General features: G+C 65.1%; 51 protein-coding genes (1 of these 51 running past the window's edge). 20 read left to right on the top strand and 31 right to left on the bottom strand.

Annotated elements, in window-relative coordinates; all coding sequences use genetic code 11:
* The 3 genes from HOP51_RS10400 to HOP51_RS10390 all read right to left on the bottom strand — a co-directional run.
* Positions 1 to 934, bottom strand: the 5' portion of a protein-coding gene (locus tag HOP51_RS10400) for a Bug family tripartite tricarboxylate transporter substrate binding protein (protein ID WP_234273842.1). The gene continues 95 nt to the left of window position 1, outside the view; the window shows 934 of its 1,029 coding nt (coding positions 1–934); the start codon lies at positions 932 to 934; its stop codon lies off the left edge, out of view.
* Positions 935 to 1,035: 101 nt separating this feature from the next.
* Positions 1,036 to 2,178, bottom strand: coding sequence for a CaiB/BaiF CoA transferase family protein (locus HOP51_RS10395; RefSeq protein WP_234273841.1), 1,143 nt, complete (start codon positions 2,176 to 2,178; stop codon positions 1,036 to 1,038).
* Positions 2,175 to 2,990: a citryl-CoA lyase gene (locus tag HOP51_RS10390; RefSeq protein WP_234273840.1), complete on the bottom strand. Its 816-nt coding sequence runs from the start codon at positions 2,988 to 2,990 to the stop codon at positions 2,175 to 2,177. The genes HOP51_RS10395 and HOP51_RS10390 overlap by 4 nt, the downstream gene beginning before the upstream one ends.
* Before the next feature lie 183 nt (positions 2,991 to 3,173).
* Between HOP51_RS10390 and HOP51_RS10385 the strand changes: the two genes are divergently transcribed.
* Positions 3,174 to 3,305 carry a hypothetical protein gene (locus HOP51_RS10385; RefSeq protein ID WP_407061798.1) on the top strand — a complete coding sequence of 44 codons (132 nt, stop codon included), beginning with the start codon at positions 3,174 to 3,176 and terminating at the stop codon, positions 3,303 to 3,305.
* On the opposite strand, the gene fnr is transcribed toward HOP51_RS10385, so the two are convergent.
* The 12 genes from fnr to HOP51_RS10325 form a co-directional block, all read right to left on the bottom strand.
* A complete protein-coding gene (gene fnr, locus HOP51_RS10380; RefSeq protein WP_234273839.1) occupies positions 3,298 to 4,044 on the bottom strand; it encodes a fumarate/nitrate reduction transcriptional regulator Fnr in 747 nt (248 codons plus the stop codon). The genes HOP51_RS10385 and fnr overlap by 8 nt on opposite strands.
* Before the next feature lie 237 nt (positions 4,045 to 4,281).
* Positions 4,282 to 5,397, bottom strand: a complete 1,116-nt coding sequence (locus tag HOP51_RS10375; protein WP_234273838.1) for a porin — start codon at positions 5,395 to 5,397, stop codon at positions 4,282 to 4,284.
* A 569-nt stretch (positions 5,398 to 5,966) separates the two neighbouring features.
* Positions 5,967 to 7,016 (bottom strand): porin, encoded by a 1,050-nt coding sequence (locus tag HOP51_RS10370; RefSeq protein ID WP_234273837.1) that lies wholly within the window; start codon positions 7,014 to 7,016, stop codon positions 5,967 to 5,969.
* Positions 7,017 to 7,203: 187 nt separating this feature from the next.
* Positions 7,204 to 8,196 carry a ProQ/FINO family protein gene (locus HOP51_RS10365; RefSeq protein WP_234273836.1) on the bottom strand — a complete coding sequence of 331 codons (993 nt, stop codon included), beginning with the start codon at positions 8,194 to 8,196 and terminating at the stop codon, positions 7,204 to 7,206.
* 117 nt (positions 8,197 to 8,313) lie between these two features.
* A complete protein-coding gene (locus HOP51_RS10360) occupies positions 8,314 to 8,838 on the bottom strand; it encodes a dihydrofolate reductase (protein WP_234273835.1) in 525 nt (174 codons plus the stop codon).
* On the bottom strand, positions 8,835 to 9,689 hold the full coding sequence (locus HOP51_RS10355; protein ID WP_276574353.1) for a thymidylate synthase: 855 nt from the start codon (positions 9,687 to 9,689) through the stop codon (positions 8,835 to 8,837). The genes HOP51_RS10360 and HOP51_RS10355 overlap by 4 nt, the downstream gene beginning before the upstream one ends.
* 81 nt (positions 9,690 to 9,770) lie before the next feature.
* Positions 9,771 to 10,565 carry a prolipoprotein diacylglyceryl transferase gene (gene lgt, locus HOP51_RS10350; protein WP_234273834.1) on the bottom strand — a complete coding sequence of 265 codons (795 nt, stop codon included), beginning with the start codon at positions 10,563 to 10,565 and terminating at the stop codon, positions 9,771 to 9,773.
* A gap of 7 nt (positions 10,566 to 10,572) precedes the next feature.
* Positions 10,573 to 11,367 carry a sulfite exporter TauE/SafE family protein gene (locus HOP51_RS10345; RefSeq protein ID WP_234273833.1) on the bottom strand — a complete coding sequence of 265 codons (795 nt, stop codon included), beginning with the start codon at positions 11,365 to 11,367 and terminating at the stop codon, positions 10,573 to 10,575.
* Entirely contained in the window at positions 11,364 to 12,740 is a 1,377-nt protein-coding gene (locus HOP51_RS20995) for a response regulator (RefSeq protein ID WP_234273832.1), read from the bottom strand. Before HOP51_RS20995 ends, HOP51_RS10345 begins: the two co-directional genes overlap by 4 nt.
* A 62-nt stretch (positions 12,741 to 12,802) precedes the next feature.
* On the bottom strand, positions 12,803 to 13,603 hold the full coding sequence (locus HOP51_RS10335; protein WP_234273831.1) for an NRDE family protein: 801 nt from the start codon (positions 13,601 to 13,603) through the stop codon (positions 12,803 to 12,805).
* Between the two features lie 8 nt (positions 13,604 to 13,611).
* The gene (ptsP, locus tag HOP51_RS10330; RefSeq protein ID WP_234273998.1) at positions 13,612 to 15,873 is read right to left on the bottom strand and encodes a phosphoenolpyruvate--protein phosphotransferase; all 2,262 of its coding nucleotides are present in this window, start codon (positions 15,871 to 15,873) and stop codon (positions 13,612 to 13,614) included.
* Positions 15,874 to 16,023: 150 nt separating this feature from the next.
* Positions 16,024 to 16,515 carry an RNA pyrophosphohydrolase gene (locus tag HOP51_RS10325; protein ID WP_197566048.1) on the bottom strand — a complete coding sequence of 164 codons (492 nt, stop codon included), beginning with the start codon at positions 16,513 to 16,515 and terminating at the stop codon, positions 16,024 to 16,026.
* Between the two features lie 223 nt (positions 16,516 to 16,738).
* On the opposite strand from HOP51_RS10325, the gene HOP51_RS10320 reads away from it, so the two are divergent.
* A complete protein-coding gene (locus HOP51_RS10320) occupies positions 16,739 to 17,395 on the top strand; it encodes a histidinol-phosphatase (protein WP_234273830.1) in 657 nt (218 codons plus the stop codon).
* A 194-nt stretch (positions 17,396 to 17,589) separates the two neighbouring features.
* Here HOP51_RS10320 and HOP51_RS10315 read toward each other — a convergent pair whose 3' ends face one another.
* The gene (locus HOP51_RS10315; RefSeq protein ID WP_234273829.1) at positions 17,590 to 18,564 is read right to left on the bottom strand and encodes a malate dehydrogenase; all 975 of its coding nucleotides are present in this window, start codon (positions 18,562 to 18,564) and stop codon (positions 17,590 to 17,592) included.
* Between the two features lie 236 nt (positions 18,565 to 18,800).
* On the opposite strand from HOP51_RS10315, the gene HOP51_RS10310 reads away from it, so the two are divergent.
* Complete coding sequence (locus HOP51_RS10310) at positions 18,801 to 19,910, top strand: efflux RND transporter periplasmic adaptor subunit (protein ID WP_234273828.1); 1,110 nt, start codon at positions 18,801 to 18,803, stop codon at positions 19,908 to 19,910.
* A 2-nt stretch (positions 19,911 to 19,912) separates the two neighbouring features.
* The gene (locus tag HOP51_RS10305) at positions 19,913 to 22,996 is read left to right on the top strand and encodes an efflux RND transporter permease subunit (protein WP_234273827.1); all 3,084 of its coding nucleotides are present in this window, start codon (positions 19,913 to 19,915) and stop codon (positions 22,994 to 22,996) included.
* 84 nt (positions 22,997 to 23,080) lie between these two features.
* Here the strand turns inward: HOP51_RS10305 and rsd are convergent, their stop codons facing one another.
* Positions 23,081 to 23,569, bottom strand: coding sequence for a sigma D regulator (rsd, locus tag HOP51_RS10300; protein WP_234273826.1), 489 nt, complete (start codon positions 23,567 to 23,569; stop codon positions 23,081 to 23,083).
* A 218-nt stretch (positions 23,570 to 23,787) separates the two neighbouring features.
* On the opposite strand from rsd, the gene HOP51_RS10295 reads away from it, so the two are divergent.
* From HOP51_RS10295 to HOP51_RS10235, 13 genes are all read left to right on the top strand, one after another.
* Positions 23,788 to 26,073 (top strand): bifunctional salicylyl-CoA 5-hydroxylase/oxidoreductase, encoded by a 2,286-nt coding sequence (locus HOP51_RS10295; RefSeq protein WP_234273825.1) that lies wholly within the window; start codon positions 23,788 to 23,790, stop codon positions 26,071 to 26,073.
* A 2-nt stretch (positions 26,074 to 26,075) separates the two neighbouring features.
* Positions 26,076 to 26,819 (top strand): SDR family NAD(P)-dependent oxidoreductase, encoded by a 744-nt coding sequence (locus tag HOP51_RS10290; protein WP_234273824.1) that lies wholly within the window; start codon positions 26,076 to 26,078, stop codon positions 26,817 to 26,819.
* The gene (locus tag HOP51_RS10285) at positions 26,816 to 27,286 is read left to right on the top strand and encodes a MarR family winged helix-turn-helix transcriptional regulator (protein ID WP_234273823.1); all 471 of its coding nucleotides are present in this window, start codon (positions 26,816 to 26,818) and stop codon (positions 27,284 to 27,286) included. The genes HOP51_RS10290 and HOP51_RS10285 overlap by 4 nt, the downstream gene beginning before the upstream one ends.
* Positions 27,283 to 28,092: an enoyl-CoA hydratase family protein gene (locus tag HOP51_RS10280; protein ID WP_234273822.1), complete on the top strand. Its 810-nt coding sequence runs from the start codon at positions 27,283 to 27,285 to the stop codon at positions 28,090 to 28,092. Before HOP51_RS10285 ends, HOP51_RS10280 begins: the two co-directional genes overlap by 4 nt.
* Positions 28,092 to 29,243 (top strand): acyl-CoA dehydrogenase family protein, encoded by a 1,152-nt coding sequence (locus HOP51_RS10275; RefSeq protein WP_234273821.1) that lies wholly within the window; start codon positions 28,092 to 28,094, stop codon positions 29,241 to 29,243. The genes HOP51_RS10280 and HOP51_RS10275 overlap by 1 nt, the downstream gene beginning before the upstream one ends.
* 223 nt (positions 29,244 to 29,466) lie before the next feature.
* Positions 29,467 to 31,119, top strand: a complete 1,653-nt coding sequence (locus HOP51_RS10270) for a benzoate-CoA ligase family protein (protein ID WP_234273820.1) — start codon at positions 29,467 to 29,469, stop codon at positions 31,117 to 31,119.
* A 110-nt stretch (positions 31,120 to 31,229) separates the two neighbouring features.
* Positions 31,230 to 32,372, top strand: coding sequence for an ABC transporter substrate-binding protein (locus tag HOP51_RS10265; protein WP_234273819.1), 1,143 nt, complete (start codon positions 31,230 to 31,232; stop codon positions 32,370 to 32,372).
* A gap of 67 nt (positions 32,373 to 32,439) precedes the next feature.
* Entirely contained in the window at positions 32,440 to 33,354 is a 915-nt protein-coding gene (locus HOP51_RS10260; protein ID WP_234273818.1) for a branched-chain amino acid ABC transporter permease, read from the top strand.
* Complete coding sequence (locus tag HOP51_RS10255; protein WP_234273817.1) at positions 33,347 to 34,393, top strand: branched-chain amino acid ABC transporter permease; 1,047 nt, start codon at positions 33,347 to 33,349, stop codon at positions 34,391 to 34,393. The genes HOP51_RS10260 and HOP51_RS10255 overlap by 8 nt, the downstream gene beginning before the upstream one ends.
* Positions 34,386 to 35,129 (top strand): ABC transporter ATP-binding protein, encoded by a 744-nt coding sequence (locus HOP51_RS10250; RefSeq protein ID WP_234273816.1) that lies wholly within the window; start codon positions 34,386 to 34,388, stop codon positions 35,127 to 35,129. Before HOP51_RS10255 ends, HOP51_RS10250 begins: the two co-directional genes overlap by 8 nt.
* Position 35,130: 1 nt before the next feature.
* Positions 35,131 to 35,811: an ABC transporter ATP-binding protein gene (locus tag HOP51_RS10245; protein ID WP_234273815.1), complete on the top strand. Its 681-nt coding sequence runs from the start codon at positions 35,131 to 35,133 to the stop codon at positions 35,809 to 35,811.
* A gap of 10 nt (positions 35,812 to 35,821) precedes the next feature.
* A complete protein-coding gene (locus HOP51_RS10240) occupies positions 35,822 to 36,235 on the top strand; it encodes an acyl-CoA thioesterase (protein ID WP_234273814.1) in 414 nt (137 codons plus the stop codon).
* 4 nt (positions 36,236 to 36,239) lie between these two features.
* Positions 36,240 to 36,653, top strand: coding sequence for a RidA family protein (locus tag HOP51_RS10235; protein ID WP_234273813.1), 414 nt, complete (start codon positions 36,240 to 36,242; stop codon positions 36,651 to 36,653).
* Here the strand turns inward: HOP51_RS10235 and HOP51_RS10230 are convergent, their stop codons facing one another.
* From HOP51_RS10230 to msrB, 5 genes are all read right to left on the bottom strand, one after another.
* Complete coding sequence (locus tag HOP51_RS10230) at positions 36,654 to 37,505, bottom strand: alpha/beta hydrolase (RefSeq protein ID WP_234273812.1); 852 nt, start codon at positions 37,503 to 37,505, stop codon at positions 36,654 to 36,656. It lies immediately after the preceding gene.
* Positions 37,506 to 37,541: 36 nt separating this feature from the next.
* Positions 37,542 to 38,093 (bottom strand): disulfide bond formation protein B, encoded by a 552-nt coding sequence (locus HOP51_RS10225; RefSeq protein ID WP_234273811.1) that lies wholly within the window; start codon positions 38,091 to 38,093, stop codon positions 37,542 to 37,544.
* The gene (gene gshA, locus HOP51_RS10220; protein WP_234273810.1) at positions 38,090 to 39,709 is read right to left on the bottom strand and encodes a glutamate--cysteine ligase; all 1,620 of its coding nucleotides are present in this window, start codon (positions 39,707 to 39,709) and stop codon (positions 38,090 to 38,092) included. The genes HOP51_RS10225 and gshA overlap by 4 nt, the downstream gene beginning before the upstream one ends.
* Before the next feature lie 131 nt (positions 39,710 to 39,840).
* Complete coding sequence (locus HOP51_RS10215; protein ID WP_234273809.1) at positions 39,841 to 42,174, bottom strand: Tex family protein; 2,334 nt, start codon at positions 42,172 to 42,174, stop codon at positions 39,841 to 39,843.
* A 249-nt stretch (positions 42,175 to 42,423) separates the two neighbouring features.
* On the bottom strand, positions 42,424 to 42,927 hold the full coding sequence (gene msrB, locus HOP51_RS10210) for a peptide-methionine (R)-S-oxide reductase MsrB (protein WP_234273808.1): 504 nt from the start codon (positions 42,925 to 42,927) through the stop codon (positions 42,424 to 42,426).
* Between the two features lie 148 nt (positions 42,928 to 43,075).
* On the opposite strand from msrB, the gene HOP51_RS21055 reads away from it, so the two are divergent.
* Positions 43,076 to 43,522: a DUF2946 family protein gene (locus tag HOP51_RS21055; protein WP_407061796.1), complete on the top strand. Its 447-nt coding sequence runs from the start codon at positions 43,076 to 43,078 to the stop codon at positions 43,520 to 43,522.
* Positions 43,523 to 43,596: 74 nt separating this feature from the next.
* Positions 43,597 to 44,982, top strand: a complete 1,386-nt coding sequence (locus HOP51_RS10205; protein WP_234273807.1) for a PepSY-associated TM helix domain-containing protein — start codon at positions 43,597 to 43,599, stop codon at positions 44,980 to 44,982.
* A 62-nt stretch (positions 44,983 to 45,044) separates the two neighbouring features.
* Here HOP51_RS10205 and HOP51_RS10200 read toward each other — a convergent pair whose 3' ends face one another.
* The 4 genes from HOP51_RS10200 to yrfG all read right to left on the bottom strand — a co-directional run bounded on the left by HOP51_RS10200 (position 45,045) and on the right by yrfG (position 49,021).
* Positions 45,045 to 46,601 carry a phosphoenolpyruvate carboxykinase gene (locus HOP51_RS10200; protein WP_234273806.1) on the bottom strand — a complete coding sequence of 519 codons (1,557 nt, stop codon included), beginning with the start codon at positions 46,599 to 46,601 and terminating at the stop codon, positions 45,045 to 45,047.
* A 307-nt stretch (positions 46,602 to 46,908) separates the two neighbouring features.
* Entirely contained in the window at positions 46,909 to 47,784 is an 876-nt protein-coding gene (gene hslO, locus HOP51_RS10195) for an Hsp33 family molecular chaperone HslO (protein WP_234273805.1), read from the bottom strand.
* 104 nt (positions 47,785 to 47,888) lie between these two features.
* Complete coding sequence (hslR, locus tag HOP51_RS10190; RefSeq protein ID WP_234273804.1) at positions 47,889 to 48,272, bottom strand: ribosome-associated heat shock protein Hsp15; 384 nt, start codon at positions 48,270 to 48,272, stop codon at positions 47,889 to 47,891.
* A gap of 35 nt (positions 48,273 to 48,307) precedes the next feature.
* Positions 48,308 to 49,021: a GMP/IMP nucleotidase gene (yrfG, locus tag HOP51_RS10185; RefSeq protein WP_234273803.1), complete on the bottom strand. Its 714-nt coding sequence runs from the start codon at positions 49,019 to 49,021 to the stop codon at positions 48,308 to 48,310.
* 102 nt (positions 49,022 to 49,123) lie between these two features.
* Here yrfG and nudE point away from each other — a divergent pair, with 102 nt between their 5' ends.
* Positions 49,124 to 49,711: an ADP compounds hydrolase NudE gene (gene nudE, locus HOP51_RS10180; protein ID WP_234273802.1), complete on the top strand. Its 588-nt coding sequence runs from the start codon at positions 49,124 to 49,126 to the stop codon at positions 49,709 to 49,711.
* 60 nt (positions 49,712 to 49,771) lie between these two features.
* Here the strand turns inward: nudE and ilvD are convergent, their stop codons facing one another.
* The 5 genes from ilvD to HOP51_RS10150 all read right to left on the bottom strand — a co-directional run.
* Positions 49,772 to 51,616: a dihydroxy-acid dehydratase gene (gene ilvD / locus HOP51_RS10175; protein ID WP_234273801.1), complete on the bottom strand. Its 1,845-nt coding sequence runs from the start codon at positions 51,614 to 51,616 to the stop codon at positions 49,772 to 49,774.
* Between the two features lie 226 nt (positions 51,617 to 51,842).
* Entirely contained in the window at positions 51,843 to 52,406 is a 564-nt protein-coding gene (locus tag HOP51_RS10170) for an invasion associated locus B family protein (RefSeq protein ID WP_234273800.1), read from the bottom strand.
* Between the two features lie 22 nt (positions 52,407 to 52,428).
* The gene (locus tag HOP51_RS10165; RefSeq protein ID WP_267957695.1) at positions 52,429 to 55,743 is read right to left on the bottom strand and encodes an autotransporter outer membrane beta-barrel domain-containing protein; all 3,315 of its coding nucleotides are present in this window, start codon (positions 55,741 to 55,743) and stop codon (positions 52,429 to 52,431) included.
* 119 nt (positions 55,744 to 55,862) lie between these two features.
* On the bottom strand, positions 55,863 to 56,171 hold the full coding sequence (locus HOP51_RS10155; protein ID WP_234274008.1) for a hypothetical protein: 309 nt from the start codon (positions 56,169 to 56,171) through the stop codon (positions 55,863 to 55,865).
* A 429-nt stretch (positions 56,172 to 56,600) separates the two neighbouring features.
* Positions 56,601 to 57,671, bottom strand: a 1,071-nt coding sequence (locus tag HOP51_RS10150; RefSeq protein ID WP_234273799.1) for an autotransporter outer membrane beta-barrel domain-containing protein, incomplete at its 5' end; no start/stop codon positions are given.

Raw genomic sequence — 57,671 nt, 5'->3', positions numbered from 1 at the left:
CATACTCGATACCGGTCCTTTCAAAGTACTCACGTACTCTTTCGGATGCCAAGCTATTTTCGACTGCAACTCTCAGGCGCTCAGTTACGTCATCTGCCATATCTGCTGGGCCAGCAAGCAAAAACCAAGCAACCAAGTCAAAATCTGGGAAAGTTTCTGCGATCGGAGGGACGTTAGGTGCCACACTTGAGCCCGCTACACCACTGACACCGATAGCTCTCAGCGTGCCCGCCTCGATATTGGGCAATGCGGCAACCGGATGGTAAAACATAAAGTCAACTTCACCAGACATCACTGCTGTCAGGCCTTCGGCTCCAGATCGAAATGGCACATGTATCATCGAGCCATCACTTTGGATATTCAATAACTCTCCCGCAAGATGGCCTGAAGTTCCGTTTCCTGCGGAAGCAAATATCACTCCACCATCCTCAGCTTTAGCTATCAGATCATCCAAAGAATGGAAATCTGAATCTCCACTGACGACTAGCAACGTGGGTGTGTACCCAACAAATGCTATAGGAGTCACATCTTTTTCGGGATCGTAAGGGTTGTCAGGATAGATTGCCTTATTGATTGCCAAGGTTCCTACAGTACCCATCGAGAGAGTATAGCCATCGGAATTAGACTGAACGACCTGCTGGGTCCCGATGCTACCACCAGCTCCCGCGCGATTTTCTATCACCACGGGCTGGCCAAGATCCTCGGCCATTACCTCACCCAACATTCGCGCAGTCTGATCGGTGGTAGTACCCGCTGCAAAAGGCACGACTATGGTTACAGCTCCGTCTGGAAAATTCTGCGCATGGGCACTTGAAATGGCTGCAACGCCTACAGCGAGTGAAGCACATGCAACAAGTTTCTTTATAGTAGTTTTCATACCGATACCTATAATTGTAAACATCAAGTGTTTAGGGATTGCTGTGAGTCTACTCACGTCACAATCCCTCTGGGCGTGCTTAATACTTTTAGTTAATCTCCTCTCATACTGATGTAGTGCTATATATCATTCCATCTTTGCTACTTCAGACAGGGCCTTCAACGCTGGCGGCGCTTAACTTCCGCGAGTATTTCGTCGCGATGCTCGTCCAGTACCGGGGGCGCCGTCACCTCCAGTGGCTTCATACCGTCATAGGAGACCGGCGAGCGCAGGGTGCGAAAGGTGCCCACCGTGGGGTGCTCGGTGCTGACCTCCAACTGCAGATGCCTGACCTGGGGGTCCTGCAGCACTTCGTCGGTGTCGTACATCGGGGCATGAGGCACGTCCTCGGCCTCCAGACGACGGCACCACTCCGCGCGGTCGTGCCGCCGGAACACCTGCTGGAGCACCTCGATCATCTGCTCCTGATTGTCGATTCGGCCCTCGCGAGTCGAGAACCGTTCGTCCTGCAGTAGCTCGGGATACTCCATGGCATCGGCCAGCCCCTGCCAGAACTTCTCGGGCGATGACATGTGTAGCGCCACCCACTTGCCGTCGGCGCACTCCACCACGTAGGACTGGGAAACCTGTGGCCGGCTGTAAGGTCCCATGATCTCGTTCTCGGAGAGATAGTGCGTGAAGGCATCGAGGTTGAAGTGACACATCGCCTCGAGCATCGAGACATCGACCCGCCGACCTATGCCGGTGCGGCCGCGTTCGACCAATGCTCCCAGGATACCGTAGGCGGCATAAAAGCCCGATAGCGCATCGGCCATCGCAGGCCCCACCACCCGCGGGTTCTCCGGGTTGACCAGCAGCTTGAGAAAGCCGCTGGCGGCCTGGGCCACGGTGTCGTAGCTGGGGCGCCCAGCATAGGGGCCGTCGTTGCCGAAGCCGCTGATGGCACAGTAGATCAGCCGCGGGTTGAGCTCGCGCAGACGCTCTTCACCCGCCCCCAGCCGTTCGGCGGTACCCGGGCGGAAGTTCTGGATGTAGACGTCGGCATCACGGATCAGCGCATCGAAGGTGGCGAGATCCTCCGGCTCCTTGGTGTTGAGCGCGATGCTGCGCTTGTTGCGGTTGTAGGTCTGATAGTGGGGGCTGTAGAGCCCACCCTTGAAGGCGCGGAAGGGGTCGCCCTTGCCGGGCATTTCGACCTTGATCACGTTGGCGCCCAGGTCGCCCAGCAGCATCCCGGCGGCGGGGCCGGTGATGAAGGTGCCCTGCTCGATGACGGTGATGCCTTCGAGTACCTTGCTCATGACTGCCCCCCTTCCTGGGTGAAGCCCGGCGGTACCTCACCAGTGTATTCAACCCGCTGAGCCGCCTGGTAGGAGAGCGCGAAGCCGCAGGGCTGTTCGGACTCTTCCAGGAGGTGGGCGATCAGCCCGGCTGTGCGTGCCAGCAGCGGTACGCCGCGCAGCGCCTTGAGCGGAAAGCCCGCACCCAGCAGCACGGCGGGAATGGCGGCGGAGACGTTGAGCTTGAGCTGCTTGCCGACGATCTCGGGGATGGCCCCTTCCACGGCCTCGGCGATCTCCACGTAACGCAGGTCGGCGCCCGCCTCCCGCGCCACGGAGAACAGCGCCTCGACCCGTGGATCACGCGCCTTGTGCAATGGATGGCCGTAACCGGGAATCGCTTCACGGCGGGCGCGACGGGCGCTGACGACATCATGCACGGCAGCTTCAAGGGATTTGCCCCCGTCGATCTCAGCGACGATCTCGGCGAACAGCTCCCCCGCCGCCTGGGAAGCACCGAGGATCACCGAGCCGCAGCCCAGCAGCCCAGCAGCCACTGCGCCCTGCAGCGCCTCGGGGGCGGCGGCATAGGTCATGCGGCTGGCCTGCACGCTGGGCACCAGGCCATGCTCGGCGATGGCTACCAGGGTGGCGTCCAGCACCCGACGCCGGGTGTCGTTGGTCGGCTGGCCGTCGAGCAGCATCAGGAAGTAATCGGTGAAGGAGATCCGACCGATCAGCTCGCCGCTGAGGTCTTTGCCACGCACCACGATGGTGTCGGCGTTCGAGGTACTGATGGCGGTCCTTGGAATTGTCTCGCGCCCAATTTTCATGCTTTCGCTCCGCGTGAGTGAAGCGAGCGAACCACGCCAGCACGGCAGCACGGCATGTCACGCTCGAGGATGGCCATTTGCCCGTGGGTGTGAACATAAACGGTGCGAATAATTCATGAAAATGATTAATTTCCATGATAACGAGTGATGACATCGATTACTAAAATAACAGAGATACACCCGATGGAATTACGACACATACGTTATTTCCTGGCGCTCGCCGAGACGCTCAACTTCCCCCGCGCAACTGAGAAGGTGCACGTCATGCAGGAGCCGCTGAGGCAGCGTCAGGCGGGGCCGAACCAAGTCATGTAGCGCCGGCGCTCGAGTTCTCCCACGCCAGCATCGACAGTGCCTCGTGGTCGTGAATCGCCAGTTCCCGCCCGCTGACGCTGAGTATCCCTTGCTCCTGGAAGCGAGCCAGCGTGCGGCTAACGGTTTCCAGCACCAGGCCGAGGTAGCTGGCAATGTCCGAACGCGACATCGACAGATGGAAACGATACAGCGAGTAGCCACGGCTGCGAAAACGCTCGGAGAGCCCGATCAGGAAGCTGGCCAGACGCTGCTCCGCGGTGCGCCCCGAAAGCAGGCACAGCATACGCTGGTCATTGCGCAGCTCACGGCTCATGCAGCGGTAGAGCTGCCCGCGCAGCCCGGGCACACGCTCGGCGAGATCTTCCAGCCGGGTAAATGGCAGCTTGCAGACGAAAGTCGCTTCCAGCGCCACCACGCTGCTGTGGTAACGCTGCTCGCCGATGCCATCCAGGCCAACGATCTCGCCCGCCAGGTAGAAGTTGAGCACTTGGCCACGCTGCCCGTCCTGGGCCAGGCTCTGCTTCAGCGAGCCGGAGCGCACCACGTACAGGCTGGTGAAAGGATCGCCCTGGCGCACCAGGGTCTCGCCTCGTTTGAGAGGTCGCGGCAATTGGAGAATGGCATCGAAGGATTGCAGCGCATCCTGCTCGAGCCCGAGGGGAAGGCAGCGGGCATGCAGAATGCAGCGCTTGCAGCGGGCCGCGCCGGCCGCAGGCCGCGGCACGGTCTGAGGCATCATGAACGCACTCCTCTCCTCGTTGATGAGTCGACAGGCTTCGATTCTGACTCGCCCCGCCGTCGCTGTCCCGCCCGGACGATACTCAAGGCAACGAAACGAAATCTTTCTTGACATGCATCAAGAGGCTGGATTGGCGCCATGGTGGCAAGAAATAAGAAAACCGGCCCCGAAGGGCCGGTTCTGTCGTCGCTGAAAGCAACGTATCTTCTATTAAGCGCTTGCCGTAAGGCAGGGCGATTAGAAGTGGTAGCGAGCGCCAACCAGGTAGTACATGTCATCGCCGTCGGCAGTGTCGATGCCGCCACTGCCAATGGTGACGTCCGGCTGGTCACCTTGGAACAGTTCGGCGAAGACGTCGAAGTTGTTCGACAGCTTGTAGTAGCTACCCAGAGCCCAAGCGGTACGATCGTCCCAGCCGTTGTCCGGGTCTTCGTTATCAACGCTGATACGGTAGACATCGGCATTGAAGGCCCACTGACCCAGGGCGTAAGTCATACCCAGCCCCCAAGTATCGAAGCCGGCGTAATCTGCGGCATTGCCACCTGCGGCGAGTTGATCGTCATTGTTGCCACGAGTTTCGTAGCCCAGACGAGCGGAGAAGTTGTCGTTGAAGGCGTAGGAAGCGGTTGCACCCCAGATCATCTCACCGGAGCCGCCAGCACGACCATCACGGTCATCTACGTAACCCAGTGCCAGGCGAAGGCCCTCAAGTTCGTACTTCACACCACCCTGGGTGGCAATTTCGCTGTTGTCTTCTTGACCAGGCTCAGACGGATTAGTACCACGGCTGCTGTAGTGCTTGGCCTGCAGGAAGGCCTGGAAGCCACTCAGGTCCGGCGTGATGTAGCCGATGGAGTCACCGCGTGACTGGATCGGGTGCCCCTGGAATTCAAGGCCCTGGTCGATGTAGACATCGAACGGCGCGGTAACGGCATCCTTGTAGAAGGCGTCGAAGTTACCGGCCTGGAAGGTACCGAAGGTGTTGCTGCGCAGACCGATATAGCTCTGACGGGTTTCAGAGAACCCGCTGAAGTCAGTATCGCTGGTACGGCCACCACCAGTGCGCTCATCGCCGCGGAAGCGCCACTCGACATGACCGAAGGCGGTCAGGTCGGAGCTTACCTCGTGGCTCATGCGCAGACCCAGGCGAGAGAAGACATCGACGAACTCGGCGCTGTTACGCTCGTAATTGTTATTGCTGTCATACTCCGGACCACCGCCGGCGATACCCATGGCGATACGGCCATAGATGTCCAGGCGGGTGCCGTCCTGATCGTAAACGGTGGCGGCCTGAGCGGCAGCGGAGGCGCCCAGGGCACCGGCAATGGCAGTCGCTAACAGTGTCTTTTTCATCGCGATAGTTCCTTTCACTAGCTTACTGTTTCGATCGTTACTGCACGGATCGGTGATCGGTGCAGGTAGCTTGCCGGGCATGGGTCCCGCCGTGCTTGGCTCGATTCCTTCTCAGGAGTGGCCGGTGGCCGGTCATGACCGCAGCGAAGCCTTGTTATAGTCCAATGCTCGCAGGTAGAACTCTATACCGGGAAAAATAGGAACGCAATAAGAAAAAACACTGTTTTCCTTCGACGCCCACTCCCCCGACGGAACTTTTCCCTGCCATAGCGGTCCTGGCGCTCCCACCAGGGCCGCGTGCCGCAGGCAATGGCAGTAAGGTTTGCCTGGCAGCGATGAGCCCGCACATCATGCCCCGCCGATGGACGAGAGGCAAGCCAGGGCATCAACGTTGGAGGCAAAACAAGCTTGGGAGGCGTCGTTGGGATGGTGTCATCGGTGTTTTAGATCGAGGCTGGAGACAGGCTAGTCTGGGGTGGGCATGTGAATGGATCGGGATGAGCGCCCAGCTCGGGCGGGCCAGGCGCCACCCGAACCGGGTGACGCCGGGTGGCTCTCGTTCGTCGTGCTTAGAAGTGGTAACGGGCGCCGACAGCCCAGTAGATGTCATCCTTGTTCCACGGGTCGTTACCTACCCTTTCGTCGATGTCGGAGTCGTACAACTCGGCGAAGACATCGAAGTTGCTGGACAGCTTGTAGTAGCTACCGAGGGCCCAGGCAGTACGGCTATCTGCATCGCCATCCGGGCTGATGCGGTAGACATCCGCATTGAAGGCCAACTGACCCAGCGCGTAGGTCATGCCCAGACCCCACTTGTCGAAGCCGTTGCTATTGCCGATATCGTCGTTGTTGCTGCGGGTTTCATAACCCAGACGAGCGGAGAAGTCGTCGTTGAAGGCATAGGAAGCGGTAGCCCCCCACAACACTTCGTCGTTGCCGCCGCCTTCGATGACATCGTCGACAAAGCCCAGTGCCAAACGAAGGCCAGCGGCTTCGTACTTCACACCACCCTGAGTGGCGGTTGTGCTGCCTTCATCGCCAACTGAGTTACCCCGGCTGCTGTAGTGCTTGGCTTGCAGGAAGGCCTGGAAGCCGCTCAGGTCCGGCGTGATGTAGCCGATGGAGTCGCCGCGAGACTGCTTCGAGTGGCCGGTGAACTCGAAGCCTTCCAGTATGTAGACGTCGAAAGGCTTGGTAACGGCATCCTTGAAAAAGGAATCGAAGTTGCCAGCCTGAACGGTACCCAAGGAGGCGCTGCGCAGACCGATATAGCTCTGGCGGGTTTCAGAGAACCCGCTGTAGTCAGTATCGCTGGTACGGCCACCACCAGTGCGCTCGTCGCCGCGGAAGCGCCACTCGACATGGCCGAAGGCGGTCAGGTCGGAGTTGACCCGATGGCTCATGCGCAGACCCAGGCGCGAGGAAACGTCGATGAACTCGGCGCCGTTTTGGACTTCTTGCCCACCCGAGTATTTGGTGCCACCGCCTTCGAACCCCATGGCGATGCGGCCGTAGATGTCCAGCCTGGTGTCATCCTGGTCATAGACGGTGGCGGCCTGAGCCATGGCGGAGGCGCCCATGGCGCCAACGATAGCGGTAGCCAGCAGTCTCTTCTTCATTTTGACGTTCCCTTGATGATCTAGTCTGTTCGTTCGTGATACCGCTCGCTCTCTGGCGCTTCGTCGGCATCAGCACACGCCTTGTCTTCTGGCGCTCGAAGGCATCATGCCTAGCGGGTATTACGAACAGGTGTCAAAATGAAGAATCGATATAAAAAGATGAGTGAGCCGATGGCCTGTACCCATGTCAACGGCGGTTGTGCTTGGCCTGCAGAGCGACCAGCTTCTCTTCCAGTGTCCTTGGCGCTTCACTGGCCGTGGAGGTGGGCTCGACCGAGCCACGAGTTTCCTTGGAAACGGATGAAGCCTTGCCAGGTGCCGTGCCGGCCGATTGACGCCTGGGCCGGGCCTGCCGTCGCAGTTCTCCTTCACGACGCGGTGTGCGCTCGCGGCGTTCGCCCTGCAGCCGCTCCAGCTTGCGCTTGGCGTGCTCGGCGGCCTGGGTATCGACGCTGCCGGCGGGCTGACCGTCGAGGTCGATGCGCTCGGCTCCCTCGCGCACGGCCTTGAGGTAGCGCGGCAGGTTGACGTAGCCCGCCAGGGCGCGGCGCACCAGCTTCTCGGGCCAGGGTTCGCGGGCTGCGAGATCGTGGTGGATGCCGACCTTGAGCGGCCGGGTATGGCCTTTGAAGAAGGTCTTGGGGTAGCGCTGGTACCACTGTTTCAGTAGCGCATCGGCGGAAGGCGCCTGCTCGATGTCAAGCCGCCCCTGGCGCCCGTCGGGCTCTGCCGGGCTCACTTGCGCTTGTTGTTCCGGCTCGTCTTGCGGCGTACCCACCGGGGGCTCTACCTGCCCATGCTCCTCGCTGCCTGGGGCCGGGGGTTCGCCCGCTTTATCCTGTCGTGGCGCATCCTCGCGCGGGCGCTGGCCCATCAGTGCGGCAAGCCCTTGGGCACGCCGCGCCGCACCGGGAAAGGCGGGAACCGGCTCGCCCTTGCGCAGCCGTTCGCGCAGGCGGGTATTGTCTTCCTCGAGCTCGCGGTTCTGCTCGTCGAGCTCGCGGTTTTCCTCCATCAACTCGAGACGGGAGGCTTCCAATTCCTGCCGCGCCGCCTCGGCATCGGCAAGCCGGGTCTCCAACTCCTTCAGCTTCGTGCGACACAGGCGCAGCTCGTCGAGCGCATCGGTGGCACGTGCCTCGAGGGCGCTGAATAAATGTAGTGAACGCTCTTCGATCAAACCGGCATCCTCCCGGAAAAACGCTGCACACCTGTCCGCGCGAGCGAATCGCCGCGTTGCCCCCACATGCTTCCGCCTAGTGTGTGCCACAAGCGAGGCGCTGACAAACCCTCCGGCTCATTCGGCCCGGCGCCGGTACTCGACGAAGCTGTAGTCCGGCTGCCCGGGCTTGGGCGAGCCCGATACCCGCTGCACCTCTCGCCACTCACGCTGATCCAGTTCGGGAAAGCGGGCGTCGCCTTCCACCTCGACCTCCACCTCGGTCAGGTAGATGCGGCTGGCATGGGGCAGCGCCTGGGCGTAGATCTCGCCCCCTCCCATTACCATGATCTCCTCGGCCGCGTCGATGGTGGCCTGCTGGTCGGCCAGGAACAGCGCCGATTCGAGATCATGGCAAACCCGCACGCCATCGTGCTGGAAGCTTTCGTCCCGGGTCACCACGATATTGAGCCGCCCCGGCAGCGGCCGGCCGATGGAGGCGAAGGTCTTGCGTCCCATGATCAGCGGTTTGGCCTGGGTCATGCGCTTGAAGAACTTGAGGTCCTCGGGCAGGTGCCAGGGTAGCTTGTTGTCGATGCCGATCACGCCGTTGCGCGCCACGGCGGCGATCATCGCTACCGGCACCAGGGTTTCGTCTGTCATACCGCTACCTCGGCCTTGATATGGGGATGGGGGTCGTAGCCTTCGATGGCGATATGCTCAAAGCGGAAGTCGAACAGCGACTCGACACCGGGGTCGAGCACCAGCCGGGGCGCCGGGCGCGGCGTGCGCGACAGCTGCAGCTCGGCCTGCTCGAGGTGGTTGAGATAGAGATGCGCGTCGCCCAGGGTGTGGACGAAGTCGCCGGGCTCGAGCCCCGAAACCTGGGCGACCATCTGCATCAGCAGTGCGTAGCTGGCAATGTTGAACGGCACGCCGAGGAAGATGTCGGCGCTACGCTGGTATAGCTGGCAGGAGAGCCGCCCCTCGGCGACGTAGAACTGGAACAGACAGTGGCACGGCGGCAGTGCCATCTCGTCGACCAGCGCAGGGTTCCAGGCGGAGACGATCAGCCGCCGCGAACGCGGGTTGGTGCGGATCTGCTCCAGCAGCTTGGCGATCTGGTCGACATGACCGCCGCGGGGGTCGGGCCAGCTGCGCCACTGGTAGCCGTAGACGGGGCCGAGATCGCCCTGCTCGTTGGCCCACTCGTCCCAGATGCTGACCCCATGCTCCTTGAGATAGGCAATGTTGGTGTCGCCGCGCAGGAACCACAGCAGCTCGTGGATGATCGAGCGCAGATGCAGCTTCTTGGTGGTCACCAGCGGGAAGCCGCGGGAGAGATCGAAGCGCATCTGATGGCCGAAGATCGAGCGCGTGCCGACACCGGTGCGGTCGGCGCGCTCCACGCCCCGTTCGAGCACCTGGCGCATCAGATCCAGATAAGGCTGCTCGAGCGCGGGCGGTTCGTGGGGAGACCTGGCGAGCGCGGTCTGGGCGTTGTCGTCAGACATCGTTGGCGGACTCTGGATGAAATGATCGGTCGGATTGAGAGTTTACCTTTCTCTTACGCTTCCGTCCCATGCCGGCTCGTATCACTTCGTGACAGTCGCCGCATTCACCGGTTGGCGCCGCGACCAGACGATCAGCACGCAACCGAAGAGGATCATCGGCAGCGTCAGCAGCATGCCCATGGTGAACCAGTCGAAGGCCAGGTACCCAATGTGGGCATCCGGCAGGCGGAAGAACTCCACCGTGAAGCGGAAGACACCGTAGAGCAGCAGGAACAGGCCGGAAACCAGGCCGCGCCGGCGCGGCCTGGCCGAGACCCACCACAGCACGACGAACAGGACCAGGCCCTCGAGAAAGGCCTCGTAGAGCGAGGTGGGATGGCGAGACTCCGGCCCCATGCCGGGAAACGGCATGCCCCAAGGCAGTTCGGTGACCCGCCCAGGCAACTCACGATTGATGAAATTGCCGATGCGCCCCGCGCCCAGGCCGATCGGCACCATGGGCGCGAAGAAGTCGGTCAGGGTGAAGAAGGCCATGCCCTTCTTGCGCGCGAACCACAGCGCCGCCAGCAGCACACCGATCAACCCGCCGTGGAAGCTCATGCCGCCATCCCATACGCGCAGCACCCACAACGGATCGGCGGCCCACTGGCCCATACCGTAGAACAGCGCATAGCCCAGGCGGCCTCCTACCACCACGCCGATGGCGACATAGAACAGCAGGTCGCCGACGTCGTCCCGGGTAAGGCCGAAGCGCTCCGCCCGCAATCGGCCCAGCCACCAGGCGCCGACGAAGCCGACGACGTACATCAGGCCGTACCAGTGAACTTGGAAGGGGCCAAGCGAAATAGCGACCGGGTCGATATCGGGATAGTTCATGTTCACCTCAGAACAGGAAACGGAGTCCAACAATGAGCAACAGCGCGGCGAAGGAGAGCCGCAACACGCGAGCGGACAGCACGTGGGCCAGGCGTACGCCCAGCCTGGCGAACGGCACGCTGGCCAGCACGATGCCGAGAAAGGCGGGCCACATCACGAAGCCAGTGGCGCCTGTCGGCAGCGCCGGGTGCCCCCAGCCCACCACGATGAAGGTCAATGCGCCGCACAGGGCGATGGGCAGGCCGCAGGCAGCGGAAGTACCCACCGCCTGGGTCATGCCAGCACCGCAGCGAGAGAGCCAGGGCACACAGAGGGTTCCCCCACCGATGCCGAACAGTGCCGACACCGAGCCGATGACGCCCCCGGCCACGCCCATGCCCAGCCGACCTGGCGCCGCACGGCCTACCCTGGGACCGAGCCCCAGGGCCATCCTGAATGCCACCAGGACCACGAAAATACCGAACAGGGTGCCCAGCAGGCCGCCCGACAGCGCCCCGGCCACGAACACGCCGATCACCGCACCTAGCACCAACCCGGGGAGCAGCAGCAGGAACCATTCGCGCCGAACGCTACCACGCTGGTAGTGCGCCCAGGCTGACGAGGCCCCGGTCACGACGATAGTGGCCAGCGAGGTACCTACCGCTAGGTGCATGGCGATAGTGGTATCCACACCCTGGACACCAAAGGCAAACACCAGGGCCGGCACGATGATCAAGCCGCCACCGATACCAAACAGCCCAGCCATGGTACCGGCGACCGCCCCCAGCCCCAGGTAGCCGAGCAATGCGAACAGAATGGTCATTGGGCCGACGATTCTTCGAAGGCGTCGGGGCGCCAGCGCTGCAGCAGCTCGACCAGCTCCCGTGGTGCATAGGGCTTGGCCAGATAGTCGTCCATGCCGACGTCGTGAAAGCGTCGACGGTCCTTTTCCGTGGCATTGGCCGTCAGGGCCACCAGGATGCTGCGGCTGACCTCGGGCCGCTGCGCTTCCTGCTCGCGCCAGTGCCGGGCAACTTCCACGCCGTCCATGCCAGGCATGAAGATATCCATCAGCACCATGTCGTAGGCATGACGCTGCTGCAGCTCCAGCGCCTCCGCGCCGCTGGCGACGCTGTCGACACGCAACCCCTGGGTTTCCAGCACCTGGCTGGCCAGCATGCGATTGACCGGACCATCGTCAACCACCAGCACGCGTAGCGGCCCGGCCTGGTGGGGAGGCAGGCGCATCTTGCGCAGTGCCTCTCCTTTCTGTTCTCCCGCCAGGCTGCTCATCAGCAGCATGAGATCGGCGATTCGCTCTCTCAGGTGAGCATGGCGCTGGGGGGCGATGCGGTCGTCGCCCCCCCACACTTCTTCGGTCAGCTCGGAGAGCAGTGGCTCCAGCTCGCGCTGCAATAGGGTCAGGTAGCGCGACTTGAGCCGTGAATCCTCCCGGGCACGCTCACGAGCGGCCAGAAGACCGCCAAGCTCCTGCGCGCTGGCAAGCTCGAAGATCAGCAGTTGATAGGGAGCGGCATCCAGCCATTCCACCTGAAGATGTCGCCAACGGCCCTCGCCATCCAGCACCTGCACCTCGGCCGGGCGGCTTCCCGCCGCTTCGGTGGCGATCAGTCGGGCCGCGGGGTCCTGCCCTTCCAACTGTTCCTGGCTTTCACCCAGGAGCTGCTCCATGGCCAGGTTGGCGCCCACGATTCGCCCGCGATAGAGCAGCAGGACCGGGCGCAGGCTGGCCATCAGCAGGCCATCGAGGCTGGGCACCAGTTCCAGCCGGCCCTGCAGCTCGACCATGCCATCGTGCAGATGCTCCAGCCGCTCCATGACCGACCCATCATGTTCCGACGTCTGAGCGGAAACCCCGAGCCAGCGCGGCAGCCGTTGCTCACTCTCCTGCAGCAGGCGCTCGACACGCCCCAGCCCCGACTGGATCTGGTTCTCGCACTCGCGCATACGGTGGCGCAGCTGCAGCAGGAAAGCCGACACCGCCAGTACGGTGCCGACCAGCAGGGCCAACAGCAGCCAGGCGAACTCGGCCCAGAAGGTCGGATCGGGCATGGCCACCCACAGCACGCCCCCCACCAGTAAACAGAGCAGTACCAGAGCGGCCTGAACCAGCAACAGCGGCCACAGCAGCGGCCAGATCAGGTGCGACCAGAAGCGGTCCTTGCGTGTTCCCACGGGTATTCGCATTCCTGTGCCAGGCTTTGGTGCAGTGAGTTTACGTCGCCGGGTCTCGCCTGTCATGGGTAGTGCGAGGTGTCCACGTGCGCGCAAGATAGCGCAATGCGCTCCCGGCTGCGGCCCTGCGCTACCCCCTCGGGGCCATAGCGATGCTCCTCCAGCTCGATGATGCCCGCCTCGGTATCCCAGGCAAGCCAGGTCGTGGCGCGGGTACCGTACTGTTCGCCGACGACGAAGGGCGGCGACAGGCGTCGTTCCAGCTCGAGCCCGACGCCGGTATCCGGCAGGTGCGTGTCATCGGCCGGGTTCGTCTCCGACATTGCCGCCACGGCATCCTCCGGCCAACGACGGCGCAGTGCCGTCGCCAGGCCCTGGCGGGCCGCGATCAGCTTGGGCCAGGGAGTATCGAGGCTGGCATTCGAAAGGCCATGAATACCGGGCGTGACCTGCGTGAGCAGCAACCGCTCCCGACCGCGGTGAAGATGCCAGAACCTTCGACCATCGCCCACCAGGAGATTGAAGCCGGCGTAGCGCCAGCCCTTGCCTTCGGCCAGCCCGGCCAGCCATGCCGGCAAGTCGGGGCACTCCAGCGCCTCGCGCACCAGGTGCCCCCGGCTCGGGGAGCCAGCCGCGACCCTGATGGCCGGATCGCGCACGTTGGTAACCGCAGCCACGCGGCCACGGCGATGCACCGCCAGCCAGCTGCCACCGGCCTCGAGATCGCGCCCCCCTACGATGTCGGGGACATCCTGCCAGACTCCCAGCTCAGCCGTGGGGCGCTGGTGGAATTCGTCCCGGTTCGCCACCAGCCGCAGCGGCACGACCGAGCCCGGGCGATAGTCGAAAGCGATGAGACACATGGGCGGCATCAGTCCCGCGGCGGCAGCAAGTGCGCCAGTTGCCACTCGCTCAGCCGTGCGAACAGGTGGCTGCGCACCGCAGAGGGCGTGTTCAGCGCCAGGGTTTCGCGCACCAGGGCCTTGGCGGCATCGAGCGACACCCGCCGGATCGCTGCCCGCACTCGCGGCAGGCTGGGAGCGTTCATGGAGAGCGAGTCGAAGCCCATTCCCATCAGCAGCAGCGCCCCGGCCGGGTCGCCGGCCAGCTCGCCACACACCGAGATCGGCTTCTTCAGCCGCGCCGACTCTTCGGCCAGGCGCGCCATGGCACACAGTACGGCAGGGTGACAGGCGTCGTAGAGGCTCGCTACGCGGGGGTTGTTGCGGTCCACCGCTAGCAGGTATTGGGTCAGGTCGTTGCTGCCTACGGAGAAGAAATCGGCGCGCTCGGCCAGGGCATCCAACTGATAGAGGGTGGCCGGCACTTCCAGCATCACGCCGACCTTGGGCCGCGGCGACACGATACCCTCCTCACCCAGCTCGCGAATGGCACGATCGAGCATGCGCAGCGCATCGTCGACCTCGTCGACGTTGGTCACCATCGGCAGCAGGATCTGCATGTTGTCGAGACCCTGGGCGGCGCGCAGCATGGCACGCAGCTGCACCATCAGCACTTCCGGGTGATCGAGGGTGACACGAATGCCGCGCCAGCCGAGGAAGGGGTTGGCCTCATCGATGGGAAAATAGGGCAGGTCCTTGTCGCCGCCGATATCGAGGGTGCGCATGACCACCGGCAGCGGCGCGAAGCTTTCCAACTGATCGCGATAGAGGCGCGCCTGCTCCTGCTCGCCGGGAAAGCGCTCGGCGACCATGAACGGCACTTCGGTACGGTACAGCCCCACGCCACTGATGCGCTTCTTGAGCGACACCGTGGTATCGATGGCAAGCCCGGTATTGACCATCAGCGGCATGACATGGCCGTCAGGCGTCTCGCTGGGCAGGTCCTGCTCGTGTTCGAGCACTTCGATCAGCGCGGCCTCTTCGGTAATCAGGCTGCAGTAACGGGTCTTGAGCTCCTCCGAGGGCCGCACGAACAGACGTCCACGATGGCCGTCGAGCACCACCTCGGCGCCGGAGAGGCGCGGCAGCGGCAGGTCGACCATGCCCAGCACGGTGGGCACCCCCATGGCCCGCGCGACGATCGCCACGTGGGAAGTGCTCGAGCCGCGCGCCGAGACCAGGCCGGCAAGCCGCTCCCGCGGTACCTCGCCCAGCATGGCAACGCTGATCTCGTCGCCAACCAGAATGGTGCTCTCGGGGAAGGTGTCGGGCACCTGCGGCGTTTCCTCCTGCAGGTGGGCAAGCACGCGCCGGCCCAGGTCACGCACGTCGGCGGCTCGCTCGCGCAGGTAGTCGTCGTCGACCCGCTCCAGGTACTGCACATGGCGGCGCACCACGTCGGCCAGAGCCCCGGGCGCCCACTGCCCCTCGCGAATGCGCTTTTCCACCTCCTGGGAGAGCGCCGCCTCGCTGAGCATCTGCTGATAGACCTCGAACAGCGCCAGTTCCTGGGCCGAGATACGATTGACCAGACGCTCGCCCGCTGCACGAATCTCCTCGCGTACGCGCTCGATGGCTTCCTTGAGGCGCACGATTTCGTATTCGACATCGGTGGGAATCAGGTCGGGCACACTGTCCAGGTCGGCCAGCGGCGCCACCACCACCACTTCGCCGATGGCCATGCCGGGCGAGGCGGCCACGCCGGTGAACAGCGCCTGGCCGCCCGGCAAGGCGGGGCGACTGAGGCTACCGGTGGCCAGCGCATGAGCCAGCACTCCGGCAAGCTGTGCCCCCATGGTGATGAGGAAGGCTTCGTCTTCCTCGTCGTAGCGGCGCTTCTCGGCCTGCTGCACCACCAGCACGCCGAGCATGCGGCGCTGGTGAATGATCGGGACGCCGAGAAAGCTGGAATAGCGCTCCTCGCCGGTAGCCTCGAAGTAGCGGAAGCGGGGATGCGCGGGGGCATCCTCGAGATTGAGCGGCTCCTCGCGCTCGGCCACCAGGCCGACCAGCCCCTCCCCCACCCGTAGGCTCACGTGCCCCACCGCCTGGCTGTGCAGGCCGATGGTTTCCATCAACACGAGCTCCTGGATCTCGCTATCATAGAGATAGAAGGAGCACACGTCGGTATGCATGGCCTTGCGGATACGGCGCACCATGGTCGCCAGCGCCGCATCGAGGTTACGGGCACCGTTGACCTCTTGTATGACTCGGCGCAGCACCTCCAGCATCGGCGTCTTGCTTTCCATCGTTGTCATCCCTCGCCTGGCAGAGGAGTCAAGACCAAGCATCGCCACTCAAGAGCCACTCGAAGAAGAGTGGGCTGCCTACCGGGCCCCTGCGTTGCCCCTCGTGTCGTGCCCAACCGTCATTGTGTCAGATCAGCGGCCCTCGAGCGCCAGCCGCTGCGCGCGCGGGGAAAGCTCGCTCAGCGCACGGCGGTACACCTCGCGCTTGAACGGCACCACCTGGCCCAGCGGATACCAGTAGCTGACCCAGCGCCAGTTATCGAATTCGGGCTTTTCCGAACCGTCCATGCAAATGCGGTTCTCCTGACAGCGAATGCGCAGCAGGAACCACTTCTGCTTCTGGCCGATACAGACCGGCCTGGAATTCATGCGCACCATGCGTCGTGGCAAGCGATAACGCAGCCATCCCCGGGTACAGGCCAGTAGCTCGACGTCATCGGCGGTCAGGCCGATTTCCTCTTCCAGCTCACGGTAGAGCGCCTGTTGCGGTGTTTCGGTTGACTTGATGCCTCCCTGGGGAAACTGCCACGCATTCTGTCCTACCCGACGCGCCCAAAGCAGTTGCCCCCTGGCGTTGGCGATGATGATGCCAACGTTGGGGCGAAAGCCGTCAGCGTCGATCACGGACGTCACCTTGTGAAAATCGTCATTGAGAGCATTCTTCCACAAGGGCGCAAAGCGCATCAATACAACGATCAGGGAGTAGGCTCATACCCGTCGGAGCCCGGTGCGAGAAAAAGCGCGGCGGGGCTTAGCAGCGCGGGGTGTTGTCTGACATAATCGCCAGCTTTCGTGCCACGCAGCACGACTCACCAATCGCAACTCACCACATCGTAAGGGGTAAGCCGTGAGTCTGGCCATCTTCGATCTGGACAATACCCTGCTCTCCATCGACAGCGATCACGCCTGGGGCGAGTTCCTGCTCGAGCAGGGCGCCGTGGATGCCGAGGCCTATCGTGAAGCCAACGACCGTTTCATGGCCGACTACGAGGCAGGCACGTTGGATATCCACGCCTTTTTGGTCGTGGCTCTCAAGCCGCTCGCCGACAACAGTCCCGAGCAGCTTGCCGCCTGGCATCAGCAGTTCATGGCTAGCAAGATCGAGCCCAATATCCTGCCCAAGGGCGAGGAGCTCCTGGCGCGCCATCGCAGCCGTGGCGACACCCTGTTGATCGTCACCGCCACCAACCGCTTCATTACCGGCCCGATTGCCGAGCGGCTGGGCGTGGACCATCTGATCGCCGTGGAGCCGGAAGTCCGCGATGGCCGCTACACCGGTCAGGTGAGCGGTACGCCGAGCTACCGCGAAGGCAAGGTGAAGCGCCTGGAGAAGTGGCTGGCGGACAAGGACCTGACCCTGGACGACGCCTGGTTCTACAGCGACTCGCACAACGACCTGCCGCTGCTGGAACTGGTGGAGCACCCGGTGGCGGTGGACCCCGACGCCACCCTGCGTGAAGAAGCCGAAAAGCGCGGCTGGCGCATCATGAGCCTGCGCGACTGACACAGCGCCATCCTGCAAAATGCAAAAACCCGAAAGCCTGAGCTTTCGGGTTTTTACTTACCGGCTTAACACCGAGCAAATAGCCGAGCGAGATGAAGCGCAAGACGCGCGGCGCACAGGAACCCGAGCATATGGGGTATATGTGAGGATTCCGAGCACCGCGCAACACAGCGATTCGCTCGCGCAGGCATTTGCTAGCCCAGCAGATGCTCGACCGCGGCGCGCTCTTCTCTCAGCTCATCTTCGGTGGCCTTCATCTTGCCGCGGCTGAACTCGTCGATCTCGAGACCCTGCACGATCTCGTAGTCGCCGTTCTGGCAGCGCACTGGGTAGGAGTAGATGATGCCCTCGGCGATGCCGTAGCTGCCGTCGGATGGGATCGCCATGCTCACCACCTGGTCGGTGCCCAGCGCCCAGTCGCGCATGTGATCGATGGCGGAAGAAGCGGCGGAAGCGGCGGAAGAGGCACCGCGCGCCTTGATGATCGCCGCGCCGCGCTGCTGCACGGTGGGGATGAAGTCGTTCTCGTACCAGTCACGCTCGACCAGATCGAAGGCCGGCTTGCCGGCTACCTTGGTGTGGGCCAGGTCGGGATACTGGGTGGCGCTGTGGTTGCCCCAGATGATCATGCTGTCGACGTCGGTAACGCGCTTGCCGGTCTTCTGCGCTAGCTGGGTCAGCGCACGGTTGTGGTCGAGGCGGGTCATCGCGGTGAACTGACGCGGGTTCAGATCGGGCGCGTTGCAGGAAGCGATCAGCGCGTTAGTGTTGGCCGGGTTGCCCACCACCAGCACGCGCACGTTGCGGCTGGCGTTATCGTTCAGCGCCTTGCCCTGCACGGAGAAGATCGCAGCGTTGGCTTCCAGCAGGTCCTTGCGCTCCATGCCCGGGCCACGCGGACGGGCACCGACCAGCAGGGCAAAATCAGCGTCCTTGAAGGCGACGTTGGGATCGTCGGTGGCAACGATGTCCTGCACCAGCGGGAAGGCGCAATCGTTCACTTCCATGACCACGCCGTTCAGGGCGTCCATGGCCTGCGGAATTTCGAGCAGTTGGAGAATCACGGGCTGATCCGGACCCAGCATGTCGCCTGCCGCGATACGGAAGATAAGGGAGTAGCTGATCTGGCCAGCACCGCCGGTAATGGCAATACGTACGGGATCTTTCATCGTTGCTCCTTCGGTTGAGCCGCCGTGAGGATTAAGCCTGGCGGATGCATCTCCGCCCTGGCCGGAATCCGGACCGCCAAGATGTTATGCCTGCACCGCACAAAACTCAATCCGACCTCTGGTTTAGGGAAAAATCCAGTACTTTAGTTCTACGAGGCGACTGATACCCTTCGGCACATGCGCTATCATGCTGTGCCTAAATATGCTAATGCAGGCATTTACCCAGGGAAGGCCCCATGACGAGACGTCCCCCCATTTCCCCCCTGCTTGCCGCCCTGGTGCTGCTGGCACTACTGCTATGGTTGGCCCTCGGCGACTTCCAGCGCTTCCAGCAGCAGGCGCCGCCTGAGGAGACACCGGCCGAAGAGAGCCTGCCCCGGGTCGAATACCACGCCAGCACGGCCACTCCCTACCTGCCGCAGCGGATGGTGCAGGGCCAGTTGGAAGCCATCCGTGAAGTGGAGCTGCGCACCCGTTATGCCGGTCGGGTCGCCGGCCTGCCCGTGGCCCAGGGCGCCTCGGTGGAGGCCGGCACTCCCCTGCTGGCGCTCTCACGCGATGCCCTGGAGGCACAGCTCGAGCGCGCCGAGAGCCAGCTCGAGCTGGCCCGAGCCGAGCTAGCCGGGGCCAATGACCTGCGTCGCCGCAACCTGATCTCCCAGCCCGAACTGTTGCGCCTGCAAAGCAGCCTCAGCGTGGCAGCGGCGGAAGTCGCCGAGCTGCGTCAGTCCCTCGAGGAGACTCATCCCGCCGCCCCTTTCGACGGCGTACTCGACCGCCTCTACGTGGAGCTGGGTGAAGTGCTTCAGATTGGAGACCCCTACGCCCGCCTGGTGGATGACCGGCGCCTGAAGGCAAGCGCCTGGGTGGCCCAGCGCGATGCACACGACCTGAGATCCGGCCTGCCCGCCGAAGTGCGCCTGCTCGACGGCAGCCGCCTGAGCGGGGAGTTGACCCACGTGGCCAGCCGCGCCGATGAGTCCACGCGCTCTTTCTATATTGAAGCCGAGTTCGACAACCCGGAGCGACGTCGTCTGGCCGGCGCCAGCGCCACTCTGGCGATCACCCTGCCCGAGCGCGAGGTGCATCGCCTCTCTCCCGCACTGCTCGAACTGGACGAGCAGGGCCGGCTGCGCGTGAAGCATCTGGATGAGGAGGATCGCGTGATGAGCACCCCGATCGAGCTGATCGCTGCCGACGCCACCCAGGCCCATGTCGCCGGCCTGCCCGAGACGATCCGGCTGATTACCCTGGGCGCGGGCTTCGTCGCCCCCGGCAATCGCGTCATCGCGATGCCGGCCGCGAACGGCGACGACACGAGCGTAGAGCACCGGGAGTCGCCCTGACCATGCGCACCCTGATCGAGGCCGCCCTGGACCGGTCGCGTACCACGCTATTGCTGCTGTTCGCCCTACTGGTGGCGGGCCTCGCCGCCTGGCAGGCCGTTCCCAAGGAAGCCAATCCGGACGTTCCCATCCCCATCATCTACGTCTCGCTGGCATTGGAGGGCGTGAGCCCCGAGGACGGCGAGCGGCTGCTGGTGCGTCCCATGGAACAGGAGTTGCGCACCATCGAAGGGGTGCGCAAGATGACCGCCCTGTCCAGCGAAGGGCATGCCGCCGTCACCCTCGAATTCGACGCCGGCTTCGACCCACGCCAGGCACTGGCCGACGTGCGCGAGCGCGTCGACATCGCCAACGCCTCGCTGCCCGAAGAGGCCGAGGAGCCGCGCGTCTTCGAGGTCAACGTCGGACTGTTCCCCGTGCTGACCCTCGGCCTCTCGGGGCCGCTCGAGGAGACCCAGCGGCTGGCCATCGCCCGCCAGTTGCAGGATGCCTTCGAAGGCGTACCCGAGGTGCTCGAAGTCGAGATTGGCGGCGAACGCGAGGAACTGTTGGAGATCGTCATCGATCCGCTGGTACTCGACAGTTACGGCGTGGATTTCGACACCCTGTTCAACCTGGTCACCCGCAATAACCGCCTGGTGGCGGCCGGCAGCCTGGATACCGGCGCCGGTCGTACACCGGTGAAGGTGCCCGGTATCATCGAATCCCTCGACGACGTGCTCAGCATGCCGGTGAAGGTGGATGGCGACAGGGTGGTGACCTTCGCCGACGTGGGCTGGATCCACCCCACCTTCAAGGATCCCGAGGGCTTCGCCCGCATCGACGATGAACCGGCGCTGGTCCTGGAGATATCCAAGCGCGCCGGGGCCAACCTGATCGCCACCATCGAGGGCGTACGCAACATTCTCGCCGAAGCCGCCCCGCTGCTGCCCGACGAACTCTCCATCACCACGATCATGGATCAGTCGGTCACCGTCGAGCAGATGCTCTCGGAGCTGCTCAACAACGTGGTCACCGCCGTGGTACTGGTGTTGATCGTAATTCTGGCGGCGATGGGCGTGCGCTCGGCGTTGATGGTGGGGCTCACCATCCCCGGCGCCTTCCTCACCGGCATCCTGCTGATCTGGGCGATCGGCTACACCCTCAACATCGTGGTGCTGTTCGCCCTCATTCTAGTCGCCGGCATGCTGGTGGACGGCGCCATCGTGGTGAGCGAGCTGGCCGACCGCCACCTGCGCGAAGGCCAGCCGCCGCGCCAGGCCTGGGTCAACGCCGCCACCCGCATGAGCTGGCCGGTGATCGCCGCCACCGCCACCACCCTGGCGGTGTTCTTCCCACTGCTGTTCTGGCCCGGTGTAGTGGGCGAGTTCATGAAGTATCTGCCTGCCACGGTGATCCTGTGTCTGCTCGCCTCGCTGGCCATGGCGCTGGTCTTCCTGCCCACCCTCGGCGGCGTATTCAGCGTGCGTGCCGGCAGAGCCAGCCGCAGCGACGAGATGGTCACCGCCGGAGGGCGCCTGTATCGCGCCACGCTGGCGCGGCTGCTGGCCCACCCCGGCATGACGCTGCTGATCGCCCTGCTGCTGATGGCGCTGATCTTCGTCGGCTATGGCCGCTTCAATCACGGCGTGGAGTTCTTCCCCGAGGTCGAGCCGGAGAACGCCCAGGTGATGATCCGCTCCCGCGGCGACTTCTCCGCATTGGAAAAGGACGCCATCGTGCGCCGGGTCGAGTCGCGCCTGGCCGGCATGAGCGAAGTGCAGGCGCTCTACGCCCGCTCCTATGCCATCCCCAACGAACAGATCGGCAGCGACGTGATCGGCACGGTGCAATTCCAGTTGGTCGACTGGCAGGAGCGCCGCCCGGCCCAGGTGATCATGAACGAGATGGCCGAACGCACCGCCGACTTGCCCGGGGTGGTGTTGGAGTTCCGCGAGCAGGACATGGGGCCGGGAGCCGGCAAGCCCATCGTACTGGAAGTCAGCGCCCAGGAAGCCAGCGACAGCGAAGCAGCGGTCGAAGCCATTCGCCAGGAAATGGCACGACTCGGCGGTTTCCGCGACATTGAGGACAATCGCAGCCTGCCGGGAATCGAATGGAGGCTCAACGTGGACCGCGCCGCCGCCGCGCGCCTGGGAGCCGACGTGGCCGCGGTGGGCAGCGCCGTGCAGTTGGTCACCAATGGGCTGCTGGTGGCCACCTACCGTCCCGCTCACGCCCCGGACGAAGTCGACATTCGCGTGCGCTTCCCGCATTCATGGCGTCACATCGACCAGTTGGACCGGCTGACTCTCAACACCTCCCGCGGCCAGGTGCCGATTTCCCACTTCGCCAGCCTGGAGCCGGCTCCACGGGTGGGCACGCTACACCGTATCGACGGCCAGCGTGCAATCACCGTAGAGGCGGACGTGGCCCCAGGCTACCAACCCGACGAGCGCTTGCGCGCCCTGCTGGCGGCACTGGGTCCACCACCGGAAGGCGTGCGGGTCAACGTCGCCGGTGAGCAGGAGGACCAGGAGGAGGCCAGCCGCTTCCTGATTACTGCCTTCTTCGTCGCCATAGGGCTGATGCTGCTGATCCTCGTCACCCAGTTCAACAGCCTCTACCAGGCACTGCTGGTGCTATCGGCCATCGTGTTTTCCACCGCTGGGGTACTGATGGGTTTGCTGATCAACGGGCAGCCGTTCGGCATCGTCATGGTGGGCATGGGTATCATTGCCCTGGCGGGCATTGTGGTGAACAACAACATCGTGCTGATCGACACCTACAACGAGCTGCGCCGAGCGGGGCTGGCCCCCTACAACGCCGCCCTGGAGGCCGGCGGCCTGCGTCTGCGTCCGGTGCTGCTCACCGCCATCACCACCGTGCTTGGCCTGATGCCAATGGTGTTGGAAATCAACGTCAACCTGTTTGCCCCAAGCCTGGGTATCGGCGCGCCCTCCACTCAGTGGTGGACCCAGCTCTCCAGCGCCATTGCCGGTGGGCTGGTGTTCGCCACCGGGCTGACGCTACTGCTGACGCCGTGCATGCTGGTGCTGTGGCAGCGTCGGCCCAAGCAGGAAACCGCCGAATCCGGCGAAGAATGAGCTGCATCGCCAAATAAACGAAAGCGCCGCCACGGGCAAATACCCGGGGCGGCGTGATATCGGCTCGAGAAACAGGAACGAAGGTTATTCGGCCTGGACCTCCGCCTTGGGCGTGTGCGCCGCATGCAGGCGAGCGATCAGTTGATCTTCCAGTGCAAAGCGCTCGGTAAGCCCCTTGGCCAGGCGATCCAGCCAGGCGGGCAGGCGCGGCAGGAAATGCTGGCAGCGCACCGGCGTCGAATAATCGGAATCGAACGCCAGTACCAGTTCGGTGGAAAGCTCCAGCCGCTCCAACAGCTGGCTGGCAATTTCCAGCGCCTGGTGATCCTCGAAGGCGTTGGCCTCCTCGCGCAGCTGCGGGTAGATCTCGAAGTGGCCCGCGCTGATGTAGTCCATCAGCAGCTCACTGAAGCGATCGATCTGGGGCTTGCTCACGGCCTCCAGCTCGGAATCGCAGGCCTCCTTGAGTTCGATGAAACTGACCAGCAGTTCACGGCGCTCATCCAGCCATCGATCAATGAGCTGATGCACGCCTCCCCAGCGCTCCCTGGCCGTCTTGCACTGTTCCAGCATCGTAAGCCTCCTTCCCATGTGAAGCCTGTTGCAAGCTCGGCCCACCGAGCTTCGAGTTGGAAGCCCCAGACTCGCCGTTGCCACCCTGACTGTCAATCCTTGGATCAACGAAAATTTTACTTCAAGCCGATAAGTTTCAAGCTTGAAATTTTAAGCTTGAAGCAATTCGCGACAGCGTCTAGCCTGAACTTCATACAACAACGATACGGTTTCCAGCCATGAGAATCGCCTGCCTCGGCGGCGGCCCCGCCGGCCTCTACTTCGCCATCAGCATGAAGCGCCGCGATCCCTCCCACGAGATCGTGGTGATCGAGCGCAACCGCCCCGACGACACCTTCGGCTGGGGCGTGGTGCTCTCCGATGAGACGCTGGACAACCTCGCCGCCAACGACGCCGAGAGCGCCGCGCGCATCCGCGAGCATTTCGCCTACTGGGACGACATCGCCGTGATCCACGACGGCATGCGTACCGTCTCCACCGGCCACGGCTTCTGCGGCATCGGCCGCCATCGGCTGTTGCTCCTGCTGCAGGAGCGCGCCCGCGAACTCGGCGTCGAGCTGCGCTTCGAAACCGATATTCCCGAAGAGTGCATCGACGAGCTGCGCCGCGAATTCGACCTGGTGCTGGCCGCCGACGGCCTCAACTCGCGCACCCGCCAGCGCTATGCCGAGCACTTCGAACCCGACATCGAGGTGCGCGCCTGCAAGTTCGTCTGGCTCGGCACCCACCAGACCTTCGACGACGCCTTCACCTTCATCTTCGAGAAGACCGAGCACGGCTGGGTGTGGGCCCACGCCTACCAGTTCGATGCCGACACCGCGACCTTCATCGTCGAGTGCAGCGAGCCCACCTGGCGCGCCTTCGGCTTCGGCGAGATGAGCAAGGAGGAGTCGATCGCTACCTGCGAGCGGATCTTCGCCCGGCACCTCGGCGGCCATGCGCTGATGAGCAACGCCCACCACATTCGCGGCTCGGCGTGGATCAACTTCCCTCGCGTGCTGTGCGCGCGCTGGAGCTTCGACAACGTGGTGCTGATGGGCGACGCCGCCGCCACTGCGCACTTCTCCATCGGCTCCGGCACCAAGCTGGCGCTGGAGAGCGCCATCGCGCTGGCCGATTACCTGCACAGCGAACCCGACATGGCCAGCGCCTTCACCCGCTACGAGGAGGAGCGCCGCCTCGAGGTACTGCGCCTGCAATCGGCGGCGCGCAACTCCACTGAGTGGTTCGAGCAGGTGGAGCGCTACCTGGACCTCGACCCGGTGCAATTCAACTACTCGCTGCTGACCCGCTCCCAGCGTATCAGCCACGAAAACCTGCGCCTGCGCGATCCGGCGTGGCTCGCGAGCGCCGAGCGCTGGTTTCAGGCCCAGGCCGGCAACGAAGGCAGCGCGCGAGCGCCGATGTTCGCCCCCTACCGGCTGCGCGACATGCAGCTCGTCAATCGGGTGGTGGTCTCGCCCATGGCCCAATATAAGGCGGTGCACGGCAGCCCCACCGACTGGCACTTCGTGCACTACGCCGAGCGCGCCAAGGGCGGCGCCGGGCTGGTCTATACCGAGATGACCTGCGTCTCGCCAGAGGGGCACATCACCCCCGGTTGCCCGGGGCTCTACACCACCGAGCACGAGGCGGCGTGGAAGCGCCTGTGCGATTTCGTTCATGCCGAGACGCCAGCCAAGCTATGCGCCCAGATCGGCCACTCCGGGCCCAAGGGCTCGACCCAGCTCGGCTGGCAGGAAATGGACGCGCCGCTCGCCGAGGGCAACTGGCCGATTCTGGCAGCTTCCGCCGTGCCCTGGTCGGCGCGCAACCAGGTGCCCAAGGCCATGGATCGTGCCGACATGGACCGGGTGCGCGACCAGTTCGTCGCCGCCGCACGCATGGCCGAACGTGCCGGCTTCGACATGCTTGAGGTGCACGCCGCCCACGGCTACCTGCTCTCCTCCTTCATCACTCCGCTGACCAACCGTCGCGATGACGAATACGGCGGCTCGCTCGAGAATCGCATGCGCTATCCGCTGGAAGTGATCCGCGCGGTGCGTGCCGCCTGGCCGGCCCACAAGCCGCTCTCGGTGCGCATCTCGGCCAACGACTGGGTCGGCGACGAGGGCGTCACGCCCGACGAAGCCGTCGAGATCGCCCGCCTGCTCCAGGCCGCCGAGGTCGACATCGTCGACGTCTCCGCCGGGCAGACCTCGACCCGGGCACGACCGGTCTACGGACGCATGTTCCAGACCCCCTTCTCGGACCGCATCCGCAACGAGACCGGCATGGCCACCATGGCGGTGGGCAACATCTATCAAGCCGACCACGTCAACTCGATCCTGATGGCCGGCCGCGCCGACCTGGTATGCCTGGCCCGCCCGCACCTGGCCGATCCCTACTGGACGCTGCACGCCGCCGCCGGCATTCAGGACCGCGAGTGCGACTGGCCGGAGCCCTATCGTGCCGGCCGTGACCAGTTGCAGCGCCTGGCCGAGCGCGGCGAAGGGTGGGTGTGACCATGAATCAGTTGCATGGAAAGCGCGCGGTGATCACCGGCGGCGGCAGCGGCATCGGCGCCGACATGGCGCTGGCCTTCGCCGAGGCCGGCGCCGAGGTGGTCATCACCGGACGGCGCCGCGAGCCGCTGGAAGCCACTGCCGGCCGCCACCCGGCCATCGCCTTCGAGATTGCCGACGTGACCCGCGAGGCCGGCATGGTAGCCCTGTTCGAAGGCCTGGGCGAAGTCGATATCGTGATCGCCAACGCCGGGGCGGCGGAGAGCGCGCCGCTGGCCAGGACCGGGCTCGACCAGTGGCAGCGCATGCTCGACGTCAACCTGACCGGCACGTTCCTGACCCTGCGCGAGGGACTCAAGCGACTGCGCGACGGCGGGCGGCTGATCGCCGTCGCCTCCACCGCCGGGCTCAAGGGCTACCCCTACGTGGCGCCCTACTGTGCCGCCAAGCATGGAGTGGTGGGGCTGGTGCGCGCCCTGGCCCAGGAGGTGGCGGGGCGCGACATCACCGTCAATGCGCTGTGCCCCGGTTTCACCGAGACCCCGCTGCTGGAAGAGAGCATCGCCACCATCGTGGCCAAGACCGGCCAGAGCCCCGAACAGGCCCGTGCCCACCTGCAATCGACCAATCCCAGCGGCCGGCTCATACAGCCCGCCGAGGTCACTGCAACCGCGCTGTGGCTGTGCGGCCCACATAGCGGTGCCATCCACGGCCAGGCGATCTCCATCTCGGGAGGCGAGACATGACGGCGCCACAGTTGAAACCGGAAACCCTGAGCAAGGAGCGCCTGCGCCTGTGGCTGCGCATGCTGCGGGTCACGCGCCAGGTCGAGGCGGCGCTACGCGAGAAGCTGCGTCTGGAGTTCGACTCCACCCTGCCGCGCTTCGACGTCATGGCGGCGCTGTTCCGCGAACGCGAGGGGCTCAAGATGAACGAGCTCTCCAAGCGGCTGCGCGTCTCCAACGGCAACGTCACCGGCATCGTCGACCGCCTGGCCGAGGATGGCCTGGTCGAGCGCATCGCCATCGAGGGCGATCGTCGCGCCACCCGGGTGCGCCTCACCCCCGCCGGGTGCGACGCTTTCACCCTCATGGCGCAGGCTCACGAGGGTTGGGTCAACGAACTGCTGGATGGCGTCGATGCGGAGGACGCCCATCACATCGGCGAGCTGCTGCACGGCTTGCCGGCCGACACGGGAGCACGACCACGATGAAACTGGCCAACCTGACGCCCAGGCATTTCCTATGGCACATGGAGGGCGAGGTGGCGGTGATCCGCCTCGACCGCCCCGAGCGCAAGAACCCGCTCACCTTCGACAGTTATGCCGAGCTGCGCGACACCTTTCGCGACCTGGCCTACGCCGAGGATGTGAAAGCCGTGGTGTTTGCCGCCAACGGCGGCAACTTCTGCTCCGGCGGCGACGTCCACGAGATCATCGCCCCTCTGGTCGGGCGTGACATGAAGGGCCTGCTCGAATTCACCCGCATGACCGGTGACCTGGTCAAGGCGATGATCCACTGCGGCAAGCCGGTGATCAGCGCAGTGGACGGCGTCTGCGTCGGTGCCGGCGCGATCATCGCCATGGCCTCGGACATCCGCTTCGCCACGCCCCGTGCCAGCACCGCCTTCCTTTTCACCCGGGTGGGCCTGGCCGGCTGCGACATGGGCGCCTGCGCCATGCTACCGCGCATCATCGGCCAGGGCCGCGCCGCCGACCTTCTCTACAGCGGGCGCAGCATGAGCGCGGAAGAGGGCCATCAATGGGGCTTCTACAATCGTCTGGTACCGGAACCGGAGCTGGAAGCCGAAGCCATCGCCTACGCCACCCGCCTGGCCCAGGGGCCGACCTTCGCCCATGGCATCACCAAGACCCAACTCAACCAGGAGTGGTCGATGGGCCTGGAACAGGCCATCGAGGCCGAGGCCCAGGCTCAGGCGATCTGCATGCAGACCCGCGACTTCGAGCGTGCCTACCGCGCCTTCGCCGCCAAACAGAAGCCGGTCTTCGAGGGGGATTGATGAGCGACACCAGCTTTCTCGACTGGCCCTTTTTCGAGCCGCGCCATCGCGACCTGGCCAAGCGCCTGGAAGCGTGGTGCCAACGCGAGCTGCCCCGCGACCACGCCGACGTCGACGCCACCTGCATCCAACTGGTGCGCGACCTGGGCCGGGCGGGCTTCCTCGAGGGCACCGCGGGAGATGCCATCGACGTGCGCAGCCTGTGCCTGATCCGCGAGACCCTGGCCCGCCACGACGGCCTGGCCGACTTCGCCTTCGCCATGCAGGGCCTGGGCACCGGGGCGATCAGCCTGTTCGGCAGCGCTGGGCAGAAGCAATGGCTGGACAAGACCCGCCGCGGCGAGGCGCTGGCCGCCTTCGCCTTGACCGAGCCGCGCTCCGGCTCCGACGTGGCCCAGCTCGACACCGTGGCCGAACGCGACGGCGACGGCTATCGCATCAACGGCGAGAAGACCTGGATCTCCAACGGCGGCATCGCCGATCTCTACACCGTGTTTGCCCGCACCGGCGAAGGGCCCGGAGCCAAGGGACTCTCCTGCTTCCTGGTGCCGGCCGACACGCCAGGACTGACGATTCGTGAACGACTGGAGACGACCTCCCCGCACCCATTGGCACGGCTCGGCTTCGATGACATGCGCCTGCCGGCGAGCGCCATGATCGGCCAGCCCGGCCAAGGGTTTCGCATCGCCATGTCGGTACTCGACGTGTTTCGCTCCACGGTGGGTGCCGCCGCGCTGGGCTTCGCCCGCCGCGCGCTGGACGAGTCGCTCGAGCGTGCCAGGAATCGCGAGCTGTTCGGCGCCAGCCTGGCCGACCTGCAGATGGTGCAGGGGCATCTGGCGGAGATGGCGCTGGACGTGGATGCCGCCGCGTTGCTGGTCTATCGCGCCGCCTGGACCAAGGACATGGGCGCCGAACGGGTCACCCGCGAAGCGGCCATGGCCAAGCTCTATGCCACCGACCGCGCCCAGCAGGTGATCGACAAGGCGGTGCAACTGCACGGCGGCGACGGTGTGCGCAAGGGCCACATCGTCGAGAGCCTGTATCGCGAGATCCGCGCGCTGCGCATCTACGAAGGCGCCTCGGACGTGCAGAAGGTAGTGATCGCGCGCAGTTGCCTGGCACAACAGGAGACCGTCCGACACGAATAAAATGATCGGGGAAACGTTGAACAAATCGGCGAGCGAGATGAAGCGCAAGGCGCACGGAGCACAGGAACCGGAGCATATGGGGTATATGTGAGGATTCCGCGCACCGCGCAACGCAGCGATTCACTCGCGCAGGCATTTGTACAGCGTTTCCCAAGCGCCAGACCCGTATCCCCCTGTCGACGCTTCGGCGCCGAACAACAACAACGATGTACGGAGAATGGTCATGAACACACCGTCGGCCCATGCCGATACCTTCACGCGGGACCGCCTGCCGCCCGCCAACGAGTGGCCCGAGCTCTGGCTCGATGGCTTCGACTATCCCGAGCGACTCAACGCCGCGGTGGAACTCTGCGACCGTTGGGTCGAGCGCGGCCACGGCGAGCGCGTGGCCTTGGTAGGCAACGGGCGCCGACGAACCTATGGCGAACTGGCCGAATGGACCAACCGCCTGGCCCATGCGCTGGTCGACGACCTCGGCGTGCGCCCCGGCAACCGGGTGCTGATCCGCTCGGCCAACAACCCGGCCATGGTGGCCTGCTGGCTGGCTGCCACCAAGGCTGGCGCGGTGGTGGTCAATACCATGCCGATGCTGCGTGCCGGTGAGCTGGCCCAGATCGTCGATAAGGCCGAAATCGCCGTGGCCCTGTGCGATACCCGCCTGCTCGACGAACTCGAGGCCTGTGCCGCCGAAAGCGCCTTCCTGAAGCGAGTCGTGGGCTTCGACGGCACGGCCAACCACGATGCCGAACTCGACCGTCTGGCGCTCGACAAGCCCAGCCGTTTCGAGGCCGTGGCCACCGCCGCAGACGACGTCGCCCTGCTCGGCTTCACTTCCGGTACCACCGGCAAACCCAAGGCGACCATGCATTTCCATCGCGATCTGCTGATCATCGCCGACGGCTATGCCCGCGAAGTGCTACAGGTGAGGCCGGACGACGTCTTCGTCGGCTCGCCGCCACTGGCCTTCACCTTCGGCCTTGGCGGACTCGCCATCTTCCCCCTGCGCTTCGGCGCCAGCGCGGTGCTGCTGGAGAAGGCCACGCCACCCAGCATGATGGAGATCATCCGCGAGCATCGTGCCACCGTGGTATTTACCGCGCCCACCGCCTATCGCACCATGCTCGCCTCGCTCGAAAACGGCCAGGAACTCGATAGCCTGCGCGTGGCGGTATCCGCCGGCGAGACGCTGCCTGCCCCGATCTATCATGACTGGATCGCCAAGACGGGCAAGCCGATTCTCGACGGCATCGGGGCCACCGAGATGCTGCACATCTTCATCTCCAACCGCCTCGACGACCATCGCCCGGCCTGCACCGGCAAGCCGGTGACCGGCTACGAGGCGAAGATCGTCGATGCCGAGATGAACGAACTGCCCCGCGGTGAAGTGGGCCGCCTGGCAGTGCGCGGGCCAACAGGCTGCCGCTATCTCGACGACGTTCGTCAGCAAGGCTACGTGCGGGGAGGCTGGAACATCACCGGGGACGCCTTCGTTCAGGACGAGGCCGGCTATTTCCACTTTGCCGCACGCAACGACGATATGATCGTCTCGGCCGGCTACAACATTGCCGGCCCCGAAGTAGAGGCCGCCCTGCTCGCCCACGAAGCGGTGGCGGAGTGTGCCGTGATCGGCGCACCGAATGGAGAGCGTGGGCAGATCGTCGAAGCCTTCGTGGTACTGTCTCCTGGGGTCGAACCGGATTCGGGCTGTGTCGAGCGGCTGCAGGATTTCGTCAAGCAGCGTATCGCACCTTACAAGTACCCGCGCTCGATCCGCTTCGTCGAGGCACTGCCGAAGACCGCCACCGGCAAGGTGCAGCGTTTCCGGCTGCGCCAGGAGCACTATCCAAAAGGTATTGATCAGCCCGAAAGGTGTTGATCCGCCTGTCCGGGTGGCCTACCTGACGGCAGGGCTTGACGAGCAACAAGAGCACACGCGCTGGACACGGCGCCGAAACCACAACAAACGAGAACGAAGAGGGAAAAGCCATGAAGAAGCTAGCCAGCATTGGCCTTGGCCTGCTGATGACCACCGCCATGGCGGCGGCCCAGGCCCAGGAGGTCAAGATCGGCATGATCACCACCCTGTCGGGCGGTGGCTCGCACCTGGGCGTGGACGTACGCGACGGCTTCCTGCTGGCCATCGAGCGCTCCGGCCGCGACGACATCGAGGTGCTGGTGCAGGACGATGGCAACCGGCCGGACCTGGCGCGCAGCCTGTCCAACGAGTTCATGCAGCGCGACAACGTCGACATTCTCACCGGCATCATCTTCTCCAACCTGGCCATGGCGGTGGTACCGGCGGCGGTGCGCCAGGGCACCTTCTACGTCTCGCCCAATGCCGGGCCTTCCGACCTGGCCGGGCGCATGTGCCACGAGAACTACTTCAACGCTGCCTATCAGAACGACAACCTGCACGGCGCCATGGGCGCCTACATGCGTGAACAGGGCTACGAGCGACCGATCATCCTGGCGCCCAACTACCCTGCCGGCACCGATGCGCTGGCCGGCTTCAAGCACCTCTACGAAGGGGAAGTGGCCGACGAAATCTATACCCAGATGGGCCAGACCGACTACGCCGCCGAAATCGCCCAGATTCGCGCCAGCGACGCCGACAGCCTGTTCTTCTTCCTGCCCGGCGGCATGGGCATCTCGTTCATGAAGCAGTGGGAGAACTCAGGGGTCGACCTGCCGGTGTTCGGTGCCGCCTTCTCCTTCGACGAGATCATCATCAAGGCGGTGGGTAGCGCGGCCATCGGCGCCATGAACACCTCGCTGTGGGCCTACGATCTCGACAACGAGGCCAACCACGCCTTCGTCGAGGCCTTCCGCGACGCCTACGACCGTACCCCGACCCTTTACGCGGCCCAGGGCTACGACAGCGCCAACCTGATCCTGAGCGCTCTGGAGAAGGCCCACCCGGATGACAAGGACGCCTTCCGCGAGGCGCTGCGCGAAGCCGACTTCGACTCGGTACGTGGCAAGTTCCGCTTCGGCCCCAATCATCACCCGATCCAGGACATCTACGTCCGCGAGGTGATCGAGGGCGACGACGGCCAGCCGACCAACCGCCTGGCAGGCATCGCCGTGGAAGACATCCAGGACGTCTACCACGAGCAGTGCCAGATGTGAGCCTGCGCCGCCGGGCCGCCACCAGGCCCGGCGGAAACCTTCCAAGCACTGATCGTCCGACGAACTCATGACACTACTCATCGAACAGCTCATCAACGGCCTGCAGCTCGGCACCATGCTGTTTCTCATGGCCAGCGGCCTGACCCTGGTATTCGGGGTGATGGGGCTGATCAACCTGGCCCATGGCTCCTTCTACATGGTCGGCGCCTATGCCACGGCGCTGGTTACCGCCACCACCGGCTCTTTCTTCATTGGCCTGGTCGCCGGCCTGGCTGCCGCCGCCGCAGTCGGCGCGCTGGTAGAGCTGATCGTGATCCGCCGGCTCTACCATCGCCCCCACCTCGACCAGGTGCTGGCCACCTTCGCCTTGATCCTGATCTTCTCCGAGGGCACTCGCTGGCTGTTCGGCTCCTCGCCGCTATGGCTCAACCCTCCGGCACTGCTGTCAGGCTCGGTCACGCTGCCCGGCGGACTGCGCTATCCCATCTACCGCCTGATGCTCATCGCCGTGGGCGTGGCCGTGGCGGTCGGTATGTATTTCCTGATCACCCGCACGCGGCTCGGCATGCGCATCCGCGCCGGCGAGAGCGACCGTGAAATGATCGGCGCGCTGGGCGTCGACATCGCCCGCCTGTACACCCTGGTGTTCGCCATGGGCGCGGCGCTGGCCGGCCTCGCCGGGGCTCTGGTCGGCGCCCTGCAGTCGGTCCAGGTGGGCATGGGCGAGCCGGTGCTGATACTCGCCTTCGTGGTAATCGTGATCGGCGGTATCGGCTCGATCAAGGGCGCGCTGTACGGCGCCATCCTGGTCGGCGTGGTGGACACTCTGGGGCGGGTCTTCCTGCCGCTGTTCTTCCGCCAGTTCATGAGCCCCTCCGAGGCCGCCGGCGTCGGCTCGGCCATTGCCGCCATGCTGATCTACATCCTGATGGCCGTGATTCTCGCCTTCAAACCCAAGGGACTGTTTGCCGCCAATGAATAAGTCCGACACCCCGACCCTCGCTCCCCAGCCCGGCCTGCCGGCGCCTGCGGCCAGTTGGCATGACCGCAAGGGACTGGTGCAGATCGGCCTGCTCGCCGTGCTGCTGCTGGTCCCGCTGGCGGCCTATTTCCTGGGCCACGTCTACTACGTCAACCTGGCCTCGCGCATCACCCTGGTCGCCATGGCGGCGGTGGGCCTCAATCTGGCCATCGGCTACGGCGGCATGGTGAGCTTCGGGCACGCCGCCTACTTCGGCCTGGGCGGCTACGTGGCCGGCATCAGCGCCTATCACGCCTTCGACTTCACTCCGGTGATCGGCTGGCCGGTCGCCATCCCCGGCAGCGACAGCATGCTGGCGATCTGGCTCGCGGCGATCCTGCTGTGCGGCCTGCTGGCGCTGGTCATCGGTGCCATCTCGCTGCGCACCACCGGGGTCTACTTCATCATGATCACCCTGGCCTTCGCCCAGATGATCTACTATTTCGCCAACTCATGGCCCACCTACGGCGGCGAGGACGGTCTGCCGATCTACCTGCGCAATTCGTTGCCGGTAATCGATACCAACGATGCCCTGACCTTCTTCCTGATCTGCTTCGGCGGGCTCGTGCTGTCGCTCGCGCTCACCTCGCGCATCATGAAGTCGCGCTTCGGCGCCGCCCTGACCATGGCGCGGCTCAACGACACGCGCCTGGCCACCGCCGGCATCGCCCCCTACCCCATCCGCCTGGTCGCCTTCGTCATCTCGGCGATGATCACCGGGCTCGCCGGGGCGCTCTACGCCGATCTCAACGGTTTCGTCAGCCCCACCATGCTGAGCTGGCATATGTCCGGCGAGCTGATGGTGATCGTGATTCTCGGCGGCGTAGGGCGGCTCTACGGGCCGCTGGCCGGCGCCATCCTGTTCGTGATGATGGAGACCCTGTTGGGTGGACTGACCGAGTACTGGCAACTGTTCCTCGGCCTGGTACTGCTGTTCGTGGTGCTGTTCGCCAAGCATGGGGTGATGGGCTGGCTGGCCGGGAGGGAGCGCCATGAGTGACGCCGTGCTGAAGCTTGCCAACCTCAACAAGCGCTTCGGCGCCCTGCAGGCCACGCGCGACGTCTCGCTGGACCTGTACCCGGGCGAGATTCATGCGCTGATCGGCCCCAACGGCGCCGGCAAGTCGACCCTGATCGGCCAGATCGCCGGCAACCTGAAGCCCGACGCCGGCAGTATCGTGCTGGCCGGCCGCGACATCACCTCTCTCAGCGTGGCCCAGCGGGCCCGGCTGGGGCTGGGCCGCAGTTTCCAGGTCTCGTCGCTGGCCGAGCCGCTGACGGTGAAACGCAATGTGATGATCGCCGTGCAGGCACTGCAGGGGCACAGCTTCCGCTTCTGGAAGCCGGTGCACCGCGACGAGCGCCTGCTAGTGCCGGCCATGGAGGCGCTGGAGCGCATGGCGCTGACGCAGCGCGCCGACACGCCGGTGGCCGAACTCTCCCACGGCGAACGACGCCAGGTGGAGGTGGCCTGTGCCCTGGCACTCAAGCCGCGCGCACTGCTGCTCGATGAGCCCATGGCCGGGCTCGGCCCGGAAGGCTCGGCGCATCTCACCGAGCTGCTCGAAGCGCTCAAGCATGAGGTGCCGATCCTGTTGATCGAGCATGACATGGACGCCGTATTCCGCCTGGCCGATCGCATCTCGGTACTGGTGGCCGGCGGTGTGATCGCCCACGGCGACAGCGCGGCGATCCGCGCCAATCCGCAAGTCCGCGAAGCCTACCTGGGAGACTGAGATGCTCAACGTCACCGCCATCGAAACCTTCTACGGCCCCTCCCAGGCATTGTTCGGCGTCGACCTCAGTGTCCAAGCGGGCGAAATGGTGGCCCTGATGGGACGCAACGGTATGGGCAAGACCACCACCATCCGCTCCATCTTCGGCCTGACCCCGGCGAGTCGCGGCAGCATCACCTTCGAGTCCCACGATCTGCGCCGCCTGCCTTCGTACCGCATCGCCCAGGCCGGGCTCGGACTCGTCCCCGAGGGTCGCCGCTGCTTCCCCAACCTCACGGTACGCGAGAACCTGGTGGCCACTGCATGCCCCGGCCACTGGAGCCTCGAGCGCGTGGAGACGTTGCTCCCCCGCCTGGCCGAGCGGCGCAACCAGATGGCCAGCACCCTCTCCGGCGGCGAGCAGCAGATGCTCGCCATCGGTCGCGCGCTGATGACCAACCCGCGCTTGCTGGTGCTCGACGAGGCCACCGAGGGCCTCGCCCCGGTGATCCGCCAGGAGATCTGGGCCGCCATCCGCGAACTGAAGGCCCAGGGCCAGTCCACGCTGATCGTCGACAAGTCGCTGGCCGAGCTGCTGCCGGTGGCCGACCGCTGCACCATTCTGGAAAAGGGGCGCACGGTATGGACGGGCGAGCCCGATGCGCTCGACGACGCCCTGCGCGACCGTTATCTCGGTATTTAGAGGACCCGCCATGCCATTCACGACCCAGCGCAAAGTGCGCTTCCAGCACTGCGATCCGGCGGGGATCGTCTTCTACCCGCGCTACTACGAGATGCTCAACTCGGTGGTCGAGGATTATTTCGCGGGACGGGTCGGTCACGATTTCAACCGGCTCCACGTAGCAACCCGTACCGGCGTGCCCACGGCACATATCGAGACCGATTTCCACGCGCCCAGCCGGCTGGGTGAAACGCTCACCTTCGAGCTGACGCTACGCGACGTCGGCCGCACCAGCCTGACCTTGCGCACCACGGCCCACTGCAGCGGCGAGCCACGCCTGACCTGCGACTCGACCCTGGTCTATGTCGACCTGGAAAGCGGCCGCCCCCTGCCCTGGCCCGAGGCCATGCGCGCTCATTTCGCCAAGGACTGCCAACAAGGATAACCCGATGAATGACGCCATCTTGCACGAGCTTCTCCACCCCTCCCACTGGAAGACCGCCGTGGGCTACGCCAACGGCGTGCTCGCCTCCGGCCGCACGATCTTCGTCGGCGGCCAGATCGGCTGGAACGGCGCCCAGGTGTTCGAGAGCGACGACTTCGTCGCCCAGGTTCACCAGGCGCTGGCCAACATCTTAGAAGTACTCAACGAGGCCGGCGCCGGTCCTGAGCACGTAGTACGGCTGACCTGGTACGTCACCGACAAGCAGGAGTACCTGGCGCGACTCAAGGAGGTGGGCGCCGCCTATCGCGAAGTGATGGGCAAGCACTTTCCGGCGATGACCATGGTGCAGGTGGCCGACTTGATCGAGGATCGGGCGAAGGTGGAGATCGAGGCCACGGCGGTACTGCCGGACGCTTGATCAGTTGCTATGAAAGGCCGCGATACGCTGAACGAAGCGGCCGCCCAGCGCGTAGTGATCCAGGATCGAGAAGTGATCGTCGCCGGGCGTGAGTTCATGGCTGACCGCTACACCATGGGCCTCGAGGTGCTTGGCGTGAGCGCGCATCTGGCGGGCAAACTCGGTGGACTCCTCTTCGCCCGCCACCAGTTGCACCGCCGCGGGTACCCGGCAGGGCAGGAACAGCGGGCTGTAGTCGTTGACGTCGCGACCGGTGAGCCGCAGCTTGGGCTGCAGCCACGACCAGGGAAAAGGGCGCAGATCGTAGAGCCCGCTGATGCATAGCGCCCCCTCGATCATCTCGGCGGGCAGGCCGTACTCCCCCGCCCAGTCCGTGGCCAGCAGCATGGCAGCAAGATGACCGCCAGCGGAGTGGCCGGAGACGCTGAGCCGTGCCGGATCGACGCCTAGTGAGGCGCCGTTGCGGTACGACCATGCCACGGCGGCACGCGCCTGCCTCACCAGTTCGCCGAATGCCACCTTGGGGCACAGCGCGTAATTGACTACCGCCACGCTGATGCCCGCCGCCACCAGCCCCTCGGCGATGAAACCGAACTCACGGTGGCCCAGCGAGCGCCAGTAGCCCCCGTGGAAGAACAGGTGCAGCGGCGCCCCCCCGCCCTCGGCGTGGTAGACATCCATGCATTCGACGAGTGTCGGCCCATAGGCGACGTTCTGGGAGACACGCAAACGCTCCCGAACCGCCCCGCTGCGCGCCTGCCAGTCGGCTAGCAGCGCGGCCGGATCGCGACCGCGCATGGGGTCGTACTCACGGTCGATCGCTTCTTGGGTGGAGAAGTCGCGGTAGAGCATGCGTTTCCTTGTTGTTGTTTTGTCATTTCGCCCCGCTCACGCCGGGCGGTGGCTACCGTTCAGGCGCGAGCGGCGCTGGCGAAAGGCGCCCAGCAGGATGCCCAGCGGCGCCAAGGAAAGCACGACAAAGCCGATCAGGGTCCAGCCCGGCAACGAGATACCCAGCAGCAGGAAGTCGATCTCGGCGCACTCGCCGGAGCCGGATAGCACCATGCCCACCACGTCACGCATGGGCAGGATGTCCATCATGTAGTCAAGACCGGGACCGCAACTCGGCACCTGGTCCGGCGGCAACGACTGCAGCCACAAGTGACGCCAGGCCACACCGATGCCGCCCACCACCGCGGCTAGCGACAGCCCGCCGTAGAGCGCGGCCCCGACTCTCCCTCGGGGATTGTGGATGGCCGCGATGGCGAACACGGCCGCCGCGGCCAACACGGCGACCCGCTGGAAGATGCACAGCGGGCAGGGCTCGAGCCCGCCGATGTGCTCCAGGCCCAGGGCGACGGCCATCATCAGGGCGCAGAAGGCCAGTCCGGCCAGACTCCACTGGCGAACGGAGAGGCGTTGCAGTCTCGTTCCGCTCATCGGACGGCTCCCTGGCTGGCCATGGCGACCCGCGGCTCGCTGGCACTGGCAAAGTAGTGATCGAGGAACTCATCGAAGCGCTGGATATCGGCGGTCTCGATGTCGCGCTGCTGCTGATGCGAGGTCTCGACCATTTGCTCGAAGGTCGCCGCCCGCGCCGGATCGACGGCTTCCTGACGAAACCGCTCGGCATGCTCGCGCGCCATGGAGAGGATGGCCTCGAGGAACTCCTCGCCGGTCTCCTCGAGCCGCGCCAACAGCCGACCGGATGGCGTCAGCGATGGATCCTCGAGCCAGGGCTGGAAGGCCGCCACGGCGTCCGCATGGGGTGTCCCCTCCTCCAGGGAGTCGAGCAGATCGGCAACCTGGGCAATTTCGCCGAGGATTTCACCGCCCCAGTCGGCCACGGTGCGCTGCTGCCCGTCCTGAACCAGCCGGAGTTCGGGGTCGCGGCCGCGTTCGACGACCAGGCGTCGGTTGTCATCCAGCCGATCGCACTCTTCGTCGGGGATCCAGGGACTCTCGGAGAGCAGGCACCACATCATGAAGGCATCGATGAAGCGCAGGCGCGGCTCATCGATGCCCAGCGGCAGGAAGGGGTCGAGATCGAGACAGCGCACCTCGATGTACTCGACGCCGCGTGCCTCGAGCGCCTGGCTTGGTGTTTCGCTGTGCCGGGTGACTCGCTTGGGCCGGATATCGCTGTAGTACTCGTTCTCGATCTGCAGAATGTTGGCGTTGAGCTGCTGCCAGTCGCGGCCATCCGTAACCCCCAGCGCCTCGTAGGCGGGCCAGGGGGTGGAGATGGCATGGCGCAGGGTGCCCACATAGTTGGAGAGCGAGTTGAAACAGATCTTGAGCTGCGCCTGCACCTTGTTCTGATAGCCGAGGTCGGACATGCGCAGGCTGGTGGCGTAGGGCGACACCAAGGTATCGCGCCCGTGCGCATGCAGCTTGTCGGGAATGTTGCCCTCGGGCAGGAAGCTGCGGTCGAGCGCCGGCGAGGCGCCGAACAGGTAGAGCAGTAGCCAGCTGTGGCGACGGAAGTTACGGATCAGGCCGAAGTAGCGGCTCGAGCGATAGTCGTCGAGCGACATCTGTGTGGTACCGTCGCGCTCGCGCAGCACTTCCCACAGCTCGTCGGGCAGCGAGACGTTGTAGTGGATGCCGGCAATGGCCTGCATGATCCGGCCGTAGCGGACGTCCAGCCCCTTGCGGTAGACGTGCTTCATGGTACCGACGTTGGAGCTGCCGTAATCGGCGATGATCACACTGTCGTTGCCGTCGAGCCTGGCCGGCATGCTGGCCGGCCAGATCAGTTCCTCGCCGAGATGGCGATAGCTGAAGCGGTGCAGATCGGCGAGGAAGTCGAGGGCATCGCCGGGGCGGCAGTAGACCGGCGTGATGTATTCCAGCAGCGCCTCGGAGTAGTCGGTGGTGATGTGCGGGTGGGTCAGCTTGGAGCCCAGCGCATGGGGATGCGGCGTGGAGGCGATACGCCCCGCACGGTCGACGCGCAACCCTTCCTTCTCCAGGCCGCGGCGCAGGCGCCCGAAGCGCCCTCGGGCAGCCAGCCCGGCGAGATGTGAAATGGTGGCAGAGTATGAATCAGACAAGGCGTGGACCCCGTGTCTTGGAGGCCTTCATCAGGCCTTCCGGTCTAAATGTGCCGGTCGGAGGTCGCCGACGAACCCGCCGGCAACCTCATGCGAATGATGTCGAGAGTATGGCGAGTGCTATGCCCGGATCAAGATTTGCCCTTCCTGGCCTTGAGCAGGGCGGCCCCGAGGGCGCCCATCTGGTTCGGCTGGGACTGCTCGCGGGGCGTGCCCTTGCGCTGAGCCTTGCCCTGGCCAGCGCGCGACGATCTGCCGCCCTCAGCCTCGCCGGGCTGGTCGGTCAGGCGCATGGAGAGTCCGACCCGTGCGCGCTCGAGATCCACGCTCATTACCTTGACCTTGACGATGTCGCCGGCCTTGACCACCGAGCGCGGATCCTCGACGAACTTGTCGGAGAGCGCCGAGATATGCACCAGGCCGTCCTGGTGCACGCCGATGTCGACGAAAGCCCCGAAGTGGGTGACGTTGGTCACGCTGCCCTCGAGGATCATCCCCGGCTCCAGGTCCTTGAGCGTCTCCACACCCTCGCGGAACTCGGCGGCCTTGAATTCGGGGCGCGGGTCGCGGCCCGGCTTGTCGAGTTCCTTCAAGATGTCGCTGATGGTGGGTACGCCGAAGCGCTCGTCGGCGAATTCGGCTGGCTTGACCGCCTTCAGCGTGGCGCTGTCGCCGATCAGACTGGCCACCGGACGGCCGTTACGGCTGGCGATGCGCTCCACCACCGGGTAGGTCTCGGGGTGCACGGCGCTGGCATCGAGCGGGTTGTCGCCGTTCATGATGCGCAGGAAGCCCGCACACTGCTCGAAGGTCTTGGGGCCCAGTCGGCTGACCTCGAGCAACTGCTGGCGGCTACGAAAGGCGCCCTCGGCGTTGCGTCGCGCGACGATGTTTTCGGCCAGCGCCGGGTTGAGCCCGGCCACCCGCGACAACAGCGCGCTGGAGGCTGTGTTGAGATCGACCCCCACGGCGTTGACGCAGTCCTCGATCACCGCCTCCAGGCTCTTCGACAGCTGCAACTGCGAGACGTCGTGCTGGTACTGGCCTACGCCGATGGACTTGGGCTCGATCTTGACCAGCTCGGCCAGCGGGTCTTGCAGGCGCCGGGCGATGGAGACCGCCCCACGGATGGTGACGTCGAGCTCGGGCAGCTCGCGGGCAGCGTATTCGGAAGCCGAGTAGACCGAGGCACCGGCCTCGCTGACCATTACCTTGGAGAGCGCTTTGCGTCCGGCGAAGGCCTTGACCAGCTCGCCGGCCAGCTTGTCGGTCTCGCGGCTGGCGGTGCCGTTGCCCACGGCGATCAGCGCCACGTCGTGCTTTTCCACCAGCTTGGCGAGCTGGGCCAGGGACTCGTCCCAGGCGTTGCGGGGCGCATGGGGAAAGATCGTGGCATGCTCGAGGAACTGGCCGGTGGCATCCACCACCGCCACCTTGCAGCCGGTGCGCAGGCCCGGGTCGATGGCCAGCGTCGCCTTCTGTCCCGCCGGGGCGGCCAGCAGCAGGTCCTTGAGGTTGGCGGCGAAGACCTCGATGGCCTCGAGCTCGGCGCGTTCGCGCAGTCGTCCCATCAGCTCGGTCTCGAGATGGGTATAGAGCTTGACCCGCCAGGTCCAGCGCACTACGTCGGCCAGCCACTTGTCGGCGGCACGGCCTTCGTCGCGAATGTCAAAGTGCCGGGCGATGGCGAACTGAGCCGGATGGATCGGCGCTTCGTCCTCGCCGGGTAGCCGGATGGCCAGCGTCAGCACGCCCTCGTTACGGCCGCGAAACATTGCCAGCGCCCGATGTGAAGGCACCTTGGCCAGCGGCTCGTCGTGTTCGAAGTAATCGGAAAACTTGGCGCCTTCGCGCTCCTTGCCTTCGAGCATCCGTGCGCTGAGTTCGCCCTCGTTCCACAGCCGCTCGCGCAGTGCGCCGACCAGTTCGGGGTCCTCGGCGAAGCGCTCCATCAGGATCTGGCGCGCGCCGTCCAGCGCCGCCTTGGCATCCTCGATGGCCGGGATGTCGCCCTCGGCGGGGCGAAGATACTGGGCCGCTTCTAACTCGGGCTCGAGAGTGGGATCGGCCAGCAGCGCATCGGCCAACGGCTCGAGGCCCGCCTCGCGGGCAATCTGGGCCTTGGTGCGGCGTTTCTTCTTGTAGGGCAGGTAGAGATCTTCCAGGCGCTGCTTGGTATCGGCGGCCTGGAGCTGCCTCTCGAGCTCCGGGGTCAGCTTGCCCTGTTCGTCGATGGCGGCGAGCACGGCGGCACGGCGCTCTTCCAGCTCGCGCAGGTAGCGCAGGCGTTCGTCGAGGTTGCGCAGTTGGGTGTCGTCGAGCCCACCGGTGACCTCCTTGCGGTAGCGGGCGATGAAGGGCACGGTGGCGCCACCGTCGAGCAGTTCCACGGTGGCTGACACCTGCTGCGGGCGAACGGAGAGTTCCTCGGCGAGGCGCGAAATGATCCGGGTCGTGGCGTCCATGACTTCCTTGGTATTGCGACAACGAAAGATCGCGCCAAGGTACCACAAACGCCACGCCGTCGCCGCCGTGATCAGCGACGCCAGCCGATGGCGTCCCAGAATGTGGCGGCGGCTCTCACGCCGGGCCTGCGCATTCTCGACGAGGCGGACAGGTTCCCGCCGCTGCTGGCCAGCTCCATCGTGCTGCTGCGCTCACCCGAGACAACGTCCCCGCGGTGGATGGCCTGGCGCGGCACATCGTGGAGGGCTTCAGGCAGTAGCCGGCACGAACTTGAGCGCCAGGCCGTTGTTGCACCAGCGCAGGCCGGTGGGCTCAGGTCCGTCGTTGAAGACATGGCCCTGGTGGCCGCCGCAGCGGGCGCAGTGGTACTCACGCCGCGGCCAGATCAGGCTGAAGTCGAGCTGGCTGAGCAGGTGCCCTTCGACATGCTCGAAGTAACTCGGCCAACCGGTGCCCGAGTCATACTTCATGGCACTCTCGAACAGCAGCAGGTCGCAGCCGGCGCAACGGTACTCGCCTTCGCGCCATTCCTTGTCCAGCGGACTCGAGAACGGCGGCTCGGTGCCATGATCGCGCAGGATCTCGAACTGCTCAGGCGTAAGGCGCTCGCGCCACTCATCGCGTGACAGCTCGAGGCGATCGAGACCAGGTGCCGCCTCCAGCGACAGTCTAGGGAACCCCCAGCCCACGCTCGGCATCAGCCCGGCAGCACCAGCCGATCCCAGCAGGCCGAGAAAAAGACGGCGTTTCATTTTCTCCCCCCAAGCGCCGCAGCGCGGCGCCCAGTATTTGAGAAACGAGTCAATACCTTCTCTCCGTTCAGACCCGCTGTCCGTGGCGGGGTTCGGTATTGGCCCTGCTTCGCTTCTCGTCTAGAGTTGGACACTCTGCTCAAGCGCCATGGGCTCACCCGTGCACCGATTCACGACACGCTGGCACTCTCTGATGGCATGGCTCGGCCTGCTGGCCCTGACCCTTGCCCTCGGTGGGTCATTATTGAGCCAGACCCAACGCCTGCTGGGAGCGGCTCCAGCCACAGCGGGCGCGTCGCAGCATGTCGCTCACCACCCGGATCATCTTCACCAGCATAGGGCCGCCGGTGCGGAACATGCCGGGCCCCATCACCATGCACACCACCATGCATCCCCCGGCCAAGACGAGCTTGCAGCCTGCGACTACTGTACGCTCTTCCTGCACATGCCGGGATTGCTGGTAGCCACGAACCTCGTCCTCACCCCTCCCCCGCTCTCGCCCAGTCCCCTCGTCGCCGCCACCCGTCGGTCCGGCGAGGAAGAGCGCTATCGCCACTATCGCGGTCGCGCTCCACCACTGCGCTCCTGCGTCTGATGCTCGATCCTTCACGAGGCGATCCACCACGGACGGACTCGTGACGCTCATCCTCTGACCAGGAGCGTTTCCTCATGTCTCGACAACCGGCGACGACACGTCGCACCGGCAGGCTGTTGCTTGCCCTGATTACCCGACTGCACGCCTATATCGGCCTCCTCGTCGCCCCCTTCATGCTGGTGGCGGCACTCTCCGGTATCGCCTATGTGATGACGCCTTCGCTCGAGGCCTGGCTCTACCGCGATGCATTGAATGGTGCACAGGAAGGGACGGCTCACCCCCTCGCCATGCAGGTGGAAGCGGCGCAGCACGCGCTGAATGACAGCACCCTGCCGGCAGCCGTACGACCGGCACCGCACCCGGGCGGCACCACGCGGGTCATGTTCGCCGCCCCCGGGCTTGGCCCCTCGCAGCATCGCGCCCTCTTCGTCGATCCCGTCACTCTCGAGATCAAGGGCGACATGACCGTCTACGGCACCAGCGGCGTACTGCCCCTGCGCACGACTCTCGACCTATTGCACCGCGAGTTGCTGATGGGCGATGTGGGACGGTACTACAGCGAACTCGCCGCTTCCTGGCTGTGGGTCGCCGCCTTTGGTGGACTGGCGCTGTGGCTGCAGCGCCGTCGCGCACTGCGTGCCCAGCAGGGGCCGGCAGCCTTGCGCCGACGTCATGCCACCCTGGGCGTGCTGGCCGCCCTGGGGCTGGTGTTCTTCTCCGCCACGGGTCTTACCTGGTCGAAGTGGGCGGGTGGCAATTTCGCTGAACTACGCCACGCCTGGGGTTGGAGCACGCCGAGCGTATCGACGCTGCTTCCCGAGACGACGTCCCAAGCGCACGGTGAGCATGCCGGGCATGGCGAGCACGGTCAGGCCCAGGCACCGGATGCGAGCCGCCTGAGCCTGGTGGACTTCGATCTGGCCCTGAGCGCCGCCCGCAGCGCCGGCATCGATGCCGGACTGGTACAGATCGAGCCACCCCGCGATGCGGAACGGGCCTGGCGCGTGGCCGAGATCGACCGCAGTTGGCCCACCCAGGTAGACCAGGTCGCCCTGCATCCACAAACGATGGCGGTCATCGAGCGCACCGATTTCGCCACCTTTCCGCTGGTCGCCAAACTCACCCGCTGGGGTATCGACTTGCATATGGGAGTACTGTTCGGCCTACCCAACCAGTTACTCCTGGCGGCAATCGCTACCTGCCTGGTGGTGCTGGTGTGCTGGGGTTATACGATGTGGTGGCGCCGCATGCGTGCGACCCAGCACAGACCCCAAGAGACGTTGAGCGAGGTGTTCGTAGCCCTGCCATGGAGCGCACGGCTTGGCGTGGTGACGATCGCCGTGGCGCTGGGCCTGGCAATGCCGGTGCTGGGCACGAGCCTGCTGCTGTTCGTGGTGGTGGATGTACTGCGCTGGTGGGCGGCACGCCGACGTGCCCCGGCGCTCGCCTCGCGCCAATAATGCAACGGGGGAGAGGCCTACGCCCCTCCCCCGTCTTTACTTCTTTGCCAAGCGCGTGCGCATCAGGTCAGGCTGGGCCCGGCCTTGACGATGGCCTCGCTGACGCCTTCGAATTTCTTGAAGTTGTCGACGAACTTGGCCGCCAGGTCGCTGCGCTTGCGGTCGTAGGCAGCCTTGTCTTCCCAGGTCTCGCGCGGGTCGAGCAGGCTCGAATCGACGCCGGGCACCGATACCGGCACGTCCAGATTGAGCCCTTCGATGCGCTTGGTCTCGACCTCGCGCAGCACGCCGGACTGGATGGCGCTGATGATGGCGCGCGTGGTGGGAATGGAGAAGCGCGAACCGCCCTCGCCATAGGCGCCGCCGGTCCAGCCGGTGTTGACCAGGTAGACCTGGGCGTCCTTGGCCTCGACACGCTTGATCAGCAGGTCGGCGTAGACGCGAGCCGGACGCGGGAAGAACGGCGCGCCGAAGCAGGTGGAGAAGGTCGCCGAGAGGCCTTCGGAGGAGCCCATCTCGGTGGAGCCCACCTTGGCGGTGTAGCCGGAGAGGAAGTGGTAGGCAGCCGCTTCCTTGGACAGCACCGACACCGGCGGCAACACGCCCGACATGTCGCAGGTCAGGAAGATGATCGCGTTGGGCTCGCCGGCGCGGTTCTCCGGCACCCGCTTGTCAACGTGCTCCAGCGGATAGGCAGCGCGCGAGTTCTGGGTCAGGCTGTCGTCGGTGTAGTCGGGCTCGCGACGGTCGTCGAGCACCACGTTCTCGAGCACGGTACCGAACTTGATGGCGTTCCAGATCACCGGCTCGTTCTTCGCCGAGAGGTCGATGCACTTGGCGTAGCAGCCGCCCTCGATGTTGAACACGGTGCCGGGTCCCCAGCCGTGCTCATCGTCGCCGATCAGGTAGCGCGCCGGATCGGCGGAGAGCGTGGTCTTGCCGGTACCGGACAGGCCGAAGAACAGCGCGGTCTCGCCATCCTCGCCGACATTCGCGCTGCAGTGCATGGGCAGCACGTCGGAAGCCGGCAGCAGGAAGTTCTGTACCGAGAACATGGCCTTCTTCATCTCGCCGGCATAGCGCATACCGGCGATCAACACCTTCTTCTGGGCGAAGTTGAGGATCACGCAACCATCGGAGTTGGTGCCGTCACGATCCGGCTCGCAAACGAAGAACGGCGCATTGAGAATCGTCCACTCGGCCTTGGCCGAAGGATTGTAGCCTTCGGGACGTACGAACATGGTACGACCGAACAGGTTGTGCCAGGCCGTCTCGGTGGTGACCCGCACCGGCAGGTAGTGGGTCGGGTCGCTGCCCACGTGAAGTTCGGAAACGAAGCGCTCGCCGCTGTTCAGATAGTCCTCGACACGCGCCCAGAGAGTATCGAATTTGCCGGCATCGAACGGGCGGTTGACGCTGCCCCAATCGATCTCGTCGGTGGTAGAGGGCTCGTCGACGATGAAGCGATCCTTGGGCGAGCGGCCGGTGCGCGGGCCCGTGTTCACCACCAGAGCGCCGTTGGCAGCCAGGTGGCCTTCTCCGCGTGCCACGGCACGCTCGATGAGCTCGGCGCTGCTGAGATTGACGTGTGCTTGAGGAGCGGCTTGGGATGTGGTCATGTCGTTTCCTGGGCCTTGCGGCCGGTTCTCTCTCGTGTGCCAGGCGTCCGTACGCCGTTGCATTGCGTTTCCGATCGTCCGTGTGCGGATGCTTGCCGTCTTGTAATGTGGCGATCGGCCCTTAGGCGGGCGCATTATGGCAAAAAGGGAGCCGTCAGGAAACGGGAACTTTGACCGAAGTTCATGTAGTTTTACTACAACATCGAGACATATCGCCGCAGGTTGGAGTCCATCGGACTTGTGCATCGCAGCATTGCGCAACGATGGGCGAGACGACCCATCGCCTCGCCCGCCTTGTCAGTGGCGTTCAGTGCAGCACTGGCGGCGGCCCACCCTGGGCACGCAGCAGCGCCTCGATCTCGTTTTCCGAAAAACGATAGCGGGTGTGGCAGAAGTGGCACTGGGTCTCGATCTCGCCCTGTTCGGCCAACACGCCACGTAGTTCGTCGGCGCCCAGGGTGAGCAAGGCATCGCCGATGCGCTCCCGCGAGCAGGTGCAGCCAAAGCGCAGCGGTTTGGGCTCGAAGACCCGCACCGCCTCTTCGTGATAGAGCCGGTGCAGCAGCTCGCGCTGCTCGAGCCCCAGCAATTCCTCGGTGCGCAAGGTGCGGGCCAGTTGCACGGTGCGCTCCCAGGCATCCTCGTCCTGGTTCTGCGACTCATCCGGCAAACGCTGCAGCAGCAAGCCGCCGGCGCGCTCGTCATCGGCACGCAGCCACAGTTGGGTGGGCAGTTGTTCGGACTGCGAAAAGTAGGCCTCCAGGCAACCGGCCAGGCTATCCTGCTCGAGTGCCACGATGCCCTGGTAGCGATTGCCCTCGCGCGGGTCGAGCGTGATCACGATATGGCCGTCGCCGACGAGATCGCGGAAATTCGCCTCGCCTTCGGGCAACGTGGCATCTTCCGCCAGGCGGGCAATGGCACGCAGTTCGCCGCCGGGGTTGGACTCGGCCATCAGCAGCGAGAGCTCGCCCTGACCGCGCACCTCAATGCTGAGAATGCCGTCGAGCTTGACGGTATCGGTGAGCAGCGCCACCGCTGCCAGCAGTTCTCCCAGCAAGCGGTTGACGGCAGGCGGGTAGCCATGGCGGTCCAGTACCTCACCATAGGTACGCTGAAGGGTGACGATCTCGCCACGCACGTTGGTGCGCTCGAACAGAAAACGCTGGATCTGGTCGGTCATGAAATTTGTCTGTCCATAAATGAAGGCTTCGGGCTTCGGCAGGATGCCCCTACGACACTCTCGACGCCAAGGTTTTGGCTCGCGGCCCACAGTTGCCTGAAGCGTTACTCACCCTGGCGCTGGAAACGCTGGATGTCGCGTCGCTGCTTCTTGTCGGGACGCTTGAGCGGGTGCTGCATGGCCTGATTGGTCAGTCGCCGGCCTTCGGCCTCATGCGCCCGGCGCTCGGCACTTTCGGCCGTCTCACGATAGAGTTCTCGGGCCTCCGGTGCGCCACGGCGCTGGTCGGAGAGCGCCACGACCTCCACCTCCCACACGTCCCACCCCTGGGGTACGCGAATCAGCGCCCTCACTTCCACGTTCTTGCTGGTCTTGGCCCGAGCCCCGTTATAGTGCACCTTGCCGCCCTCGATGGCCTTCTTGGCCAGGGCGCGTGTCTTGAAGAAGCGGGCCGCCCATAGCCACTTGTCGAGTCGTACGCTATCCAATCTCGTTGCCCTCCTCGCCCTGCAGGCCTTTGTCGCTACGTATCATTTCGCCGTAACTTGTCGCCACGTAACTTGTCACCACGTACTTGGGAGGGTAGCTCCTCGGGCAGGATCGTGGCGAAGCGGTCGAGGGCGATGAACTCCTTGAGTTCCTTTTCCGGCTGCGTGCTGTCGGGCTGCTTGATACCCAATAGATGGCGTATGCCGAATTCCCGGGCGCTTTCCAGCACTTCGGGATTATCGTCGATGAACAGGGTTCGCTGCGGATCGAAAGGCTCGACGTCCTGCAACGCGAACCAGAACTCCTGGGCCTCCTTGGGTACGCCAAGGTCGGCCGAGGAGACGATGGCATCCAGATAACGCTCGAGTCCGGTGAGCGGCAGCTTGAGTTCGAGGCTTTCGCGGTCGGCGTTGGTCGCCAGCACTACCCTGGGATGGGCCTTGTGCAACCACTCAAGGAAGTCCAGCGCATCGCCGCGCAGGCCGATCAGATGCTGGATCTCTCGCTTGAGCGCCACGATGTCCACGCCCAGCTCGCGGCTCCAGTAGGCCAGGCTGTACCAGTTCAACGTGCCCCGCTCGCGCAGTATCCGCGTGCGGATCTGCTCTTGCGTGGCCTCGTCGAGACGATGCAGTTCCACGTAGCGTCGCGGCAGGTGCTCCAGCCAGAAGTGGCTGTCGAAATGCAGGTCGAGCAACGTGCCGTCCATGTCTAGCAGAACGGTATCGATGGCGCGCCAGTCGATCATGACGACTCCCGGTGGCGTCTGTGCGATGGAAGGCGTGATATTGTACTCAATGGATATCGCCAGCGCATTCCCGGCAGCCCGCCCGCACGCAACGGAGCCTTCATGTCCGACCAACGACCCTTGCAGCCCCCCCAGATACTGTCACGTCAGTCCGTGGCCCGCAGCCGTCTATTCCATATCGAATCGCTGGAACTTCGCTTCGCCAATGGCGCCGAACGCACCTTCGAGCGCTTGACCGGCAGCGACCAGGGCGCGGTGATGATCATCGCCATGCCCGATCCGGATCACGTGTTGCTGATTCGCGAGTACGCTGCGGGCTTCGAGGATTACGTGCTCACCCTGCCCAAGGGGCTGGTGGACCCGGGCGAGGATATCGTCACCGCGGCCAACCGCGAACTGATGGAGGAGTGCGGTTTCGGCGCCCGGCGCATCGAGCCGCTGGTGGAGCTGTCGCTGGCGCCCAACTACATGCGTCACCGCATGCAGGTACTGCTCGCCACGGACCTTTACCCCAAGCGCCTGCCCGGAGACGAGCCCGAACCGCTGGTAGTCGAAACTCACGCCCTGGAGGAGCTTCCGGCCCTGCTGATGCGCGACGACTTCCACGAGGCACGAGCCATCGCCGCACTATTCATCGCCCGAGATACGCTGCGCCAGCGCCGCCAGGGCAGCGCGCCCCTGGACTGGTGAGGGCGGCCCCCCTCCCATGGTCGTTCCACCATGAAGAGGGGCGCCGTTCCAGATGCTCGATCAGTCCAGCCGGGAGAGGTCGCGCACCGCGCCCTTGTCGGCCGAGGTGGCCAGCAATGCATAGGCCTTGAGCGCCGCCGAGACCTTGCGCATGCGCTGGATGCTCGGCTTCCAGGCATTGTCGCCGCGCGCTTCTTCGGCCTCGCGCCGCGCGGCCAGCTCGCTGTCGGAGAGTTTGACGTCGATGCGACGGTTGGGAATGTCGATGCGAATCATGTCGCCCGAGCGCACCAGACCGATGGCGCCGCCCGCCGCCGCCTCAGGCGAGACGTGACCGATGGAAAGGCCGGACGTACCGCCGGAGAAGCGCCCGTCGGTGAGCAGTGCACACGCCTTGCCCAGTCCTTTCGACTTCAAATAGGAGGTCGGGTAGAGCATCTCCTGCATGCCAGGTCCGCCCTTCGGCCCTTCATAGCGGATGACGACGACCTCGCCCTCCTTCACTTTGCCGGCCAGGATGTGCTCCACCGCCTGGTCCTGGGACTCGACCACATGAGCCGGCCCTTCGAACACCAGGATCGAGTCGTCGACGCCGGCGGTCTTCACCACGCAGCCGTCCACGGCAATGTTGCCGTGGAGCACCGCAAGCCCCCCCTCCTTCGAGAAGGCATGCTCGAGATCGCGAATACAGCCAGTGGCACGATCGCCATCGAGGCTCGGCCAACGAGCGCTCTGGGAGAACGCCACCTGGGTCGGCACGCCGCCGGGGCCGGCCTTGTAGAACTCCACCACCTCGGGGCTCGGGTTGCGCATGATGTCCCACTCGTCCAGGGCGTCCTTGAGGGTATCCCCATAGACCGTGGGCACGCGGGTATCGAGCACGCCGGCGCGGTCCAGCTCGCCGAGAATCGCCATGATGCCGCCGGCACGGTGCACGTCCTCGATGTGGTACTTCTGGGTATTGGGCGCCACCTTGCACAGCTGCGGCACCTCCCGCGAGAGGCGGTCGATGTCGGCCATGGTGAAATCGAGCTCGGCCTCCTGCGCGGCAGCCAGCAGGTGCAGGATGGTGTTGGTGGAGCCACCCATGGCGATGTCCAGCGTCATGGCGTTCTTGAACGCGGCCAGCGAACCGATGGCACGCGGCAGCAGGTGCGCCTCATCGCCTTCGTAGTAGCGCTTGGCCAGCTCGACGATGCGATGCCCGGCGGTTTCGAACAGCCGGCGGCGATCGGCGTGGGTGGCCACTACGGTGCCATTGCCCGGCAGGGCCAGGCCCAGCGCTTCGGTCAGGCAGTTCATCGAATTGGCGGTGAACATACCCGAGCAACTGCCGCAGGTGGGACAGGCGCTGCGCTCGACCTCGGCCAAGGTGGCGTCGTCCACCGAGTCGTCGGCAGCCATGACCATGGCGTCGACCAGGTCGAGCCCATGGTCGATCAGCTTGGTCTTGCCCGCCTCCATGGGCCCGCCGGAGACGAAGATGGTGGGGATGTTGAGCCGCATGGCGGCCATCAGCATTCCCGGGGTGATCTTGTCGCAGTTGGAGATGCACACCAAGGCGTCGGCGCAGTGGGCGTTGACCATGTACTCGACGCTGTCGGCGATGATGTCGCGGCTCGGCAGCGAGTAGAGCATGCCATCGTGGCCCATGGCGATACCGTCGTCCACGGCGATGGTGTTGAACTCCTTGGCCACCCCGCCGGCCTTCTCGATCTCCCTCGCCACCAGTTGGCCCATGTCCTTGAGATGCACGTGCCCAGGCACGAACTGGGTAAAGGAGTTGGCCACGGCGATGATCGGCTTGTGGAAGTCGTCATCCTTCATGCCGGTGGCACGCCACAGGGCGCGGGCACCGGCCATGTTGCGACCGGCGGTGGTGGTACGGGAACGATATTCGGGCATGGTGTCCTCTTCGCGGTTCTCGCCGTCTCGGGCACATCGTGACTGACGGTCTTGGTAAGGGGAGGCAACGAGCCGCCGCGCCTGGCCGGGCCTGCGCGCATGGCGCTCGTCACCACCCTCATGGTGTCCAGTGGGGAAAGGACGATTCTGTCACGTGCGGAAGCGTCATGCCAGCGGCGCGCAGCGGCCATGGGAAGCACTGCACTCGCTCATCGAGACCGCCCAATCACTCCTCCAGCGCTTCGATCCTGTTCGTGGCGGCGGAGAAGCCCATGAGGGAAACGGGCAGCTCGAGGGGCTGTCCGTTGACGTTCGAAGCCGACACGACGAGTTGGTTGCCGGCACGCATGGCGGCGAGGGTGTCGCTGCTCGCGTCGATCGGCACGACGCAGCCGGCGGGAAGACAGGTCGAGAAAGAGGCGTTGATCGGCTCGCCTTCGTCGATGGTGAGCGCGACGGGCTGCGTGACGGCAAGGCCGAAGGGCAGAACGATCGCGCCTTCGAGGCCCTCCGGAGAGGGCAGAAGCTCGATCGCAAGCACCTGCTGACCCTGTGCGTTGGCCTGGCGCTGGCTCATCGCGCAGATGCGCTCGGACGCCTCCTCCTGCGTGACCACCTGACAGCGGATCGTCCAGTCGCCATGGGTCTCGGTCAGCGAGGATGCGCCGCCGGGAAGCAGGCTCGGCATAGCCGACTCCTGCGCCATGAGCGGGGAGGAAAGCGGGAAAAGAACGCCTGCAATGCCGAGCGCCACAAGGGCGCTCGTCTGACGGGTGATGGAAGGTTTCATGATCACAAAAGTCGCTCGCTTCTTAGAATCGAATGGATAACGTCGCACTCACACCATGATCCTCCATGCCGGAGGCGAACTGCCCCTGATAGGACACACCCAGCGTGCTATTGGGGGTGAGGTCGAGTTCGAGTCCGGTATCGAGTACCAGTGCGTTGCGCCCGATGGGGCTGCCGGCGATGGTGAAGGCGTCGCTGCCCGCGAAGGCGTGGGTGCTTTCAGGCGTCACGTCGCCAAAGGCGTGCCGCCAGCCGACCGTGCCGTAGAGCCGGGCGCCGGTTTCCTCGCCTTCGCCCAGCCCAAGATCCAGGTCGGTTTCGGCGCGAATGCCCGGTGTCGCGAAGGTCGTGTCCATCGAGCCGCTGGCGCTGGAAAGCGCCGCCGCGCCGCCGCTTTCGCCGAAGCTGCCGGTACGGGTATGGACATGCGCCAGATTGACGAAGGGCTCGACGCGGGCGACGTCCGTCTCGATGCCGTAGCCCAGCTCCCCGAAGGCCTGGAAGGTGTTGGCGCGGTAATCGGCGGAGAGGCTGTCGCTGAATCCGCTGACGCCAATGAAGCGGCTGGTCTCGATATCGTGCCAGGTATGCGCGAGCCCGCCGCGCAGCGACAGGGTGCCGCCTTCCATGGCCCATTGCGTGCCGCCATAAAGGCCCAGATGGTAGCTGTCGACATCGGCCGATGAGGCGCGGCCATCGAGATCGACGCTGGAGCGGCTGTAGCCGGCCAGAACGCCGACCCGCCAGTCGCCCACGGAACGGTCGGTGCCGATCAGCAGGCCGCTGCTCGAACGGTCCACCGAGGCCGCATTGCCGTCGCCGTCGGTCTCGCCCCAGGCGCCGAAGCCGTGGCTCCAGAACACGGGGCCGGCATGGTCGGTCGCAACCGGCGTGGGGGCGCCGTCCGGACCATAGGCGAAGGCGGGCACAGCGGCCCCCGTGCCGCCGAAGGCCGCGCGAACACGGTCGTTGGCGGCGTTGCGCACGAAGCGGCTGTCCTCCACCAGCCCGGTCACGACCGAGGCGTGGACTTCGCCGGAGAGCTGATTCAGTGCCTGTTCCGCCTGCGCCTCGCTCAACCCCAGAACCCGGTCATAGACCGCATGACCTTCACCCAGCGTAAAGGCGGCGTCGCCGGTACCGCACTGGTTGCGGCTCATGCCCGCAAGGCAGAAGCTGTCGATCGGCTGGCCCGGCAGGTCCGGCTCCTCCGGCTGGCCCGGCTGCTCGGCCAGGCGGCTCAGCGCCGTCAGCCCGTTCGCATCCTGGGCGAAGGCGAAATCGAGATAGGCGAAGTCGTTGTCCAGCGCCAGTCCGCCCTCCAGCACCAGCCCGCCATCGGCGGTGAGGAGCGAATAAGCGGTATCCGCGCGATAGGTGGCGCCGTCATCCCGGCCATTTTCCGGCGTCAGATGCACCACGGCCCCATCGGCCAGCGTGGCCATGCCGGTGACATGGAGATGGTCGCTATTGACGCCGGCCCCCGCGCCGCCGTCGTTGAGCTCCACACGATAGACCGCGCCGCTGGCGAGGGTGAGATCCCCGTCTACCGTCAGCGTGCCAATGGAGTTGCCGGGTGACAGCGTGCCGCCTTGGCCAAGCGTCACCGTGGAGCCGGCGCCCGAGCCGACCGTGCCGGACCCGCCGAGCATGCCGCCATCGGCAATGGTGAGGCTGCCGCCAAGCACACCGTTCCCGGCCGCATCACCCACCAGAAGCGCGCCGCCCGAAACGGTCGTGGTACCGGCAAAGCCCGAGCTGTCGCCGGTCAGCAGCGTCGTGCCGGACAGATGCTCGATGGCGTGATCGCCCCCGCCAGCGCTGACGAGAGCGCTATCGAAGGTGTAATCGTCATCGGTATGGTTGAAGACCAGCCGGCCGTCGCCTTCTCTGAATTCGACCGTGGACGCATTCAGCACCCCTGCCGCCACGGGATCGTGCCATTGGCCGTTGTCATCGTCATATCCGGCCCCGATGGTCAGCACGCCCTCGGAGTTGGCCTGGTCCGCGATGATGACATTGCCGGTGACCGTCACTTCGCCCTTGTTCGCGATCGTCAGTGCGCCGGTGGCAAAGCTCAGATTGCCGACTGTGAGGTTTGCGTCATCGGTCACAGTCCAGCTTGAACCCGAACCGATGACCTCTACCGCCCCCCTGGAGCTGCCCGCGCGAATGCTCGCCTCCCCGATAACGCTGTTCCCACTGGTGACCGTGCCACCATCCGCTATGTTCAGCGTGCCGGTGCCAAGGAAACCGACGTAGAGGATATCGTTACTGGTCCAGTTCGCCCCCTCGGTCACCGTGACAGCGCCTTCAGCCTCGGGGAAGAGTCCGATATAACCGACGACACTCTCGACGGCGCCGTCCTCCTCGATGGTCAGCACACCGGTTCCTTCCTCGCCGATAAAGATGGCGCTACTGTTCCAGCTCGAATCTGGACCAGTCACCGAAACCCGACCCTCGGAGTTGGGCGCTTCCCCGATATAACCGTTCTGGTTGCTGACAGTGCCGCCATTCTCGATCCGCAATGTGGCGACATCGTCCGCCGCCTGGCCGACGGTCACATTGTTGCCGAATGCACTTGGATGGGTGATGCTGCCGCCATCCACGACAAGCGTGCCCGCCCTGACGGTCGTGCCGCTCTCATAGGTATTGGCGCCGCTGAGCGTCAACGTGCCCTCGCCCAGCTTGGTCAGGCCCCCCGTGCCGGTGATGTTGCCGGCAAGCAGAAGGGCCGTGTTTTCGGAAACGTCGAACCGGCCATTGCTGTTCAGTACCATCTCCCGATTGCTGGCAAAGCTCTCCGTGGTCGCCAACGTACCGCCATTGAAGGTCAGGGCGCCATTCTCATGGCCCAGACTGGCATCCGAGGAGACCGACAGCGTGCCTTGTGAAATCGTCCAGGGCGTCATCGCGGAGGTGGTGCCCATCAGCGTCCAGACGCTATCGCCCGTCTTTTCGAAGGCGTCGAAGCCCCGATACTGCGCGCTGCCACCGATCTGGCCAACGTCGAAATCGCTGTCCGTATCGCCGCCCAGGGCGAGGGCGCCGGTCGCGCCGCTCTGGACCACGACATTGCCGGTGAAGGAATAGCCCCCGCGCAGCTCCAGGCGGTTGGCTCCGCTGGTGAAGGTGATGGCATTGGCGCGCGTTGTGCCGTCTCCGCCCATACCGCCCGCGATGGTGCCGCTATTGATGACGGTCAGATCGCTGCCGACAATACCCGCGCCGCCGATGCCATCAGAAGCATCGACTGCTCCGGCACCCCCATCCCCACCCCCTATGATTGCACCCGCGCCTATCGTAAACGACGCGCCAGAGCCATCGCTGAAATACAAGCCGACACCGCCGGCACCGCCGTTTCCTCCGAATCCAGCTGCACCGGTTGTGGAGCCGCCTGCGCCTCCAGCACCACCTGCCACACTAAAGTTTAGCGTGCCAAGTTCACCGGACCCCGTCACGATCGCGCCGTAGCCCCCGGCGCCGCCACCGCCGCCGCCGCCGATACCGCCGTCTCCGCCTGTACCGCCATCTCCGCCACTGATTGTGGACGCGGGAAGATCGACACCCAATGCACCATGTGCGCCACCACCACCACCACCACCACCAACGCTGCCGGTACTACCGCTGGATCCGGACGCGCCGGGCGCAGACCCTCCCGTGCCTCCTGGGGCATCGCCATTGTTGCCGAATCCACCGTTACCCCCGGTGATACCCGCCCCGCCACCGCCGCCGCCTGCGCCGCCGCCGGTATTATGATTGCCACCCGCTTCGCCGGCTCCAACAATATTGGTAAGGCCGCCGCTGCCGCCCGCGTTTTCGCCTGGAAGGCTGGAGGAAGTACCGTCCCCGCCACTCCCGCCGTTCGCCAAAGCCGCCCCCGTGGCCAGCTGCAGCGCCAGCAGCGAGGCGCTGGCCAGCACAGGGGGCCTGCGCCGCTTTGCCGTGATCCCCGAGAATTTTCCCTGCCCCATCCCCGCCGGTAGCCCCTTATTCATCGCCCTCACCTCGATATACCCACCAGATCGAATCCCGACCTTCTATCATCCACATTTGGGCTTTGCGCCGAGTCCCAATATTTTGCAGAACGTCCCAATTTTCGATATTTCAGGAGGTATTGCGCGCGGGACACGCGTTTTCCCCCGAGGCGGGGCCGGGAAGCTGGCCCGGCGTGGCCGAAAGAGGGATACGTTTTTTAAAACCGAACGGACAACGTCGCACTCACACCATGATCCTCCATTCCGGAGGCGAACTGCCCCTGATAGGACACACCCAGCGTGCTATTGGGGGTGAGGTCGAGTTCGAGTCCGGTATCGAGTACCAGTGCGTTGCGGTCGAGCGGGCTGCCGGCAATGGTGAAGTCGTCGCTGCCCGCGAAGGCGTGGGTGCTTTCAGGCGTCACGTCGCCAAAGGCGTGCCGCCAGCCGACCGTGCCGTAGAGCCGGGCGCCGGTTTCCTCGTCCTCGCCTGCGCCCAGTCCAAGATCCAGGTCGGTTTCGGCGCGAATGCCCGGTGTCGCGAAGGTCGTGTCCATCGAGCCGCTGGCGCCGGAAAGCGCCGCCGCACCGCCGCTTTCGCTGAAGCTGCCGGTCCGGGTATGGACATGCGCCAGGTTGATGAAGGGTTCGACGCGGGCGACGTCCGTCTCGATGCCGTAGCCCAGCTCCCCGAACGCCTGGAAGGTGTTGCCGCGGTAATCGGCCGAGAGGCTGTCGCTGAATCCGCTGACGCCAATGAAGCGGCTGGTCTCGATATCGTGCCAGGAATGCGCGAGCCCGCCGCGCAGCGACAGGGTGTTGTCTTGCATGGCCCATTGCGTGCCGCCGTATAGGCCCAGGTGGTAGCTGTCGATATCAGCCGATGAGGCGCGGCCATCGAGATCGACGCTGGAGCGGCTGTAGCCGGCCAGCAGGCCGAGACGGACCCGGTCGGTGGCGAGGGCGTCGACGCCAAGGACAACCCCACGGGTATTGCGCTCGATGCCTGCGGCATTGCCGTCACCATCGGCCGAGCCCCATGAGCCATACGCCGTACTCCATACGCCGATGCCGTCATGCGCGTCGTCGGCCAGCATCTGCGGGGCGGACGCAGCGACATCGCCGAAGGCGGCACGGAGGCGATTGCCGGCCGCGTCACGGAGATGATGGCTGTCCTCCACCAGCCCGGTCACGACCGAGCCGTGAACCTCGCCCGAGAGCGCATCGAAGCTGGCGCGGATCAGATCGTCATCGTCGGCCAGTTGGGCGATGGCGTCATAAACCGCATG

Origin of the sequence: Billgrantia zhangzhouensis (assembly GCF_021404465.1) — a bacterium.
Classification (GTDB): domain Bacteria; phylum Pseudomonadota; class Gammaproteobacteria; order Pseudomonadales; family Halomonadaceae; genus Halomonas; species Halomonas zhangzhouensis.
This window is presented reverse-complemented; position numbering and strand designations above follow the sequence as displayed.

Coding starts and splice junctions, on each gene's coding strand:
- HOP51_RS10250 (WP_234273816.1), top strand. CDS start 34,386: ATGAGTGACGCCGTGCTGAAGCTTGCCAACCTCAACAAGCGCTTCGGC.
- HOP51_RS10345 (WP_234273833.1), bottom strand. CDS start 11,367: ATGACCATTCTGTTCGCATTGCTCGGCTACCTGGGGCTGGGGGCGGTC.
- HOP51_RS10290 (WP_234273824.1), top strand. CDS start 26,076: ATGAATCAGTTGCATGGAAAGCGCGCGGTGATCACCGGCGGCGGCAGC.
- HOP51_RS10335 (WP_234273831.1), bottom strand. CDS start 13,603: ATGTGTCTCATCGCTTTCGACTATCGCCCGGGCTCGGTCGTGCCGCTG.
- fnr (WP_234273839.1), bottom strand. CDS start 4,044: ATGATGCCTCAGACCGTGCCGCGGCCTGCGGCCGGCGCGGCCCGCTGC.
- HOP51_RS10225 (WP_234273811.1), bottom strand. CDS start 38,093: ATGAGCGGAACGAGACTGCAACGCCTCTCCGTTCGCCAGTGGAGTCTG.
- HOP51_RS10310 (WP_234273828.1), top strand. CDS start 18,801: ATGACGAGACGTCCCCCCATTTCCCCCCTGCTTGCCGCCCTGGTGCTG.
- HOP51_RS10255 (WP_234273817.1), top strand. CDS start 33,347: ATGAATAAGTCCGACACCCCGACCCTCGCTCCCCAGCCCGGCCTGCCG.
- HOP51_RS10390 (WP_234273840.1), bottom strand. CDS start 2,990: ATGAAAATTGGGCGCGAGACAATTCCAAGGACCGCCATCAGTACCTCG.
- HOP51_RS10205 (WP_234273807.1), top strand. CDS start 43,597: ATGTCTCGACAACCGGCGACGACACGTCGCACCGGCAGGCTGTTGCTT.
- HOP51_RS10215 (WP_234273809.1), bottom strand. CDS start 42,174: ATGGACGCCACGACCCGGATCATTTCGCGCCTCGCCGAGGAACTCTCC.
- HOP51_RS10240 (WP_234273814.1), top strand. CDS start 35,822: ATGCCATTCACGACCCAGCGCAAAGTGCGCTTCCAGCACTGCGATCCG.
- HOP51_RS10315 (WP_234273829.1), bottom strand. CDS start 18,564: ATGAAAGATCCCGTACGTATTGCCATTACCGGCGGTGCTGGCCAGATC.
- HOP51_RS10280 (WP_234273822.1), top strand. CDS start 27,283: ATGAAACTGGCCAACCTGACGCCCAGGCATTTCCTATGGCACATGGAG.
- hslO (WP_234273805.1), bottom strand. CDS start 47,784: ATGACCGACCAGATCCAGCGTTTTCTGTTCGAGCGCACCAACGTGCGT.
- ilvD (WP_234273801.1), bottom strand. CDS start 51,616: ATGCCCGAATATCGTTCCCGTACCACCACCGCCGGTCGCAACATGGCC.
- HOP51_RS10245 (WP_234273815.1), top strand. CDS start 35,131: ATGCTCAACGTCACCGCCATCGAAACCTTCTACGGCCCCTCCCAGGCA.
- HOP51_RS10170 (WP_234273800.1), bottom strand. CDS start 52,406: ATGAAACCTTCCATCACCCGTCAGACGAGCGCCCTTGTGGCGCTCGGC.
- HOP51_RS10305 (WP_234273827.1), top strand. CDS start 19,913: ATGCGCACCCTGATCGAGGCCGCCCTGGACCGGTCGCGTACCACGCTA.
- HOP51_RS10230 (WP_234273812.1), bottom strand. CDS start 37,505: ATGCTCTACCGCGACTTCTCCACCCAAGAAGCGATCGACCGTGAGTAC.
- HOP51_RS10360 (WP_234273835.1), bottom strand. CDS start 8,838: ATGACAGACGAAACCCTGGTGCCGGTAGCGATGATCGCCGCCGTGGCG.
- HOP51_RS10270 (WP_234273820.1), top strand. CDS start 29,467: ATGAACACACCGTCGGCCCATGCCGATACCTTCACGCGGGACCGCCTG.
- msrB (WP_234273808.1), bottom strand. CDS start 42,927: ATGAAACGCCGTCTTTTTCTCGGCCTGCTGGGATCGGCTGGTGCTGCC.
- HOP51_RS10295 (WP_234273825.1), top strand. CDS start 23,788: ATGAGAATCGCCTGCCTCGGCGGCGGCCCCGCCGGCCTCTACTTCGCC.
- HOP51_RS10285 (WP_234273823.1), top strand. CDS start 26,816: ATGACGGCGCCACAGTTGAAACCGGAAACCCTGAGCAAGGAGCGCCTG.
- HOP51_RS10200 (WP_234273806.1), bottom strand. CDS start 46,601: ATGACCACATCCCAAGCCGCTCCTCAAGCACACGTCAATCTCAGCAGC.
- rsd (WP_234273826.1), bottom strand. CDS start 23,569: ATGCTGGAACAGTGCAAGACGGCCAGGGAGCGCTGGGGAGGCGTGCAT.
- HOP51_RS10370 (WP_234273837.1), bottom strand. CDS start 7,016: ATGAAGAAGAGACTGCTGGCTACCGCTATCGTTGGCGCCATGGGCGCC.
- HOP51_RS10395 (WP_234273841.1), bottom strand. CDS start 2,178: ATGAGCAAGGTACTCGAAGGCATCACCGTCATCGAGCAGGGCACCTTC.
- yrfG (WP_234273803.1), bottom strand. CDS start 49,021: ATGATCGACTGGCGCGCCATCGATACCGTTCTGCTAGACATGGACGGC.
- HOP51_RS21055 (WP_407061796.1), top strand. CDS start 43,076: ATGGGCTCACCCGTGCACCGATTCACGACACGCTGGCACTCTCTGATG.
- lgt (WP_234273834.1), bottom strand. CDS start 10,565: ATGAACTATCCCGATATCGACCCGGTCGCTATTTCGCTTGGCCCCTTC.
- nudE (WP_234273802.1), top strand. CDS start 49,124: ATGTCCGACCAACGACCCTTGCAGCCCCCCCAGATACTGTCACGTCAG.
- HOP51_RS10385 (WP_407061798.1), top strand. CDS start 3,174: ATGGAATTACGACACATACGTTATTTCCTGGCGCTCGCCGAGACGCTC.
- HOP51_RS10235 (WP_234273813.1), top strand. CDS start 36,240: ATGAATGACGCCATCTTGCACGAGCTTCTCCACCCCTCCCACTGGAAG.
- ptsP (WP_234273998.1), bottom strand. CDS start 15,873: ATGCTGGAGGTGCTGCGCCGAGTCATACAAGAGGTCAACGGTGCCCGT.
- HOP51_RS10355 (WP_276574353.1), bottom strand. CDS start 9,689: ATGTCTGACGACAACGCCCAGACCGCGCTCGCCAGGTCTCCCCACGAA.
- HOP51_RS10260 (WP_234273818.1), top strand. CDS start 32,440: ATGACACTACTCATCGAACAGCTCATCAACGGCCTGCAGCTCGGCACC.
- HOP51_RS10275 (WP_234273821.1), top strand. CDS start 28,092: ATGAGCGACACCAGCTTTCTCGACTGGCCCTTTTTCGAGCCGCGCCAT.
- HOP51_RS10265 (WP_234273819.1), top strand. CDS start 31,230: ATGAAGAAGCTAGCCAGCATTGGCCTTGGCCTGCTGATGACCACCGCC.
- HOP51_RS10375 (WP_234273838.1), bottom strand. CDS start 5,397: ATGAAAAAGACACTGTTAGCGACTGCCATTGCCGGTGCCCTGGGCGCC.